Genomic DNA, 57,671 nt, shown 5'->3' with positions numbered 1-57,671 from the left:
GAATTCGTCCAGCGCCTGGCGGGTAATTAAAAATCGTACGTTATCAAAGGCGCTCAAATGCTGGCAACGCCAGTCCTCGGTAAGCCTGGTAATCGCGACGGCCTGCTGCGCGTGTCCGCCCGCGTGGACCAGGCGGCCGTCATGCCAGAGTCGGTGCGAGGCGAAATCCCGCAGTTGCACGATAACGGAAAAGGCTTCGTGATGGGGAATGGCGATAACCGGCGCGTGTTCCGGCGGCATGGTTTCCCTATGGCGGCTGACGACCAGCCGCGCCGCGCCGGTGGCCAGCGGGTTGACTGGCGAGGTGATAGTATCGATTTTTTACGCTCCCGGTGAATGTCGTCGGCTTAGACTGCGCACGCGGCGCACGCAACAACAAGGATCGCTGCAGACCCACAGTAAACCACAGAATACCCGGCTGGCGACCCTTTCCCGGGGCGCCGGGGCGGGATTCAGAATTTAGCCATTAGGGCGAACGCCGCCGCGGCGCGGCCTGGTTTTGCCTTTAAGCGCCGGTGGGCAGCGCAGGCAGGGTGAACGAAAAACAGCTGCCGTGGGGATGGCGCTGTGACGCCGCCATCTGCCCCCGGTGGTTTTCGATTATGGCATGGCTGATGGCAAGCCCCATGCCCATGCCCTGCTTCTTGGTGGTATAAAAAGACTCGAATACCCGCGCCCTGACCTCGTCGCTCAGGCCGATACCGGTATCGGCCATGGCGAAGGTTATCTTGCCCGGCGCCGGATTGACGGAGGACAAGGTGAGGATGCGCGGCCGGTCATCCACGTCCGCCATGGCTTCCGCGGCGTTCATCACCAGGTTAAGCAGCACCTGCTGGATTTGCACGCTGTCGCCATAGACGATAAAGGCATCGGCCCATAGCTTATCTTCGATGGCAATCCGGCGTCTTTCCAGTTCGCTATGGGAAAGGGTAAGGATATGATGCGCGGTATGGTGCAAATCGACCGGGGCAAAATGGGGCGGCGCGTTGCGGGTGAGCGCCTGCAGGCTGCGGATCATCTCTCCCGCGCGCTTGCCTTCGGCAATGATATCCTCCAGGCCGGTGCGGACATTATCCAGCCTGGCCGGGTCGCGGTTCAGCCAGCGCAGGCTGGCGCCGGCGTTGGCCACGATGGACATCAGCGGCTGGTTGATTTCATGGGCAATCGAGGCGGTGAGCTGCCCGACCGTCGTGGCCCTCGCCACACGCGCCAAGTCGGCCTGCGCGGCCCTGACCGCGTCCTCGGCCTGTTTGCGGGCGGTGATATCGGTTATGGTGCCAAAATACTCGTGGGCATTGCCGCAGGCCGGGATCGGCTCGCCGATTCCCGCCACGTAGCGAACAGTGCCGTCAGTCCTGACGATGCGATACTCGGCTTGCATGGACAATCCTTTACCCAGGCAATAGTCGATCTGGTTGAGTATCCGGTTTCGGTCATCGGGGTGGACAAAACCGATATAGGCGGTATAGGAGATAGCCTGCTGCTCTTCATCCAAACCGAATATACGCGCGAATTCGGCCGATATTTCCAGCGTTTCCTGGGTGGTTTCCCAGCGCCAGCTGCCGGTGTGGCTGATCTTTTCCCCCAGCATTAATGAGGTCTGGCTGGTGCGCAGCTCGTTCTCGACGCGACGGCGCTGGATATTCTCCTCGAGCAATTCCGCGTACAGGGTGGCGGTTTCAATGGAGATGGCGGCCTGCGCCACCAACAGCGCAATTACCTTCGAATGTTCGGCGGTAAAGGCATCAGGTATCAGCCGGTTTTCCAGGTAGAGCACCCCCACCAGCCGGGCCTGTTTAAACATGGGCACGCACAGCGCCGCCGCGCCGGAAGCCATCAGGTAGGGGTCGTGGCTGAACGGGCTGAACTCCCCCGGCGCGCCCAGGCGGATTTCCTGGCCGGTGCGAATGACGGCGTTAAGCATGGATACCGGCAGATCTGCCGCCACCGGCGCGGCCTTGACCACCTGTACGTTTACGCCGGCGACGGTGGTGTCGGCCCGCGCCTCGATAACCGGCGAACCGGCGATCACCCTGATCAGCAGGCCGCGCTGGGCGCCCGCGTGCTCCAGCGTCATTTTCATCAGGATATGAATCAGCCGGCCGAGATCGATTTCCTCGGATAATGCCCTTGAGGCGATGATAACGCTTTGCAGATCCTGGTTTTCCTGGGCCTGCCTAAAGGAAACCCCCGCGGGGAAACCGCCGCCATCGCCGTTTTTCTCCCGGCTCTCCAGTAAAGCGAACATCTCCTTTCGCATCAGCCCGGCTGCGTTTTTAGCGCCCCGGCGCGCCCGTATGGCCGCCAGGGAAAATTGCCATTTACCGTTGCGCCTGTCCCTGGTGGCCAGTCCGTCATTGATAACGCCGTTGATAAACTGCCGGGCGAGTAAAGGATTGCCGCCGGTCTCGGCATGCGCCAAACCGGCAAGCGCCGCCATATTGGCGGGTGTGGTACGAAAATCGCGCGCCAGCCATCGGGCCAGGGCGGCGGGGCTTAAGGGCGCGGGCTGGATATCCACCACCCGCGCCGCGTTATGGCGCAGCGTGGCAAGCGGCGCGGGACGCGACGGGTCCCCGGGGGATGTCGCGTCGCGTAACGCAACCACCAGCAGCAGCGGCAGCATGGCGGTATGGGCCATCAGGTGCTCCAGCAGGCCCATGCTGGCCGGGTCTATCCACTGAATGTCGTCGATGGCCAATACCAGCGGGCGGCCCAAAGAGGCAAAGGCGCTGGCCAGGCCATATATCATAGGGTTATACCGCGCTTCTCCCGCCTCGGCGGAAAGCGCGTACAGCGGGCTTTTTTTACCCAATATCAATGCCAGTTCCGGTACCAGATTGATGGCCAGCCCCGCATCATCGCCAAGCGACGACGCGAGACGTGTTTTCAGCGCATCGATTTGCGCCGCCGGTTGCCCGAGCATATACAGGGTAAGCGATCTGAACGCCTCCGACAGCACGGCGAACGGCAGTACCTGTCGATACCGGCAGACCCGGGCGACGGCCAGGAGCGCGTCTTCTCCCCGCAGTCCCGCCAGGGCGCGGGCAATCAGCGATGATCTGCCGATCCCAGGAGGGCCGCCGACCACCACCAGCGCATGGGTTCCCTGGCTTTTCACCCGGGTAAACGCGGCGGAAAAAGCCTGGAGACCGCTGGGCGGCGTGAAGCGGCCATCGGACGGCCGCAACGACGGGGAAACATCCTGCAGCCCCGGCATAAAGTGCCGGATATGGCCGTACGCCGCCAGCGCAGAACGGCATCGCCTGAAATCCGCCATCAACCCTTCGATGGTCTGGTAGCGGCTTTGCGCAGATTTAGCCAGCAGTTTCATCACCACCTGCGATAACATTTCCGGCACAGACGGCCGCAGGGTATGGGGCGCCGCCGGCTCGCAGGCGATATGGTGATGTATCCATTCGGCTACCCCGCCGCCGCCGGGGAACACAAACGGCGGCCGGCCGGCCAGCCGTTCATAAAAAATCATCCCCAGGGAATATAGATCGCTGCGGGCGTCGACGCCGCATTGGGTCCGTCCCGTATGTTCGGGCGACATATAGGCCAGCATATCCTTGCTGACCGGCATGCCCGCCGGCGCCGCTGCCGCGCGCGTCGCCGGGCCGCCCATATCAAGGCGGCAAGCGCCATCGTCGGTCATCGACAGCGCGGCGGGCGTCAGCGCGCCATGGATTATCCCCTCGGCATGCAACAGCCGCAGCGCGGCGCAAATACTCAGGGCCTGGGAGAGAAAAGCGGCGATGGCGCCATTCGCCGGGGCGGATAAGGGATCGGGGGCAGTGTGCGTCTTGTCATCGGTTAAGCGCGATCGTGGCGCCGGCGGCATTGCATTGATCATGGACTTCCCCCGCGTTGGGCTAATACCCGCTGGATATGCTCCAACAGCATATCCACATCGATAGGTTTACGCATAAAAGAAACCGCGCCGGCGTTTAGCGCCCTTTGTGCCATGTCCTCGTCGCCATGGCCGGAAATCAGCATGACCGGCAGCCCCGGTCGGGATTGTCCCAGGCGGCTGATAAGTTCAAACCCGTTTATCCCTTTCAATTTGACATCCAGGATGACGAAATCGATGCTATCCCGCGCTTCATCATTCAGGAATTGCTCCGCCGATTCAAAAGATATCGTCGCATAACCGGCGGATTGCAATAAATTACTTAATCCGCTTCTTACGGAACGATCGTCGTCGATAATGGCTATAAGCAACGAGGGCGTCATGACGGTCGTCCCTAGGATGGCGGGGGCTTTCGGGTATCGGGCGGCGGCGCGCCGCTGATCTTGGGGACACACTCCGTGCGAAACCATGCCAGGGTCAGCGGCTCCCGCTTCAGCAGGCGCCGGCAGACCGGCACAATCTGCTCTCCTATCAGCATACCGAGCAGGCCCAGCAGGGCAATAACCGGCGGCGCGGGTGAACGTACCTGCAGCAATGAATAAATCACGCCGGCTAACACCCCGGCCAGCAGGGAAACAACGTAGGATTTCATAGACCTCCTCCCGGAGCGGATGACTCGCCGCGCAGGGATCGATTGGGCGTGAGAGCCGCGTCTTGCGCCGTTAAGGAGGCAACGGTCTTTTTTGCCGGGGCGGCGTTTGCCGCGTGGCGTGTCGTGGGTTGCGCCGCAAAGGCCTGGCTTATCACCAGCGCCGACAGCTGTTCGCCGATAAGCATCCCCAGCAGGCCGATGAGGGCGATGGCGGGCGGGGCGGGGGAGCGCACTTTCAGCAGCGCATAGACCAGGCCGATCAGAACCCCGGCGCCCAGCGAAATACAATAAGCATTCATATTCACCCCTGCTTTAACGGGAAGCGGCCGGGCGCGCCATGGGGACACGCCGGCCGGGAGAGCGGTTATTTCGCGGGAACCGGCGCCAGGGTATGGTGATCGCCATGGCCCCTTTCCGGCGCCTTATGCACCATGGTATAGGCATAATCCACGCCCATGCCGTAGGCGCCGGAATGCTCCCGCACGATAGCCATCACGGCGTCGTAAGTTTCCTTGCGCGCCCAGTCCCGCTGCCACTCCAGCATCACCTGTTGCCAGGTCACCGGGATCACGCCGGCCTGGATCATGCGCTGCATGGCGTAATCATGGGCTTCCCTGGACGTGCCGCCCGATGCGTCGGCCACCATATAGATTTCATAATCGCCCTCCGCCATGGCGCACAGGGCAAAACTGTTGTTGCATACCTCGGTCCACAGTCCCGACACCACGACTTTTTTCTTGCCGGTGGCGGCCAGCGCATCGCGCACTTTCTGGTCGTCCCAGGAGTTCATCGACGAGCGTTCAAGGATGTCGTGGGTGGGAAATACATCCAGCAGTTCCGGATAGGTATGGCCGGAAAAACTCAGGGTTTCCACCGTAGTGATGATGGTGGGAATGCCGAACACCTTCGCCGCTTTCGCCAGCGCCACCGTATTGTTCTTTAACACCTGGCGATCTATCGACTGTACGCCGAACGCCATTTGCGGCTGCTGATCGATAAAAATCATCTGGCAGTTGGAGGGCGTCAGCACGTCAAGTTTTGAATCAATCATAATGGTATCCCGAGAGGGTGGAAGGAAAGGATCGCCCGCGCTTACGCGGCGCGCCGGTTGGGACGATGGAAGCCGGAAGTCAGCGGAACATCCATCTGCTGAGATGGTAGGCCGGGGAAATAAGCGAAACCATTATCTCTATGTATAACTAGACGGTGATCCACGCCGGCGATAATAATCCAGCCATTGCCAACGCGACCACGCCTGACCGCCCGGTGCGCGTTTCCGCCCGCAGCCTGGCGCTGCCCACAGTTCCGGAGGTTTTATGGTTTCGCCCGATAAAGCAGAGACAGCCGAGTTAATCCTGGTGAACGGAAGGTTTCATACCCTGGACCGGCAAAATCCCCTTGCCGACGCGGTAGCCGTCGGCAAGGGGACATTCCTGGACGTCGGCGACGCCGCGTCGGCGATGCGTTACCGCGGTACGCAGACCAAGGTTATTGATCTGGGGGGGCGTACCGTCGTTCCCGGCCTGAACGACTCCCATCTTCACCTGATCCGCGGCGGGCTGAACTATAACCTCGAACTGCGCTGGGAAGGGGTGCCGTCATTGTCCGACGCCCTGGCGATGTTAAAGGCGCAGGCGGACCGCACGCCACATCCGCAGTGGGTCAGGGTCGTGGGCGGGTGGACCGAGTTCCAGTTTGCGGAGCGCCGGATGCCGACCCTGGACGAGCTTAATGCGGCGGCGCCGGATACGCCGGTCTTTGTGCTGCATCTTTACGATCGCGCGCTGCTTAACCGCGCCGCGCTGCGGGTCGTCGGCTATACCAGGGAGACGCCCAATCCCCCGGGCGGCGAAATCCAGCGCGATGCGGCGGGTAATCCCACCGGCATGCTGATAGCCCGCCCGAACGCCATGATCCTGTATGCCACCCTGGCAAAAGGGCCGACGTTGCCGCTGGAGTACCAGGTGAATTCCACCCGGCAGTTTATGCGTGAGCTCAACCGGCTCGGCGTCACCAGCGCCATCGATGCCGGCGGCGGTTTCCAGAACTATCCCGAGGATTATGACGTGGTGGATCAACTGGCGCGTGAAGGCCAACTGACGGTGCGCATCGCCTACAATCTGTTTACCCAGCGCAAAGGCGCGGAGCTGGAGGATTTTCAAAAATGGACCGCCATGGTCAAGCCCGGGCAGGGGGATGACTTTTACCGGCACAACGGCGCGGGCGAAATGCTGGTGTTCTCCGCCGCCGATTTCGAGGACTTCCTGGAGCCGAGGCCGGATTTGGCCGCCGGCATGGAGAACGAACTTGAGCAGGTGGTCCGGCATTTGGTCTCCAATCGCTGGCCCTTCCGTTTGCACGCCACTTATAACGAATCCATCAGCCGCATGCTGGACGTGTTTGAAAAGGTGAATCGCGAGATCCCCTTTGACGGCTTGCATTGGTTATTTGACCACTGCGAAACCATTACGCCGCCCAATATCGAGCGGGTGCGCGCCTTGGGCGGCGGTATTGCCATCCAGCACCGCATGGCTTTTCAGGGCGAATATTTTGTCGATCGCTACGGCGCGGCGGCGGCGAGCCATACGCCGCCCATCGCGCGCATGCTGGCGATGGGCGTGCCGGTGGGCGGCGGCACGGATGCCACCCGCGTGGCCAGCTATAACCCCTGGACCGCGCTCTACTGGCTGGTATCGGGCCGCACCGTCGGCGGTATGAAACTTTATGATAGTGCGGATCGTCTGCCCCGTGATATTGCCCTTGAGCTGTGGACCGCCGGCAGCGCCTGGTTCTCCGGCGAGCAGGATAAAAAAGGACGGATCAAGGCCGGCCAGCTTGCCGATATGGCGGTATTGACCGCGGATTTTTTTGCCGTGCACGAGGATGAGATCAAATCCATCGCGTCGCTGATGACCCTCGTCGGCGGTAAAGTCGTGTATGCGGACGGCGAGTTTACCTCCCACGGCCCGGCGGCAATCCCGGTGCTGCCGGACTGGTCGCCCGTCGCCCTGGTGCCGGGACATTACCGCCAACTGACCGCCGCCCGCGCCCCGATGTTGCCCCATGCCTGCGCCGGTGCCTGCGGCGTCCACGGCCATGCCCATGACGCCGCGCGCGGTTCCTCGGTGCCGGTCGCCAATCACGCCGGTTTTTGGGGCGCGCTGGGCTGCAGCTGCTTTGCGTTTTGACCATGAAAACCACCGGGCGGTTTTACCTCACCCCGCAGGTCGACCTGGGCCTGCTGTTCCTGCGCCTGACCGGCTGTTTTATGCTGTTGTACGTACACGGCGCGCCTAAAGTGCTGCACTACGCCGATGAGCTCACCAGGATTGAGGATCCTTTTGGGCTGGGGGCGTCCCTGAGCCTGTGGGCCGCCATTTTCGCCGAAGTGGTCTGCCCGGTGTTTATCGCGTTGGGCGTGGCCGCCAGGGCGGCCTGTCTGCCCATCATCGCGGTATTGCTTATCGCCATGCTGGCGGTTCATCCGGACTGGTCGGTGGCGGAAGGACAATTCGGCTGGCTGCTGCTGATTATCTTTACCACCATCGGGTTATGCGGTCCCGGCCGCTGGAGCCTGCGGCCGGCGGCGCGGGGAGGTATCTTATGACGACATCGGACAAACAGGTTTTCAATCAGGATGCCGCCGGCGGGGACAGCGCGGCGGCCGCACCGCCCTCTTCCTGGAGCCCGCTGCGCCAGCGCGTTTTCCGCATGTTATGGATTGCCACGGTGGCCTCCAATATCGGTTCCTGGATGAGTGATGTGGGCACCAGCTGGATGATGCTCACCCTTAATTCCGACCCGCTGATGGTGGCTATGGTCCAGGCCGCCGGCAGCCTGCCCATGTTCCTGTTTGCGCTGCCCTCGGGGGTGATGGCCGACATCGTCGACAGACGCAAATACCTGCTGTTTTCACAGGCCTGGGTACTGGCGGTGGCGGTGGCCATGGCGCTGCTGGCGTTGTCAGGCCAGATGACGCCGCCCCTGCTGCTGGCCGCGGCGTTCCTGCTAAGCACCGGCGCCGCCATGAGCTCGCCGCCGTTCCAGGCCATCGTGCCGGATCTGATACCGCGCGCGGATCTGGCGCCCGCCATCGCCCTGAACTCGCTTGGCATCAATATCAGCCGCGCCATCGGCCCCGCCCTGGGCGGCCTGATTTTATCGTTTTCCGGTCCGGCGGTGGTCTTTATGCTGAATGCCCTGTCGGTGGTGGGCGTCATCGTCGTGCTGTACCGCTGGAAAACCGACACCGCCATCCAGCGCCTGCCGCCCGAACATTTTTTTTCCGCCATGCGTGTGGGGCTGCGTTATGTCCATGCGGCGCCGGTGTTGCGCACGGTACTGGTGCGGGCCATGGCGTTCTTCCTTTTCGGCAGCGCCGGCTGGGCATTATTGCCGCTGGTGGCGCAACGCGAATTGGGCCTGGGGCCAGGCGGATATGGCGTGCTGCTGGCGGCCATCGGCATCGGCGCGATTTGCGGCGCCATCCTGCTGCCGGGGCTGCGTAAAAAGCTGACGCCCGACAGCCTGACGGTACTGGCCAGCCTGCTGTTTGCGCTTACCATGCTGGCGCTCGCCTTTGTCCGCCATTTCTGGTGGCTTGCCGGCATCCAGTTTTTTACCGGTTTTGCCTGGATAACCGTGCTGTCGACCCTGAATGTCGGCGCGCAGCGCAGCGCGGCGCGCTGGGTAAAGGCGCGCGCCCTGGCCGTTTACCTGACGGTATTTTTCGGCTCCATGACCGCCGGCAGCGCTGTCTGGGGGAAGCTGGCGTCGCAGCTGACTATATCCACCTCCCTGGCCGTGGCCGCCATCGGCATGGTATTGGGCACCGCCACCGCCCTGCGCTGGCGGTTAAACCAAGATCCCGATTTAAACCTTGAACCCACGGATCACCCCCTGGCGCCGGAGTCCGCCATAGAGCATGACCGGGGCCCGGTGATGATAAGCGTCGAGTATCAGGTTGAATCCGGGGAAATACCCGCCTTTATGCGCGCGATCCAGGAAATGCGGCGCGTCCGCCGGCGCGGCGGCGCGCTGACCTGGGCGGTGTATGAGGACATCGAGTTTCCCGGCAAGTGTGTCGAGGTGTTTGTCGTCGGTTCCTGGCTTGAACATCTGCGACAGCATGAGCGTCACACTGTGAATGATAAACGCATCCAGGATCGGGTGCGCGCATTCCATCATGGCGAGCAGCCGCCGGTGGTGCGCCATCTGGTGGCGCCTGAATAGCGCATTACGGCAACAGATATGACGTCCTGAATCCGGGGATGTACACACCTTCAGTTTTCCCGCACACACCCTGTAAGGAGTATACCTATGACTACTTTTATGACCCGTGACGGCACAGAAATCTATTTCAAAGACTGGGGGCAGGGACAGCCGGTGATCTTTGTCCACGGCTGGCCGCTGGATGCCGATATGTGGGAATACCAGATGACGTTCCTGGCGGCAAAAGGTTATCGCGCGATTGCCTACGATCGCCGTGGTTTCGGCCGTTCCAGCCAGCCCTGGGAGGGTTATGATTATGATACCTTCGCCGATGATCTGGAGGAACTGCTGCAAAAGCTGGAGATCCAGCACGCGGTGCTGGTGGGGTTTTCCATGGGCGGCGGCGAAGTCGCGCGCTACATTGCCCGCCACGGCACCCGGCGGTTGGCAAAGGCGGTGCTGATAAGCGCGGTAACCCCGTTGTTTATCAAAACCGCCGATCATCCCGAAGGCGTGGATAAATCGGTCTTCGATGGCATAAAAGCGGGCCTGGCCGCCGACCGGCCGCAGTTTTTAAGCGATTTCAGCACGGTGTTCTACGGTACCAATCGCCCCGATAGCAAGGTTTCGGCCGGCATCCTCACCCAAACGCTGAATATCGCCCTTCTGGCCTCCCTTAAAGGCACCCTGGACTGCGTCACCGCGTTCTCGGAAACGGATTTTCGCCAGGATATGCCGGCATTTTCATTGCCGACCCTGGTAATCCATGGCGATGACGATCAGGTGGTGCCTTTTGCGGCGACGGGTAAACTCGCGGCGGCGGCAATCCCGTCGGCCATCCTGAAAGTGTATCCCGGCGCGCCCCATGCCCTGTGTTTTACCCATAAAGACCGATTGAATCAGGATTTGCTGGCCTTTATACAGCAGGATTAAGCCATCCCGGCCCTGTGAATAGGCAGGCTGCGCCGCGTCCTGATAGGTTATGGATCAGGACGCTTCCAATAGGGCCAGATAATCGCCGATTTGCTTGCGCTGCTTGGTTTCGCGCAGTTGCAGGGCCATATTGATAATATCTAGCTGCCGGGCGTTGACGGCGATATCAGGGTGTAGCTTTCCTTTTGCCGCGAGCCATTCGGCCACGTCGGCCCAGCGCCATAACGGCGAGACGCCTTTGATCCTTTGCACCGGCGAGGGGAAATCGCCGCTGCCGCGGGTGCCGTCCTTGAGCATGGCAACCGCCTGCCGCGACATATCCGACAGCTCGGCGATATCGCTTAAACCAACCAGGTTGGCATCCACCGAGATGACCCTGGCGCCCAAATCCGCCGATTCGATATCACCGATGGCGCTTAACACCGCCTGGGCGAAAGACGCGCTGTCGCGATCGAATTCCAGGTACACGGATTTACCATAAAAACACACCAGGGCGTCATCGCAGCCGCTCTCGAACAGCCGGTCTTCCAGTCCTTTGGTCTCTGCGGTTACGCCGGAGAGGGTAAGCGCAAAATTGTACAATGCCATTGTCACCTCGATTAAAGGCGGAGACCCGCCTTTGCGTAATAAAGCATGTGGCCATGTTACCGGCAGTGATTGATCTTGCGGCGAAGCTGCCTGGCATGGTTTTCCGCGCTGCGGGGCGTAGACCAGACACTCATTTGATGTTCTTCATGGCCGGGCACGCCGCAGGTCAGGCGGCCAAACGCATGCCCTTTGCCATGGCGAAATCGCCAGCCTTTGGAGAGAGCATATTCAATCGCCGCCTGAATATGCTTGTTGGGATGATCCTTCATCTCCCTCCCTATTGCTTGGGTTAATGTATTAGAAGTGTTGACGTTTGTCAACGATGGGTGGCAGTCTCCTGCCGGCTGAGAGTAACAAATCTTTCGCAAGAAGAGAGTATAACGGGTTATTTAACAGTGGATTAGCGAGCGGCGCCGCAAATCCCGGGATAATGGCGGGGCGGTACGGCCGCCACCGCCCAGCGGTTTATCACAGTGGCGCCTATGGCCGCTGCGCGCTGATATGCGGCGCAAGCTGTGCCGCCAGCCAGTCCATAAACACCCGCGCGCGCTGGGGCAGATAACGGCGATCGGCATAGACCAGCGAAACGTCCATAGGCGGCGCGGGGCAGTCGGGCAGGATCGCCACCAGTCGTCCGGCGGCCAGATGCTCCTCCAGGCCGATGGCCGGCGCCTGGATAATACCCAGGCCGCCGAGACAGGCCGCGTTATAGGCATCGACATTGTTCACCGTGACCAGCGAGGGAAGCTCCTGGCTCAGGTACTTGCCCTGATGGCGGTAAACAAATCCCTCCGCGCGCGATCCCAGGCTGGAGACATAATGGATCAGCACATGGCCGGCCAGATCCGCCGGCGTCCTGGGTATGCCATAGGCCGCCAGGTAAGACGGACTGGCGCAGTTCACCATGGGCAGCCGGCCCAGCCGCCGGGCGACCAGGGAAGCCTCGGTCAGTTCGCCGATACGCAGGACGCAGTCAAAACCTTCGCGCACGATATCCACCCGGCGATCGGTGCAGCTGATTTCAATGCGCAGGTTGGGATATTTTTGCATAAATTCGCCCAATTGCGGCAATACCAGGGCGCGGGCAATACCGGCGGGCATATCCACCCGCAATCGCCCGGCCAGCACCAGGCCGTCCTGACGGAATAATCCCTCAAGTTCATCCATGTTCGCCAGCATATCCTTGCCGCGCTCATACAGCGCCAGTCCGTCCTGGGTGGCCGTGACGCGGCGGGTCGTGCGATGCAGCAGCCTGGCGCCCACCAGGGCTTCCAGGGTCTGGACATGTTCCGATACCGTTGATTTAGGCAGGCCAAGGCTCTCGCCCGCCTGGGTAAAACTGGACAGTTCGCTGACGCGAATAAAACTGCGCAGCAGCTCAAGCTTGTTGACCATCGTATGTCCGGATTATTGTCCTGTCATACCGAACAGTATTTCCGCTTTTTGCGGGTTTATCTATACCCCGCCGGCTAATAAGCTGTAGACCGACAGATTTACCTACCCACAGGAGCACATCGAGATGAGTCACAAAATTGCTTTAATTACCGGCGCCAGCCGTGGACTGGGCAAAAACGCCGCTCTGCACCTGGCGGCAAAGGGCGTGGATATTATCGGCACCTATCATAGCCGGGCCGAGGAAGCGCAGGCGCTGGTGGCGGAGATTCAACGGGCCGGCGGCAAGGCGGTCATGCTGCAGCTGGACGTCGGCGACAGTAGCCGGTTCAGTGAATTTGCCGCCGAAGTCGGCCGCACCCTGGCCGGGGAGTTTCAATGCGATCGGTTTGATTATCTGGTCAACAATGCGGGCATCGGGCTGCATGCCGCTATCGCCGACACCACCGAACAGCAGTTTGATGAGCTGTTCAGGATTCATTTGAAAGGCCCGTTTTTCCTGACGCAAAAACTGCTGCCGCTGATAGCCGACGGCGGGCGCATCCTGAATATCTCCACCGGCCTGACGCGTTTCACCGCCTCGACGGCCGCCGCCGCGTACGCCACCATGAAAGGCGGCCTTGAGGTGTTGACCCGCTATCAGGCCAAAGAATTGGGCGGCAGGGGCATCAGCGTAAATGCCCTGGCTCCCGGGGCGATAGAAACGGACTTCGGCGGTGGGATAGTGCGCGATAACCAGCAGGTCAATCAGCTTATCGCCGCCAACACCGCCCTGGGCCGGGCGGGCCTGCCCGACGATATCGGCGGCGCGGTGGCCGCCCTGCTTGCCGATGGTACTCATTGGATGACCGGCCAGCGTATCGAAGCCTCCGGCGGCATGTTTATCTGACGCGCCGGACCGCGCTGTCCGCCAGTTGCAGGGCGCAGGGCAGCCGGCGCAGTTCCGCCATGACCGGCGGCGGGAGTTTGTCGTCGGTGATGATGTCGGTTAAATCCGCCAGGGGCATGGCGCAGAACAGCGAGTAAGCGCCGTATTTACTGCTGTCCGCCAGCAGGATACGCCGTCCGGCATGGGCGGCGAGATCCCGTTTGAGCGCCGCTTTATCCTCTGTCGGCGTGGTCACGCCCTTTTCCAGGCTCCAGGAGTTGCAACTGATAAAGGCCACGTCCGGATAGATTTTCTGCAGCAGCTGGCGGCCGTGGTCGCCGATGCAGGACTGGCTGCTGTCATCAATACGTCCGCCGGTAATCGTCACCTCGATTTGCTTGAATTCCGATAAGAACAGCGCGATATGCAAATCCGAGGTGATAACCCGCAACGGCAGATGGGTCAGATGGCGCGCCAGTTCCAGCATGGTGGTGCCCGCATCCAGCACGACGGCGTCGCCGGGCCGCACGCATTGCGCCGCCAGTTCGGCGATGGCCTGTTTCTCCAGCAGGTTGCGCTGCTGTTTTTCGTTGGTGGTCGGCTGCGCGGGGATAAAACGGTTGAGCGTGACGCCGCCGTGGGTACGGCTGATAACGCCCTGCTCATCAAGTTTGATTAAATCGCGGCGAATGGTCGCGGGGGAGGCGGTTATCGCCTCGACCAGTTGTTCCACGGTGACCAGATTATGGCTTTTAAGGTATTCCATAATCTGATCTAAACGACTTTGTCCCTTCATAGCGCCCGTTCAGTTAAGCCAATGGCACGGCTGATTTTATGGATATCGCCATGCTGTCAGAGTTGGCTTTAGCTGTCCAGCCAATATCAAACGCCGCGCTTTTGTCCCCGTCATCTAACCAGCAAGATAGCCGGTATGGCTTGCTGCCTTATGCCCGCGCCGGTCGGTGTGGTCAAAATGGCTGCGCCTGATTGCCAATTTTTTCAATTAATTCAGTTATATAGTGATAAAAAAATTCCTCAGGCCAAATGGCAGGCCACCTGCTGCCCGGAAGGTTTGGCGCGCAGGATGGGATGTTCCGCGCGGCAGCGGTCCGTGACATAGGGGCAGCGGGTATGGAAACGGCAGCCCGGGGGCGGCGACAGGGGGCTTGGCAACTCGCCGGCCAGGCTGACCGTGGCGACGCGGTTGGCCGGATCCATGCCGGGCGCCGCGCGCAGCAGCGCCTGGGTATAGGGATGCAGCGGCTGCCGGTACAGGACCTCCGTCGCGCCGGTTTCAATGACTTCACCCAGATACATCACCGCCACGCGATGGGAAATATGCCGTACCAGCCGCAGGTCATGGGCGACAAACAGCACCGTCAGCGCCAGCTTTTGCTGTAAATCCAGCAGCAGGTTCACCACTTGCGCCTGTACCGAGACATCCAGCGCCGACACCAGTTCGTCCGCCACCAGCACTTCCGGCGCCACCGCCAGCGCCCGGGCAATGCCGATGCGCTGGCGTTGACCGCCGGAAAATTCATGGGGCAGCTTATCCACCGCGTCGGCGGGCAGGCGTACCAGTTCGAGCAGCGCCATGATGCGCGCCGGGATCGCGGCGCGCGGGCACATCCTGTGTACCGAGAGCGCCTCGCGCAATACCTGTCCCACCGTCATGCGCGGGTTAAGCGAACCATACGGGTCCTGGAAGATCATCTGCACCTGGCGGTTGAAATCGCGCCTTCCCTTGCCGCGCAGCGTGGCGATATCCTGGCCTTTAAAGCGGATGCGGCCGTCATCGGCCGCCAGCAGGCCCACCAGCGCCCGCGCCAGCGTTGATTTGCCGCAACCCGATTCGCCCACCACCCCCAGGGTTTCACCCCGCTGTAATTCCAGCCTGACGCCGTTAAGCGCCTGGATAAACTGGGGCGGGTGCCCCTGCAACCGATGCCAAAGCGATTGTTTTACCGCAAAACGCACCTGTGCGTCCTCGACGCAGATAATCGGTTGTTCGTCCGCCGGGGTTAATCCGTTCATCACAGGCTCCGCGTTTTGACCAGATGTTGATAATGGTGGCAGGCCACGCCCCGGTGGTCCGCCAGGGACAGCAGCGGCGGCACCTGCTGGCGGCACAGATCCGTGGCGTACGCGCAGCGCGGGTTAAAGCTGCAGCCCGGCGGCGGGTCCAACAGCGAGGGCGGCGTGCCCTCGATGGAGAGCAGCGGCGTGCGTTCCACGCCGACCCGCGGCACCGAGCCCATCAGACCCTGGGTATAGGGGTGGCGTGGCGTTGCAAACACCGCACCCACCTCGCCCGATTCCACGATGCGGCCGGCGTACATCACCGCCACCCGATCGCACAGCTGCGCCACCACCCCCAGATCGTGGGTGACGAAAATAATGCCCATATGCAGCCTGTCCCGCAGGGACAGCAGCAGATTAAGGATTTGCTGCTGGATGGTGACGTCCAGCGCGGTGGTCGGCTCATCCGCCAGCAACAGGCTGGGTTCTCCCGCCAGCGCGATGGCAATCATCACCCGCTGGCGCATGCCGCCGGAAAACTCGTGGGGGTAGTTTTCCAGCCGGCGCCGGGCGTCGGGAATGCCGACCTGGTTAAGCAGTTCAACGGTGCGCGCCAGCCGCTGGCGACCGTTAAGCCGCGTATGGGCGCGCAGCGTCTCGTCAATTTGCCGGTGTACCGTTAACACCGGATTGAGGGCGATCATCGGCTCCTGGAAAATCATGGCGATGTCGCCGCCGCGGATGCGTTGCAATTCTTGCGGCGCGGCGTCGATGAGTTCCCGTCCCCGCCAGGTCACCGAACCGCTAACCTGGGCCGATCCGGGCATAAGGCGCAGCAGGGAACGCAGCGTCACGCTTTTGCCGGAGCCGGATTCGCCCACCAGCCCGAGTATTTCGCCGGGCCGCAGTTCAAAACTGATATCCTGGATGGCCTTTATCATCCCGCGCGGGGTATGGATAACGGTGTTCAGGTTGCTGACCCGCAGGGTATCGTCACCCGGCGCGCCCGGCGCCTTGCCTGGTAATTCAGGGCCTGGCGCTGTTGTGGCATGCATTCTCGACCTCCCTCATCAGCGGTGTCCGGGCCGGAGCCGTTCGGCCAGCACATCGCCCAGCAGGCTGAATCCCAGTCCGGTAAGCACGATGGCCAGGCCGGGGAAAATAGTGATCCACCAGGCGGTATCCATAAAATTCTTGCCGGCGGCGATTAATACTCCCCACTCCGCGGTGGGCGGCTGCGCCCCCAGGCCGAGATAGCCCAGGCTGGAGCCGAGCAAAATAGCCAGCGCCATATCGGTCATCCAGTACACCAGGGTGGTGGTCATGACGTTGGGCAACAAATGTCGGAAAATAATGCGCGGCCGGCTATACCCCATCACCTGGCCGGCGGCAATATAGTCCAGGCGTTTCTGGATACTGACTTCACCGGCGATCAGCCGGGCATAGAACACCCAATAGATAATGCCGACCGCCACATACATGCTGCCCAGGCCCGGGCCGAGGATTGCCACGATGGCTATCACCAGCACCAGCAGCGGGAACGTGATCACCGCGTCCACCACCCGCTGGAACAGCGTTTCCGCCCAGCCGCCGTAAAAACCCACCAATAGCCCGACCAGCGTGCCGAAAACCATGGGGAACAGCGTGGTAAACAGGGCGATTTGCAAATCCACCCGATAGGCGTAGATAACACGTGAAAAAATATCGCGGCCAAAATTATCGGTGCCGAACAGGTGATGCGGGCCGGGCGGTTTCAGGATGGCGCGGTAATCGAACGCCAGCGGATCGTAGGGGGCGATCAGCTGCGGGAAAAAACCGGCGGCCAGGCTGAACAACAGGATGATGGCCGTGGTCAGCAGTGGCCAGGGGATATGCCGCCGCCAGGTACGGGCCGGCATTGATGGCGCCGGATGGACCGTCATCGCGCTCTCCTCGGGTCGATCATGACCTGGACGATATCGGTCACCAGGAAAATAAGCGACACCATTACCGACAGCACGATGACCAGTCCCTGGACCATGGGGTAGTCGCGGCTGAAGATGCTGTCGACCATCAGGCGGCAGATGCCGGGGACGGCAAATACCGTTTCGGTGATCACCGCGCTGCCGATAATGGTGCCGATATTAAGGGCAAACAGACTGACGGTGGGGATAAGCGAATTACGCATCACATGGCGCAGCATAATCACCCGGTTTTTCAGCCCCTTGGCGCGGGCAAAGGTAATGTATTCCGCGTCCAGCACCGCGATAATAGACGTGCGCAGGTTATTGATAAGCACTGCCGCCAGGCTCAGGGCCAGGGTCATCGACGGCAGGAACAGATGGTACAGCTTATCCGTGAAAGTGGCGCCGTAGCCGCCCACCGGAAACCAGTGCAGATGGGCGGAAAACACCGTCAGCAACACCAGGCCGATATAAAACGACGGCATGGACAGCGTCACCTGGAAAGAACCGCGGATAGTCATATCGGCGGCGCTATTACGCTTAAGCGCCGAGACAAAGGCCAGCGGAATCGCCATCAGCAGCGCGAACAGGCCGGCCATGGCGGTCAGCATCAGGCTGACCGGCAGGCGCTCGGCAATCACCCTGGTCACCGGGCTGTGCAGCACATAGGAGTCGCCCAGGTTGCCGGTCAGCACCTGGCGGGCAAAAAAGAAAAATTGCACCGGCAGCGGTTTGTCCAGTCCCAGCTGTGCGTTGATCCTCGCCACGTCGGCCTCGGTGCTGCGATCGCCAATCATGGCGCTGGCGGGATCGCCCGGCAGCAGCCGTACAATGGCGAAAGTCACCACCAGGATCACCAGCAACGTGGGGATAATCAGCAAAATACGTTTAACGATATAGGCAAACTCTGACACCCCTCTCTTCTCCTGTTCCAGGTTCCGGCCGTTAACCTGCGTCGACGTTATTTGCGCGTCAGGTAGGTTTCGGCAAACAGGTTATTGCCCAGCGGAATCTGCACAAAGCCGTGCACCGTCTTATTCAACGCCACCGGATAAGGGCTTTCATACAGCGGCACGATCGGCCCCTGGGCGTTAAAGATCGCCTGGATCTGTTGATAATCGGCCGCGCGTTTTTGCGGATCGATTTCCTGCTGAGATTGCTCAAACAGCTGGTCTACCCGATCGTTTTTCCAGCCCGAATGCACCGCCTGGATATTTTTCGAATAAGCGAAGTAAGAGGTGATTTCATTGGGATCGGCAATATCATCGGTCCAGGTGGATAAGCGCATGCCGAAATCGCCCTTGCGATAGCGGTCGGTTTCCGTGGCGTGGTCCACCTGGGTGATGGTGAGTTTAACGCCCACCTGAGCCCACATTTGCTGCAGGGCGGTGGCGATGCTGATTTCGTCCTCATTGCCGGCCAGCACCATGATATTGGCGCTGAAACCGCTGGCGAAACCGGCCTGATCCAGCAGCTGTTTGGCCTTGGCCGTATCCACCGGATAGAGCGGTTTGTCGCCTACGTGCCCCGGCGTGCCGCTGGAAATATAAGACGTCATCGGCGTGCCGATGCCATAGGTCACCAGTTGGATAATGCCTTGCTTATCGGTGGCGTAGTTTAGCGCCTGGCGCACCTTTTCATTGGCCAGCGGATTGGCCGCGCCCTGGTACTGCGGGCGCACGTTCAGGCTGACGTATTCCACCCGGGTGGAGGGAAACAGTTTCATATCAATGGCCGGATTGGCCTTCAATTCGTTGACGCGCGAATACGGGATAAACTCGGTGGCGTCCAGCTCGCCCGACTGTAACTTCAGGATGCGCGTGGCGTCGTCCGGGACGATCTCGAAGGTAATGCCGTCGAGATAGGGCAGCGGCTTGCCGTCGGCGCCGTTGCGCCAGTAATACGGGTTGCGCACCAGGGTCATGGTGGCGTTATGTTGCCAGGATTTCAGCACATAGGGGCCGGACCCCACCGGATGCTCGGCGAAAGCTTCCGCTTTTTGCTGGTCGGTGGCGCCCGGCGTCTCCTCGAACTGCTTTTTCGGCATGATGGAGGTATTAAACGCCGTCAGGGCGCTGAGGATGGCCGGGTCCGGGTGTTTCAGATGCAGGGTAATGGCGTTGGCGCCGTCAATGGAGACGCTGGCGATGGAATCGACCATAAATTGCCATACCCCGTTGCCGGGCTTGCTGGCGCGTTCCAGCGACCATTTAACATCTTCTGCGGTAATCGGCGATCCATCGGAGAACTTAATATTATCGCGCAGGGTCAGGCTGACGCTTTTGCCGTCGGCGGCGATATTCCATTTGTCCGCCAGGCCCGGTTCGATGCCTTTGCCGTCGGCGGTGGGAAACAGGAGCGTGTCATACAGATTCGACAGGATCCAGATATCGGTATTGTTTTCATTCAATACCGGTTCCAGGAACGAACTATCGCTATAGCGGCCATAGACCAGCGTGCCGCCGCGCTGCACGGTATCCGCCGCCCAGGCGTGGGCCAGTGGTAGCGCGCCCGCCGTCAGCAAGGCGATTAACGTTATCCGATGCATAACCTTCATTGTGCCCATCCCCTTATCGCTTGGAAAATGATCCCCGCCGGAAAATCCCGCGTTACTGTTCTAATGTAGTAGTACGATATTTGAAGCAATGATCGTTTAATGTCAATAAAAGGCAGTAAAAAAGGCATTATTTTGTCATAGGAAAATGCTATAGCCCGTTGAATAGGAAAATATGCCCGCTGTGCTTGCGTTAGCTAAGCTTATAACGATAGTGTATTAGTAAATTAGCACGCATTAATGGGCGGTTTGTGGACTTCCAACTTGATAGAACATTGTCGCTCCCGTTGGGGATGCAGTTGCGGGGGCTGGTGGAGTATGCCATCACCTTCGGCGCGCTGAAGCCGGGGGATAAATTGCCCTCGGTGCGCGACATGGCCGAGCGGGTCGGCGTGGCGCCGATGACCGTGGCGCAGGTTTATCGCGAGTTGAAACAGGCTGAACTGATCTACAGCAAGCCCGGCTCCGGTACCTTTATCGCCGACGCCGCCCAGGTCCTGCGCCACAGCGACAAGCGGTTGACCGATCTGCATCAGCACATCGACGCCCTGATCGATCGGGCGCAGGACCTGTCTTTATCGGCGGCCGACCTCGCCGCCCTGGTCACCAACCGGTTCCATCACCGCCAGCGGCGCGCCAGGACCAAAACGGTGCTGGTGGTGGGTAATTTTATCGAGTCCGCCCGCGATTATGCGCAGATTATCGCCGGCACCCTGGGCGACGGCGCGCAGCTGGACGCGACGACGCTGTCGATACTGACCGCCGATAACCGCGCGCGCGAGCAGGCGCACAGCGCCGATCTGATCCTGACCTTTGCCCACCGCCGGCGCGAGGTGATGAGCCTGCTGCCCGGTATGCGGGTTATTAATATCAGCTTTATCCCCTCCGAGCAGACCCGGCGGGCGCTGGCGTCGCTTGATCCCCTTGCCAGGGTGCTGGTGGTGTCGATCTTCCCGGAGTTTACCGCGCTGATGAAAACCGGGGTGCAGCGCTTCGCCCCGCATGTGCAGTCCATTACCGTGGTGCATCGGGACGACCCTGAACTGAACCGCTATCTGGCGCATGCCGATGTGCTGGTCTACGCCACCGGCGCCGAGGCGTTACAGGACGCCTTATCTCCCGGCCAACAGGCGTTTGAATACCGGCATATTCCTGACAGCGGCGATATCAGGCGTGTGGTGATGCCGCTGCTGACGCCGGATGTGCCCTCCGTGACAGGATTGAAGGAAATATCATGAAAATCAGTGAAATGAATTGGCAGCAGTTGGAAGAATACCTGGGCCGGGACGATCGGGTGGTGGTGCCGCTGGGCAGTACGGAGCAGCATGCGTTTCTCAGCCTGTCGGTGGATTCCATCCTGGCCGAAAAGGTCGCCGTCGAGGCGGCCGAGCCGCTGGGCATACCGGTATTCCCGGTAATGCCGTTCGGCATGACGCCGGCGTTCAGCGATTTTCCCGGCACCATCAGCCTGCGGGTCGGCACTTACCTCCGGCTGCTGTACGATATTCTCGATAATTTGAAACGGCAGGGCTTTAAGCGCGTCCTGCTGGTTAACGGCCACGGCGGTAATATGCCGGCGCAGCATATTATCAGCGAATGGATGGTGGCCAATCCCGAGGTGATGGTACAGCTGCATAACTGGTGGTGCGCGCCGCTCACCTGGGCAAAGGTACAGCAAACCGATCCGGTGGCCTCGCATGCCTCATGGATGGAAAATTTCCCCTGGACCCGGCTGGCGGGCGTCGCCCAGCCGGACCGGCAAAAACCGATGCTCGATCTGGTCGGCTTTCGCAAGCTCAATCCGGCCAAGGCCCGCGCGATGCTGGGCGACGGCAACTACGGCGGGTATTATCAGCGCGCCGACGAGGAGATGCTGGCCCTCTGGCAGGTGGGTGTCGAAGAAACCCGGCGCGTGATGGAACTGCTCTGATCGCCGCCCGGGCAAGGCACCGTGCGGGGAGCCGTTTATGCGGCGGGAGTACCCGCGGCGCGAGCGGCCGCCGGTGCGAGGCCTGGGGCGCGGAGAAATACGTCTTGCCCGGCGTCATGCCCGCAGTGGCGAACGCTTAGCCCTGCTGTTCCCGATGCCGGCATTTACGCTCTTGCGCCACCAACAGCGGGCAGCTCGGGCAATATTCCAGGCCGCTGAGCTTATAGCGCAGGCAGCACAGCCGGCGGATGATTTTCGGGCCGGCGTCGTGCTCCACCACCCGTACCGGCTGATACAGCCGGTTGGGCGCGCCGTCCGTCAGGGTTTTGGTGGCGAGAAACGCCCTGGCTTCCCCGGTATCGGCGCCTTGTTCCGCGGCCATATCGATGCCGTGGGCGACGCGGATGGCGGCGTTGTTCCAGAACAGGCCCGGCCTGATGCCGGCCAACTCGCCGAAGGTCCGGCAAACCGGCAGCACATGCGTCTCCACCAACTGCCCGAACAGCGCGGGGATGGCGACGCCGCCGGCGATTTTTGCGCCGCGATCGGCCAGGATAAATTTTTCCGGCACGGCGGATTGCGCTCCCTGGGTAAATTGAATCGCGCGCGGATCCGCCGGCAGCCGCCAGTCATGCAGCAGCGCGATCCTTGTCCAGGGCGCCAGCAGCAGGGCAAAATACCACTGCGACCACATGGAGATCACCGCCGCCCGGTCGCCCCCTTCGTTCAGCCGCAGGAACGGCTCCAGTAGCGCCAGCGCCGTTTCCGGCGCGCATAAATCCGCCGCCGAATAGCCCGTTCCGCCGCTGGGAACGGAGAAGAGAAAACTGCCGTTGATATCAATGGCGCATCCGGGGGTGGGTGCTGCTGCGTCAGGCTTCATACGCTTCCTGTATCGATCGGGACTATTGATTAAGGACAAGGCAAAGAGCTTCCGGCAGGCGGGCGGCTTGCGGTCTCTCTCCGAATGCGCATAATAGGCGATCAAAATCAGAATGATAACTATTAATATTTAAAATTTATGCAGACTCATGATGCCTATCGCCGACGTCTTTTACAGGCGATGGCCGTGTTGCCCTGGTGGTTTTCCCGCCGCGCCGCCGCCGCGCCCATACCCGATGCGGCACGTATTATCGCGCTGGAGTGGCGCCCGGCGGAGCTGCTGCTGGCCCTTGGCGTGACGCCGATGGCCATTGCCGACGCGCCGAATTACCGCAGCTGGGTGGCGGAGCCGGCGCTGCCGCCGTCGGTGCTGGACGTGGGGCTGCGCAACGAACCGAATATGGAAGCGATGCAGCGCCTGGCGCCCTCGCTGATCCTGCTATCGGAGGGTTTTGGCCCGGCGCCTGCAAGCGTCGCGTCCATTGCGCCCACCATGACCTTCCGTTTTAGCCGGCAAGGCGATCGGCCTTTGGCCGTGGCCAGCCAGGATATCGTCGCCCTGGCCGGGCGCCTGGGGATGCCGGATCGGGCGCAACGACATATGGCCGATCTCGACCGGCAACTGGACCAGACCCGGCAGCGGCTGGCGTCTGGATCCCTTCCGCTTCCCCCCGTCTTGCTGTTTTCCTTTATCGACAGCCGCCGCATCATGGTTATCGGCAAAAACAGCCTGCTCCAGGATGTGCTGGATCGGGTGGGGGTGGCGAACGCCTGGGACGGCGAGGAAAATGTCTGGGGCAGCGCAACGGTGGGCCTTGAGCGGCTGGCGCAGTTCCGGGGCGTCAGGGCGCTGTGTTTTCATCGCGGCGCCCAGGATCCCCTGGCGGAAGTGGCCGGTTCCACGCTTTGGCAAACGCTGCCTTTTGTCCGGCAAAAACAGCTGCGGGTGCTGCCCGCGGTGTGGTTTTTCGGCGCCACCCTTGCCGCCATGCGCTTTTGCCGGATGCTCGGGCAGGCGATGGAGCCACGGGCATGAGTAAACGCGTTCCGCGCTTATCCGCCGCATTGGTCCTGGCGTTGTCGCTTGCCGCGCTGTCGCTTGCGGTATTTAATTTAACCCTTCAGCTCGCGCCCGGTTTATGGTGGCGGGCGGCGTGCCATCCCGATACCGGCAGTATTGATCAAATGCTGTTTCACTACAGCCTGCTGCCGCGCACCGCGCTCTCGCTGCTGGTGGGCGCCGGGCTGGGGCTGGTGGGGGTGGTGTTCCAGCAAATACTGCGCAATCCGCTGGCCGAACCCACCACGCTCGGGGTGTCGGCGGGCGCGCAACTGGGGCTCACGGTGGCGACCCTCCTGGCGTTGCCGGGCGACGAGGCGACCCGCCAACTGGCGACGATAGCCGGCGCGCTGGCGGTGGGCGGCCTGGTGTTCGGCGTTTCCTGGGGGCGCCGGTTGTCGCCGGTCACCCTGATTCTGGCGGGATTGGTCCTGGGGCTTTACTGCGGGGCGGCCAAAAGCCTGCTGGCGCTGCTTAACTATGAGCGGCTGCAAACCCTTTTTCTCTGGAGCAGCGGCATGCTCAACCAGCAGGATTGGAGCAGGGTACAGTTCCTGCTGCCCCGGCTGGCCGTCGGCCTGCTGCTGATATTGCTGATGCTGCGACCGCTGATGCTGATGGGATTGGATGACGGCGTGGCGCGCAACCTGGGCCTGGGCCTTATCGCCGCGCGCGTCGGCGGCATCGGCGTGGCGATCGTGTTAAGCGCCTTTCTGGTCAACGCCGCCGGCATTATTGGTTTTATCGGCCTGTTCGCGCCGCTGCTGGCGCGTATGCTCGGGGCCCGGCGCCTGCTGCCCCGTTTAGGGTTTTCCTGCCTGCTGGGCGCGCTGCTGCTGTTGCTCAGCGATCAACTGATGATCCTGCTGGCTCGGCTGTGGCGGGAAATCCCCACCGGCGCCGCCACCGCCCTGATCGGCGCCCCCCTGTTGCTATGGCTGTTGCCCAAGCTCAGGGAGACCCGCGCCATGGCCGCGGATAACGCCCAGACGCTCAGGCCGGAGCGGCGGATGACGCCGCCGGCCGTACTGGCAGGGGTTGCGCTGCTGATACTGGTCGCCGTCGTGGCGCTGACGCTGGGACGCGATAATTACGGCTGGTATTGGTCGCTACAGGAGATGTGGCGCTGGCGCTGGCCGCGCGTGCTGGCGGCCGGCGCGGCCGGCGCGATGCTGGCGGCGGCGGGCACCCTGATTCAGAAAATGACCGGCAACCCGATGGCCAGCCCGGAAGTGCTGGGCATCAGTTCCGGCGCGGCCTTTGGCGTGGTGCTGCTGTTGCTGCTGGTGCCGGACGACGCGTTTGCCTGGCTGCTGCCGGCCGGTAGCCTGGGGGCGGCCCTGACGCTGCTGCTGATTATAGTGCTCTCGCAGCGCGGCGGGTTTTCCAGCGGGCGTTTGCTGCTGGTGGGCATAGCGCTGAGCACGCTGTTCACCACCTTGCTTACCCTGCTGCTGGTCAGCGGCGATCCGCGCATGTCATCGGTGCTGACCTGGCTATCCGGCTCCACCTACAAGGTCAGCGGCGCCCAGGCCATACGCACCGCCGTTATCGCCGTGGTACTGCTGGCGGCGGCGCCCCTGTTGCGCCGCTGGCTGGACCTGCTGCCGCTGGGCGGCGCCACCGCGCGCGCGGCGGGCGTGGCGTTAAAACCGGCGCGTATGGCCATTCTATTGCTGGCCGCCGGGTTGATTGCCACCGCCACCCTGAACGTTGGCCCGCTCAGTTTTATCGGCCTGATGGCGCCGCATATGGCCCGGCTGACCGGATTTCGCCGTCCCATGCCACAGATGCTGGCGGCCTGCCTGCTGGGCGGCGTGCTGATGATGATCGCCGATTGGTGCGGCCGATTTATTATTTTCCCTTATCAAATTCCCGCCGGGCTATTGGCCACCTTCTTCGGCGCGCCCTATTTTATCTATTTACTGCGCCGGCAGGCCGGCTGATGTATTACCCTGGCATCAGGCGCGCTAATCTATTTACACACCGCGCCGGCGGACCGGTTAACAGACCGGTGCGCCTGGCCTCGGAACGGTTCATAGCCCGGTATTCCCCCGCGTGTTACAGGGGAATACCGGGCAAATACCCGTCGACGCATGAGATTTGTTAATTTAAGACAAAAGAATTACTAATATCTAAAATATTGTCTTGCAAATAATGCATCCTCTTGCATAATCCTGAACTCTCATAAGAATCATTCTCATTATTATTCAGCAAGGGTTTTCTGCACATGCGTACTGCCGATTTTTCTCCCGTAGGGCGAATCACGTCCTCTCCACGTCTGCTGGCCGTGGTTATCGGCGCGTGCTGCGGCGCGATGGCGTTACCCGCCAACGCCGCCGCCGCATCCAGCGCTGCTAACGCCGCCGCGTCTACCGCCGCCACGCCTGCCGCCAATACGGCCGCGGGCAAGGGTGATACCATTACCGTGGTGGCCGCGCCGGAGACCAACTTCCGTCCGGGCGGCGATCAACTGGTGCCGGCGTATATGGATGGCCAGATCGCCAACGGCGGCCGGGTGGGATTTTTGGGGCAGCAGGACGCCAGTAATGTGCCCTTCAGCGTCGTCGGGTTCACGTCGAAGCTTATCCAGGATCAGCAGGCGCGCACGCTGGCGGATGTGCTGAATAACGATGCCTCGGTGCAACGCGGCTACGGGTACGGCAACTATGCGGAAAACTTCGTGGTGCGGGGATTTACCCTTAATGGCGACGATATCTCCTACGGCGGTTTGTACGGCATATTGCCGCGCCAGATATTGCCCACCGAGTTTGCCGAACGTATCGAATTACTGAAGGGATCCAGCGCATTCCTCAACGGCGTGCCGCCCGGCGGCACCGGGGTCGGCGGTACGGTAAACGTCGAGCCCAAACGCGCCGGCGATGAACCGCTTAACCGCGTTTCCCTGGATTATACCTCCAAATCCCAGGTGGGCGGCGGGGTCGATATCGCCCGTCGTTATGGCGATAACAACCAGTTCGGCGTGCGCATCAACGCGGCGCACCGCGAAGGCGGCAGCGCCATTGATGATGAAAAACGCCGCCTGACCATGGCCTCCATCGGCCTGGATTACCGGGGCGATCGTTTTCGCACCTCGCTTGATCTGGGCGCCAGTAAACAGACGGTACATGGCGGCCGTTCGGTGGTCTACCTGGGCAACGCCACCAAGATTCCCGACGCGCCTTCCGCGACGAATAACTACAGCCAGAAATGGGCTTATACCGATACGGAAAACGAGTTCGGCATGCTGCGCGGAGAATATGACCTGACGGATTCCTGGACCCTCTATGGCGCGGTCGGCGCCAATCACGATCATGAGAACGGCGATTACTCGTCGCCGACGTTGAGCGATGATAACGGCAACGGCACCATGAGCCGGCTGACAGTACCGTATTTTTCCGACAGTTTTGCCAGCCAGGCGGGGATTCGCGGTAAATTCAATACCGGCTTCGTGAAACACAACGTCAATGTCGGCTTCTCCACCCTCAACCGTAAGGTGAGCACCGCCTACACCATGTCAGGCGCGACGATAACCAATAATATCTACGATCCGCACTATTCCGACAGGCCGGAGGAAAACCTCTATACCGGCGGTCATATGGGCGATCCGGGCGTCTTCAACCGGGTGCGCAACAACGGTATCGCCATCGCCGACACCATGTCGGTACTGGATGACAAAGTGCAGCTGACCGCCGGCGCCCGGCGCCAAAACGTAGTGGTGGCCAATTACGCCTACACCGGCGAGCAAAGCAGCCAGTTCGATGAAACCAAGGTGACCCCGGCCTTCGGCCTGGTGGTTAAACCCTGGGATCATATTTCGCTGTACGCCAACCATATCGAAGCGTTGCAGGCCGGTGATAGCGCGGGCCTGACCTATAACGGCGATCTGGTAACCAACGGCGGGCAGGTGGCCGGCATCCAGACCTCCAAGCAAAACGAAGTGGGGATCAAGGCGGACTATGGCCGCGTCGCCGGTTCGGTGGCGCTGTTTGAAATCAAGAAACCGGTGGGCGTGTATACCCGCAACGGCGCCGACAGCTATTCGTTCAACAACAGCGGCGAGGTGCGTAACCGCGGCCTGGAGCTGAACGTCTTTGGCGAACCGATCTACGGCGTGCGCTTAAACGGCAGCATGGCCTGGATGGACCCGGAAATGACCAAGACCCAAGACGGCACTTACGACGGCAATGACGCCATCGGTATCCCGCGCTACCAGATGGTGCTGGGCGGCGAATGGGATATTCCCGGCCTGACCGGCATTACCGCCACCGGCAAGGTGATTCATACCGGCTCGCAGTATGCCGATTCGGCCAACAACCTGAAGGTGGATAGCTGGAACCGCCTGGACCTGGGCCTGCGCTACAATATGAACCTGCCGAAAAACAATATTATCTGGCGTGCCGGCGTGGAAAACGTCACCAACGAGAAGTATTGGGCTTCGGCCACCGGCGGTTACCTGACCCAGGGCGACCCGCGCCAAGCGAAAGTGTCCATGACGGTCGACTTCTGATAACGCGCCGGGCATAAAAAAACCGCGCCGGCCCCGGCCGTTGCGGTTTTTTTTCTGGTATTTGCGCCGCCTTTGACGACATGTCCGCCGTTAGATGCGTCACGCGTGCAGCGTTGGCCGCACGCGGTCGACCTATTAGAAGTCGACGCTCATGGAAAGCTTCAATTCACGCGGGTCGCCCTGGAAAACATAGGTGCCGGTTTCTTCCACCGATGACCAGTAATTTTCATTAGTGACGTTTTCGACACCGGCGCGCCAGACCACGTTATGCTCCTTAAGGCTGGTGGTGTAGCGCGCGGCCAGGTCCAGGCGGGTCCAGGAATCAAGCTTTACCGTATTAGCCTCGTTCATATATTGCGAGCCGGCGTGAGTCACGGTGCCGGTGGCGGTCAGTCCTTCAACGCCCGGGATATCCCATTCCCCGTTCAGCACCGCTTGGTATTTCGGCACGCCGACGGCATCGTTGCCATCATTGACCCCATTAAGGGTTCGGGACAGTTCGCTGTCTATCCAGGTGACGCTGCCAAGCAGGCGCACGCCGTATAGCGGCTCGCCGAACACATTGAGCTCTATGCCGCGATTTTTTTGTTCGCCGTTCAGGCCGTAAATATTGCTGGTCGGATCGGTAAAGCCGTTGGGCCGTTTAATTTCAAACAACGCCACCGAACCGGCGACGCGGCCGAAATCGGCTTTGATCCCCATTTCATTCTGTTTGGATAACACCGTGCCGGTAACATAACCGGCGTTAGCCGTTCTCGAAGGCGCGGTCTTGCCCGGCTGCAGCGCTTCGATATGGTTGGCGTAAAGGGAAATATGTTCCCAGGGTTTGACCACCAGGCCATATGCGGGCGTGATTTTCATCGCGTCAAAGGCGCTGGCGCCGTCTTCGACGCCGGTGTAGCTGTAATTGCGGATGCGAATTTCCTGGCGCCGCGCCCCAAGCGTTAGCAGTACCCGATCGTCCAGCGCCGAGAGCGTATCGGATACGGACGCGCCGGTGGTATTGGTGCGGCTGCGGGTCACCGGATGATGCAGTGAACTGGCGGAATACAGCGTCGGCGGATTATCAACCTGCACCGGATCGTATATGTTAGTCCGCGATGTCGAGCCCGATAGGGTATAGCCGGCGCGGGTTTGGGTATTGACACCCGAATAGCCGACGTTCACGTTATGCTTGATCACGCCGGTATGAAACGTCCCGCGGATGCCGGTCATGCCGGAGAAATTATCGCTGCTGTAACCGGTTGACAGACGGCTTATGCTCGCGTCGCCCTGGCTGTTAAGCACCGTCGCAGCGGTATAGGAGCCCAATTCATCGTTACGGCTGGCGCCGATGGCGGAATAAAACGTCCAGTTCTCGGTGATGTCATATTCGCCGCGCAGCATGCCGAATTGGGTCTTCAGATCGGAATAGGCCCACTGCGGGCTGTAATTGGTGGAAGCATCCGGCAGGGCGGGCAGGTCCGTCATGTTGGGCCCAAGCTTCAATCCCATCCGGCCGCCGTGGTCGGTCTGTTTCTGGTAACCCCCGTCCAGCGACGCGCGAAAACGATCGCCGCGGTAATCCAGGCCGACCGAGGCCAGGGTGGTGCGTTCCTTCGCGTCGTGCACCGCCGTTTCCCCTTCGCGCTGCAGGACGTTGGCGCGTACGCCAAACTGGTTGTTATCGCCAAAGCGGCGCCCGGCATCCACCGATGTCCCGATGCGTGATTTGGTGCTGTAGTCCGTTCCCAGACGCACCAGCGGGTCGTCGCCGGCGTGTTTCGGCTCCAGGTTAATTGCGCCCCCGACGCCGCTGCCTCCCGGCGGTACGCCGTTGAGGAAGGCGTTGGAACCTTTGAAAATTTCGACTCGATCTATCATCTGGGTGGAAATAATCTGACGCGGCATCACACCATAAAGCCCTCCCAGGGAAATATCCTGGCCGTCGACCTGGAAACCCCGGATCCGATAGCTTTCGGCAATATTACCGTAGCCGCCGGCCAACTGTACCGATGCATCGTTGCGCACGACATCGGACAGCGTTTTCGCCTGCTGATCCTCAATCATCTTGGCGGTAAAGCTTATTACATTGAATGGCACGTCAAGCGCGCTCTGTTCCCCCAGGATGCCCAAGCGAGCGCCATTGGCCACTTGTCCGTCCAGGTATGCCGGCACCGGCTGGTCACCACCGGGTTTAAACGCCTGCGGCGCGGCGACCACGGTAATCACGTCGTCCTTTGCACCGGTGGCGGCGGGGGTCGCTGTAGGGGCGGCGGGGAGCAGCGTTGCCCCAGCGACATGGCCACTTAATACGGAACTGAGGACTAGGGCCAGGGAACGGCGAACCCTAAACCGCCGCCCTACCAGTGAACACATACGCATAACATCCCTTAATGATAAAGATAATGAGTTTCATTCTTAGGTGGCTAATTATCAATAATTGGAATTCATTTGCAACAATTAGTAAGAATTACATTTGCAATTGCCTGCGAAAAACCTGGCGATCACAGCGGATGGCGCAAGGGGTGGTCTACAGTAATAACAGGCAATCCCTTCAAGGAGCGCGCGATGCTATCCGTTCATCACCTGAATAAATCCAGATCACACCGTATCCTGTGGCTATTGGAAGAGCTTGATCTGCCCTACGACGTTTTTTATTACCAGCGGGATAAACATATGCTGGCGCCTGAAACGCTGAAAATAATCCATCCGCTGGGCAAATCACCCATTCTTACCGACGGCGCGCTGACCCTGGCGGAATCGGGCGCCATTATTGATTATGTGCTGGATCGCTACGACGGCGCGTTCCTGCTTGCGCCGCAGGACAGTCGCAGCGAGGAGTGGGTACGGTATCGCTACTGGCTGCATTATGCCGAGGGGTCGTTAATGCCGTTACTGGTGATGAAGCTGATTTTCGGCATGCTGGGTAAACCGCCGGTACCGCTGCTGGCAAGGCCCATCGGCGCGGCGGTGGGCAAGGGGGTATCGCGCAAGTATCTCGATCCCCAGTTGCTGACCCATTGCCGGTATCTGGAGAATCATCTCAGCCAGTATCCCTGGTTCGCCGGCGACCGGTTCAGCGCGGCGGATATCCAGATGAGCTTTCCGCTGGAGGGCCTGGCGACGCGCGTGGGCATTGACGGGTACCCGTCGCTGCGGTCTTATCTCGATAAACTGCGGCAGCGGCCGGCCTACCAGCGGGCGAAAGAGCGCGAGCAGCAGCCCGGGACAGCCTGAGGACCCCCGCCAAATCAATAAAGTGTCAGCTAAAGGAACTTTCGGTTGAAATCCCCCCGCCGGGGGCAGGATAATCCCCGCCCTCGCATGGTTATATCATCGCAATCGTGACGGTAAGTGATGATGAAGCAACATAATCCCAGGGGATTTTTTATGTCCAGTTCCATCCAACCGGCCAGCGACAACGCCCGGCCGCGCTCCTCGCTTGATGCCTGGTTCCAGATTTCCGCGCGCGGCAGTACCCCGCGCCAGGAAGTATTGGCCGGCCTGACCACGTTTTTGGCCATGGTGTATTCGGTGATCGTGGTGCCCGGCATGTTGGGCAAGGCCGGGTTTCCGCCGGCGGCGGTATTTGTCGCCACCTGCCTGGTGGCGGCGTTCGGTTCGCTGTTGATGGGGCTATGGGCCAACCTGCCGATGGCGATCGGCTGCGCCATTTCCCTTACCGCCTTTACCGCGTTCAGCCTGGTCTTGGGCCAGCATATCAGCGTGCCGGTGGCGTTGGGCGCGGTATTCCTGATGGGGGTGGCGTTTACCCTGATTTCCGCCACCGGCATCCGCTCCTGGATCCTGCATAACCTGCCTATGGGCGTGGCCCACGGCACCGGTATCGGCATCGGCCTGTTTTTATTGATTATTGCCGCCAACGGCGTCGGCCTGGTGGTAAAGAACCCCATCGAAGGCCTGCCGGTGGCCTTGGGTCATTTTGCCTCGTTCCCGGTCATGATGGCGCTGACGGGGCTGGCGGCCATTTTTGGCCTGGAAAAGCTGCGGGTGCCGGGCGGCATTTTGCTGGTGATTATCGCCATCTCGCTGCTGGGCCTGATATTTGATCCCCAGGTCAGCTATCGCGGGCTGTTTGCCTTGCCGACCCTGTCCGACGCCGAGGGGCATTCGCTGATTTTTAACCTGGATATCAAGGGCGCGCTGCAGCCGGCGGTATTGCCAAGCGTGCTGGCGCTGGTGATGACGGCGGTGTTCGACGCCACCGGCACCATTCGCGCGGTGGCCGGGCAGGCCAACCTGCTGGATAAGGATGGCCAGATTATCAACGGCGGCCGCGCGCTGACCGCGGATTCCCTGAGCAGTATCTTTTCGTCGCTGGTGGGCGCGTCCCCGGCCGCGGTCTATATCGAATCCGCCGCCGGGACCGCCGCCGGCGGCAAGACCGGGCTGACCGCGACCATTGTCGGCCTGCTGTTCCTGGTGATCCTGTTTTTATCGCCGCTGTCTTATCTGGTGCCGGCGTACGCCACAGCACCCGCGCTGATGTATGTCGGCCTGCTGATGCTCAGCAACGTCGCCAAACTGGATTTCAGCGATTTTGTCGACGCGATGTCGGGACTGCTGTGCGCGACCTTTATCGTGCTGACCTGCAACATTGTCACCGGTATCATGCTGGGCTTCGGATCGCTGGTTATCGGCCGGGTTTTTGCCGGGGAATGGCGCCGGCTTAACGTCGGCACGGTGCTTATCGCCGTGGCGCTGGTCACGTTTTACGCCGGCGGCTGGGCTATCTGAGGGGTTTAATGCCGGCGTGACGCGGCTACCCGCCGTCGCGCGGGTTATTTGCGCAGCTTTATCTTGCTTCCAGGCCGCGCCGGTTTCTTTAACCGGCGCGGTTTTTTATTGCTATCCCGGCGCCGCTACCCGATCGGGGGATAAAAAAAAACCGCCCATGGCCGATAACAGGTTTTTAACTTTTGGCAAAATGATCTACTATCAAAACTCGCGTTTCAGGCCAGGACCCCGCTCCAGGGCCAGACGGTAAACGTTGCCAGAAGGACAGACTAAGGTAAGCATGGAAATCTTTTTTACAATTCTGATCCTCACCTTGATTGTATCCCTGTCGGGTGTGATTACGCGTATTTTGCCGTTTCAAATTCCCCTGCCGTTAATGCAGATTGCGCTGGGCGCGCTGCTGGCCTGGCCGCAGTTCGGCCTGCACGTGGATTTTAACCCGGAGCTGTTCCTGGTGCTGTTTATCCCGCCGCTGCTGTTCGCCGACGGCTGGAAAACCCCGGCGCGGGAATTTTTACGCCACGGCGGCGAAATCGTGGCGCTGGCCCTGGTGCTGGTGCTGATTACCGTGGTCGGGGTCGGTTACCTGATTTACTGGATGGTGCCCGGCATTCCGCTGGTGGCGGCGCTGGCGCTGGCGGCGGTATTGTCGCCCACCGATGCCGTGGCGCTTTCCGGCATCGTCGGCGAAGGCCGCATCCCCAAGAAGCTGATGGACATCCTGCAGGGCGAGGCGCTGATGAACGATGCGTCCGGCCTGGTCTCGCTGAAGTTCGCCATTGCCGTGGCCATGGGCACCATGGTGTTTACTGTGGGCGGCGCCACGCTTGAGTTCGTGAAAGTGGCGGCCGGCGGTTTACTGGCCGGCGTGGCGGTGACCTGGGCCTATAGCAAGTCGTTGCGGCTGATCAACCGCTGGAGCGGCGACGACCCCGCCACCCAAACGGTATTGCTGCTGTTGTTGCCCTTCGCCTCCTACCTGATAGCCGAACATCTCGGCGTGTCCGGTATCCTGGCGGCGGTGGCCTCCGGCATGACCATCGGCCAGTCCGGCATTATCCGCAACGCGCCGCTGGCCATGCGCCTGCGCGCCAATAGCGTCTGGGCGATGCTGGAGTTCGTGTTTAACGGCATGGTGTTTATCCTACTGGGCCTGCAGTTCCCGGAAATCCTGGCCACCTCCATTACCCAGGCCGAGCTGGATCCGACCATCGAAACCTGGATGCTGTTTACCGATATCGTAGTGATCTATGCGGCGCTGATGCTGCTGCGGTTCGTCTGGCTATTGTTGATGAAAAAATTCAGCCAGCGGTTTTTGCATAAACGGCCGATGGTGTTTGGCGACTACAGCATGCGCGAAATCCTTATCGCCTCCTTTGCCGGGGTGCGCGGCGCCATCACCCTGGCCGGCGTGTTGTCGATCCCGCTGCTGCTGAGCGACGGCGCCGCGTTTCCTTCCCGCTACCAACTGGTGTTTATCGCCGCCGGGGTGATCCTGTTTTCGCTGATCTGCGGGGTGGTCGCCCTACCGCTGCTGCTGCGCGGCATCGTGGTATCGGATAAGGCGCTGAACCGCAAGGAAGAGCGCATGGCGCGCGCCGCCGCCGCCGAGGTGGCTATTGAAAGCCTGCGTAAAATGCAGGAGCGGCTGGCCAACGATAACGAAGAAAATATCGACACCCAGCTGCTTAACGAGGTTAGCGCGCGGGTTGTCGGCAACCTGCGCCGGCGCGTCGACGGCAAAAGCGATCAGGGCGACGCGCTGCTGGCGGAAAACCTGGAGCGGCGCATGCGGCTCAATGCGCTGCGCGCCGAACGGGGCGAGTATTATCATCTGCGCGCCCAGCAGAAAATCAGCAATGAAACCCTGATGAAGCTGCTGCACGATCTGGATTTGCTCGAGGCGCTGCTCATCGAGCGGGAATAGTGCCCGGGGGCGTCCGGCGGGGAAGCGCGCTGATGTCCGTTTATGGCCGCGTGCGGCTATCCGCTGGCGTGCCGTTTAGCGCGCATCGGCGGGTTTCGGCTGCGGCCAATGCTGGCGGCAGGCGGTTATCCAGGCCTGGGCGCCATGGGACAGATAACTGTCCTGGCGCCAAATAAGCCCCAGTCGCCACATCATCAACGGCGCTACCGGCAGCGACAGCAGCCGGGTTTTGTCCAGCCGCCGGCAGATGGGCTCGGGCAGGATGGCGATGCCGATGCCCGCTTCCACCATGGCCGCCAGAAAATCCCATTGCCCGCTGCGCACAGCGATTTGCGCCGTGATGCCCCCGGCCTGGAAGGCGGTCATCAACTGCCGGTAAAGCGCAAAATCCTCGTTATAGATTAATATCGGCCAGCTCCCCAACTCGGCAAAAGGCACTGTGTCGCGCCTGAGCCACGGCGCTGCGCGCGGCACCACCGCGCATAACGGGTGGCCAAACAGGGGCAATATGGCCAGGGCGGCTTCGGTATCAGGCGTCAGCGCGGTCAGCGCCACATCCAGCTCGCCGGACAATACCGCCTGCTGTACCGTCAAACCGCCAAACTCGGCGATCTGCAATTCTATACCGGGGTACTGGCGGCGGAAATCGCGGATCAGATCCGCCATCTGCGTACCGACCATGGGGGGAATGCCCAGCCGCAGGCGGCCTTTTTTCAGCGAGCCGATATCCTCCAGCTCCGTCTCCAGCTGGCGGAATTGATCCAGAATGCCCAGCCCGCGGTGATACACCGCCTGCCCGCTGTCGGTCAGGCGCAGCCTGCGTCCCTCGCGGATCAGCAACGTGCAGTCCAGCTCCTCCTCCAGATGTTTGAGCATTTTGCTGATGGTGGGCTGGGTAACGAATAAGCTTTGCGCCGCGCGCGTAAAGCTTTGCTGTTTGACCACTTCCACAAAATATCGCAGGGTGCGGATATCCATGACTATTCCAATGGGTAATGATATCCATGATATTAATTCATTTTAAGCAAGTTTACCCGTCCGCCTATAATGCCGTTTCTTCGAGGCAAAAAAGGATGCTGTCATGCTGTCGCAAGGGCGCCTGAACCTGCCGCCGCGCGTGCTGCAATATCAACTCCCGGTCCAGGTGGGGTTGTATATCGGCCTGTTCCTGATAGCCCAGCAATTGGTGGCGCGTTTTCATCTGCCGCTGCCCGCCAATGTGGTGGGCATGTTTATGCTGCTGGCGCTGATTTTATCCGGTATCGTGCCGGTGGCGTGGGTGGCGGCCGGCGCGCGCTGGCTGTTGGCGGAAATGTTGCTGTTTTTCGTCCCCGCCGTGGTGGCGGTGATTAATTATACCCAACTGCTGATGCTGGACGGCTGGCGTATTTTTGTGGTGATTGCCATCAGCACCGTGCTGGTGCTGGGGGTTACCGGCCTGGTGGTCGACCGGGTGTATCGTTTTGAGCTGTGGCTGGCGCGCCAAAAGGCCCGACATGATTGATCTGATCCTGGGTTTGGCCTGTTTATTGGTGACCTTGGTACTGTATTTCGCTAATAAGCACCTTTATCGCCTTCATCACCACCTGATGCTGATGCCGCTGATTTTTACCCCGGCGGTGCTGGTGGCATTGCTGGCGGTAACCCATGTTTCCTATCAGCACTATCTGGTGGAAACCCATTGGCTGTTATGGCTGTTGGGTCCTGCCACCATCGCGTTTGCGGTGCCGGTATACGAAAACCTCGCCATTATCCGCCAGCATTGGCTGTCGCTTTGCGCCGGCGTTATCGCCGCGACCCTAACGGCGGTCATCAGCTCGGTATGGCTGGCGCGTCTGCTGGCGTTGCCCGAGGTTATCCAGCGCAGCCTGGCGGTGCGTTCCATCACCACGCCGTTCGCGCTCGAGGCGGCCCGGCAGATGGGCGGCCAGCCGGATCTGGTGGCGCTGTTCGTGGTGATCACCGGCGTGTTCGGCATGGCGATGGGCGATATTGTTTTTTTGCGTTTGTCGGTCACGGGCAAGATGGCCAAAGGCGCCGGCCTCGGCGCGTCATCCCACGGCGCGGGCACCGCGCGCGCCTATGAGCTGGGCCGGGAGGAGGGCGTGGTGTCGAGCCTGGTGATGATGCTGGCGGGAGTGCTTACGGTGATGGTGGCGCCGCTGATTGGGCGGGTGATGTGGTAAAGCCGCATCAGTAATTTGATTTTATGGGTAAAAGACTTGCGTGGCGCGGGCGCCGGACGCGCGCTGGTAAAGGCGGTCCGTCCGCACGGACCGCCGGGCCGCTTGCCTGCGCCGGGCAATTCCTCTATCGCCCAGTGCGTGGCACGCGTAACCCTGCCTAGGCGATAGAAACCCCACCGGCGGTCGCAAGCGACACCTTTGCCGCCGCCGCGATCAGGCCTTTTTGAACGCGGCCGGGGCCGGTGTTTCCGGCCGCACGGCGTTGGGTTCGCGCACGCCGGTCTGCGAGCGGATAAACTGGGCGAAGAACAGCGCGCGCTCGCTGGCGCCCTGCGCCGAGGTATCGGTAATCGAAAACACCCAGATACCGATAAACGCCACCAGCATCGAGAACAGCGCCGGATATTCATACGGATAAATCGGCGCGGCATGGCCCAGCACCTGCACCCAGACGGTCGGCCCCAGGATCATCAGCATCACGGCGGTAATCAACCCCAGCCAGCCGCCCACCATGGCCCCGCGCGTGGTGAGCTTCGACCAGTACATCGACAGCAGGATAATGGGGAAGTTACAGCTGGCGGCAATGGAGAAGGCCAGCCCGACCATAAAGGCGATGTTCTGCTTTTCAAAGGCAATGCCCAGCGCAATGGCGACGATGCCCAGGATCACCACGGTGATTTTTGACACCCTGAGCTCGTCGCGTTCGGTGGCGTTGCCGCGCTTGATGACGCTGGCGTAAAGATCGTGGGAAACCGCCGACGCCCCGGCCAGGGTCAGTCCCGCCACCACCGCAAGGATAGTGGCGAAAGCCACCGCCGAGATAAAGCCCAGGAAGAAGTTGCCGCCCACGGCGTTCGCCAGGTGGATGGCCGCCATATTGGCGCCGCCCAATAACGCGCCGGAGCTGTCCTTAAACACCGGGTTGGCGCCGACCAGCAAAATAGCGCCGAAACCGATGATAAAGGTTAAAAAGTAAAAATAACCCATAAAACCGGTGGCGTAGAGCACGCTCTTGCGCGCTTCCTTGGCGTCGCTGACGGTAAAAAAGCGCATCAGGATATGGGGCAGGCCGGCGGTGCCGAACATCAGCGCCAGTCCCAGCGAGAGCGCGGAGATGGGATCGGAGACCAGCCCGCCGGGGCGCATGATGGCGGCGCCTTTGCTATGCACCTTCATGGCCTCGGAAAACAGCGTGTCAAAACTGAAGTGGACGGTTTTCATCACCATCAGCGCGATAAACGTGGCCCCCGCCAGCAACAGCACCGCTTTGATAATCTGCACCCAGGTGGTGGCCAGCATGCCGCCGAACAGCACATACATCACCATCAGGATGCCGACCAGCACCACCGCCACATGGTAATTCAGGCCGAACAGCAGCTGGATAAGCTTACCCGCGCCCACCATCTGGGCAATCAGGTACAGCGCCACCACCACCAGCGAACCACAGGCGGACAGGGTACGAATCGGCATTTGCTTAAGGCGGTAGGAAGCCACGTCGGCAAAGGTGTAGCGGCCGAGGTTGCGCAGCCGTTCGGCGATCAAGAACAGGATAATCGGCCAGCCGACCAGGAAACCCAGCGAATAGATCAGGCCGTCATAACCCGAGGTATACACCAGCGCGGAAATACCGAGAAACGACGCCGCCGACATATAGTCGCCGGAGATGGCCAGACCGTTTTGCAGGCCGGTGATATTGCCGCCGGCGGTGTAATAGTCCTTGCGCGAGCGGGTCCGTTTCGAGGCCCAATAGGTGATATACAGCGTCATGGCGACAAACAGCACGAACAGGATGATGGCCTGGATGTTCAGCGGCTGCCGGTCCCCCGGCGCCGCCTGTGCCAGCAGGGGAACGGCCAACAGCAAGCCCGCGGGGAATCTGATGAATTTATGCATCGTACCGTACCTCGCGCAGGAGCTGTTGGGTCAGGCGTTCAAATTCGCCATTGGCGCGGATGACATAAACCGCGGTCAGGACAAATGAGAGGATGATAATGCCGACACCTATCGGGATACCGCGCGTGATGCTGGTCCCCTCATGGATCGGCGTGCCCAGCCAGCCCGGCGCAAAGGCGATCAGCATGATAAAACCATAGTAGATCACCAGCATTATCAACGAGAGCAGCACCGCGAAATGCTGTCGTTTGGCCACCAGTTCCTTGAAGTGTGGGTTACTCGCTATCCTTTGATAAATGACGTCATTCATCAGGGACTCTCCAGTAGGGTAGAGGTAAAGATCGGAAAGCGCCGTCCGGAGACGGCGGAGTTTTTATGAAGGCATATCCATGGATTGTTTTTCTTCTAACAGCTTTTCAACGACGCCCGGATCGGCAAGCGTCGAGGTGTCGCCCAGATTACTGGTGTCGCCGGCGGCAATTTTGCGCAGGATGCGGCGCATAATCTTGCCGGAGCGGGTTTTAGGCAATGAATCGGTCCAGTGCAGGATATCCGGGGTGGCGATGGAGCCAATTTCCTTGCGCACCCAGCGCTTCACCTCGTTATACAGTTCGGCGGTGGGTATCTCGCCGTGGTTAAGGGTAATGTAGGCGTAAATAGCCTGGCCTTTGATCGCATGCGGAATACCGACCACCGCCGCCTCGGCGATTTTCGGATGCGATACCAGCGCCGACTCGATTTCCGCGGTGCCGAGGCGGTGGCCGGACACATTCAGCACATCGTCCACCCGGCCGGTGATCCAGAAATAACCGTCTTCATCGCGCCTGGCCCCGTCGCCGCTGAAATACATGCCTTTAAAGGTGGAAAAATAGGTTTGCTCGAAGCGGTCGTGATCGCCATACAGGGTGCGCGCCTGCCCCGGCCAGGAATCGGTGATCACCAGGTTTCCCTCGCCGGCGCCTTCCTGGATAGCGCCGCCGTTATCCACCAGCGCGGGCTGGACGCCAAAAAACGGCAGGGTGGCGGAGCCGGCCTTCAGCGCCACGGCCCCCGGCAAGGGCGTGATCATGAAACCGCCGGTTTCGGTTTGCCACCAGGTATCCATGATTGGGCATTTGGCGTTGCCGATTTTATGGTAATACCATTCCCAGGCTTCCGGGTTGATGGGTTCGCCCACCGACCCCATGATGCGCAGGGATGCGCGGCTGGTGCCCTCGATGGCCTTGTCGCCCTCGGCCATCAGCGCGCGGATGGCGGTCGGCGCCGTGTACAGGATATTGACCTGGTGTTTATCCACCACCTGGGCCATGCGCCGGGCGTCGGGCCAGTTCGGCACCCCTTCGAACATCAGGGTGATGGCGCCGCAGGCCAGCGGGCCGTAAAGCAAATAGCTGTGGCCGGTTACCCAGCCCACGTCGGCGGTGCACCAGTAAATATCGCCGGGATGATAATCAAAGACATATTTAAAGGTCATGGCGGCGTAGACCAGGTAACCGCCGCTGGTATGCAGCACGCCTTTGGGTTTACCGGTCGAGCCGGAGGTGTAAAGGATAAACAGCGGATCCTCGGCGTTCATTGCCGCCGGCGGGCAGTCGTCAGCGGCGCGCGCCACCGCGTCATGCCACCAGAGATCGCGCCCCTCGGTCCAGTCGATGTCTTTACCGGTGCGCTTAAAGACAATTACCCGTTCTATGGTTTTTACCGTCGGGTTTTTCAGCGCGTCGTCGATATTCTTTTTCAAGGGGATCTTGCGCCCGGCGCGAATGCCTTCGTCGGCGGTGATCACCAGTTTGGCGCTGGAGTCGACAATCCGTCCGGCAATGGCCTCGGGGGAAAAACCGCCGAAGATCACCGAATGTATCGCCCCGATACGGGCGCAGGCCAGCATCGCCACCGCCGCTTCCGGCACCATGGGCATGTAAATCGCCACCACATCGCCTTTGGCGACGCCTTGCTCTTTCAGCACATTGGCGAAGCGGCACACCGCCTGATGCAGTTGCCGGTAGGTCAGGGTCTCGCTTTCGCGGGCGTCGTCCCCTTCCCAGATAATGGCGCTCTGATCGCCGCGTTCCGCCAGGTGCCGGTCCAGGCAGTTGGCGGATACATTGAGGGTTCCGTCTTCAAACCAGCGGATTCGCACGTGGCCGGGGTCGAAAGAGGTATTTTTCACCCTTTGGTAAGGCGTGATCCAATCAATAATCTTGCCCTGTTCACCCCAGAAGGTATCGGGGTCGGTGACAGACTGTTGATAAAGCTGGCGATATTGCTCCTGGGATAACAGGGCGCGTTGCGCAATCGCGTCGGGAATCGGGTACGTATGGGGATGGCTCATGGTTTCCTCCTTGGATTTGTTAATAATATGTCAAGCGAGGGTTAATTGAACCTGCCCTGAGGGCTTTGTTTCTTTTTTGCGCGTTAGATCACGCAGCAAAACTGAGGTTTTACCTCAGCGTACAAAAATCTGCCGCGAACTGAACTTTTTGTCCGTTTGTAGGGAGTTTATTTATCATACATAAATATTTTTTTGGTCGCTTTTTCATCGCCGATTAAAGCGCCAAAAAAGAAAAATAAGGACCGAAAAGAGAAGGGTAAACCTGATTATAATGCGTAAATGGATAAAATTTATCAAATTATAACAAACGGTTATATGAGATATTAGGCCTAATTCCACCGCAATAAGTTAAATCGTCGCCAACTCCCTATAAATCAGCGCTTGCATTCGGGCTTTTCAAGATGGTACAGAGTGACGTCCTTTTTTTTAGGCAGTCTGTAAACAGGCTCCGCCGCGTCCGATGACAGGGCGCTAAAAAATGCGCGCGACGACGTATTCAGGCCGCAATCGGCCACGACGGAATCACTTCGGGAAATTGTAAATGTTATGAAAAAGTTAAAAATTAGTCTTGCCTGGCAAATTCTCCTGGCCCTGATCCTGGGCATCGGCGCCGGGGCGTTGCTGCATAACCAGATTGAAGCGAGGGTATGGTTTATCGGCAATATTCTTGCGCCGGCGGGCGATATTTTTATCCGTCTTATCAAGATGATCGTGGTGCCTATTGTTATCTCCACGCTGATTGTGGGCATTGCGGGCGTCGGCGATGCGAAAAAGCTTGGACGCCTGGGCCTGAAGACCATTGTTTATTTCGAGATTATCACCACCCTTGCCATTGTGTTGGGCATTACGCTTGCCAACGTGTTCCAGCCGGGGCACGGGATTGATATGTCCACGCTTGCGGCGGTGGATATTTCCCAATATGAAAAGACCACGGAACAGGTGCAAAGCGGCAACCATAGCCTGGTGGGCACGCTGCTTTCGTTGATCCCGCCGAATATTTTCGCCGCCATGGCGCGCGGCGATATGCTGCCGATTATTTTTTTCTCGGTGTTGTTCGGTTTGGGTCTGGCGGCTTTGCCCGGCGAGACCAAGACGCCGCTGCTTAATGTGTTTAAGGCCGTGGCCGAGACCATGTTTAAAGTGACCCATATGATCATGCGCTATGCGCCGGTGGGGGTATTCGCCTTGATTGCGGTGACGGTGGCCAATTTTGGTTTTGCCTCGCTGCTGCCGCTGGCCAAGCTGGTGCTGTTGGTGTATGCCGCGATCCTGTTTTTTGCCCTGGTGGTGTTGGGGCTGGTGGCGCGGTTGTGCCATTTGCGCATCTGGACGCTGATCCGCATCCTGAAGGAGGAGCTGATCCTGGCCTATTCCACCGCCAGTTCGGAAAGCGTGCTGCCGCGTATTATCGAGAAGATGGAAGCCTATGGCGCGCCTGCGGCAATCACCAGTTTTGTGGTGCCGACCGGGTATTCCTTTAACCTGGACGGTTCCACGCTGTACCAGAGCATCGCGGCTATTTTTATCGCCCAGCTGTATGGTATCGATCTGTCCATCGGCCAGGAAATCGTGCTGGTGTTGACCCTGATGGTGACGTCGAAGGGGATTGCCGGCGTGCCGGGGGTGTCTTTTGTGGTGCTGCTGGCGACGCTTGGCAGCGTGGGTATTCCGTTGGAGGGGCTGGCGTTTATCGCCGGCGTCGATCGCATTTTGGATATGGCTCGTACCGCCCTGAACGTGGTGGGCAACGCGCTGGCGGTGCTGGTGATAGCCAAGTGGGAAAACCAGTTCGATAGCGATAAGGCCCTGGCGTATGAACAGCAGGTACTGATGCTGAAGGCGTCGGCCGCGACGCCCTTCTGAAGGCGGCGCGCGCTCCCTTTAACATGACTTCTGTCGGTTTGGTGACGGCGGGCCCAGCGTGCCGTGGGGCGCTCGGTCGGGCGGGAAAAGCACGCCCGATTCGACCCCATTGGCACGCTCTCCCTTTAACACGTTTGCTTTGAGATGGGTGTTGGCGGGCATACCCTGCCATGGGGCGCTCGGTCGGGCGGGAAAAGCACGCCCGATTCGACCCCATTGGCACGCTCTCCCTTTAACACGTTTGCTTTGAGATGGGTGTTGGCGGGCATACTCTGCCATGGGGCGCTCGGTCGGGCGGGAAAAGCACGCCCGATTCGACCCCATCGGCATGCTCTCCCTTTAACACGGCTTCTGTCGGTTTGGTGATGGCGGGCCCAGCGTGCCGTGGGTGCGTTAACCTTTGCGGTGCAATAGGCGATACAGCGCCGGGATCACCAGCATCGACAGCAGCGGCGCGCTGACCATGCCGCCGATCATCGGCGCGGCGATGCGTTGCATCACCTCGGATCCGACGCCGCCCCCCCACATGATGGGCAGCAGCCCGGCCATGATGGTGGCCACCGTCATCACCTTGGGGCGTACGCGCAGCACCGCGCCTTCGCGGATGGCCGCCAGCAGTTGAGCCTCGCTGAGCGGTTCGTGGCCGGTGCGATGGTTTTCCATGGCATGATTAAGGTACAGCACCATAATCACCCCAAACTCCGCCGCCACCCCCGCCAGGGCGATAAAGCCCACCGCCGCCGCCACCGACAGATTATAATGCAGCAGGTAAAGCAGCCAGACGCCGCCTATCAGGGCAAAGGGCAGCGTGCCCATAATCAGCAGCGCGTCCCTGACCCGGCCGAAGGTGACATACAGCAGGACAAAAATAATCGCCAGCGTAAAGGGCAGCACAATTTTCAGCTTGGCGCTGGCGCGCTCCAGGTATTCAAATTGTCCCGACCAGCTTAACGAGACGCCTTCCGGCAGCTTGACCTGCTGCGCCACCGTCCGCTGCATTTCCTGCACGGCGGATTTGAGATCGCGGCCGCGTAAATCGACGTAGATCCAGTCCGACAGGCGGGCGTTCTCGCTTTTCAGCATCGGCGGGCCTTCGCTGACGCGGATATCCGCCAGATCGGCCAGGCTGACCTGCGCGCCCCCGGCAGTCACTACCGGCAAGTCGCGCAGTTTCTGCACCGAGTCGCGCAACTCGCGCGGATAACGTACGTTGATGGGGAAACGTTCGCGGCCTTCAATGGTTTCGCCGATATTATCACCGCCGATAACCGCCGCCACGATGGACTGCAGTTCACCCACCGACACGCCGTAGCGGGCGGCGCGCACCCGATCGATATTGATATCGATATAGCGCCCGCCGTTGAGCCGTTCCGCCAGCGCGGAGGTGACGCCTGGGACGTTTTTCACCACCCGTTCGATCTGCTGGGCCACCGCCTCGACCTGCTCGATATTATTGCCGTTCACTTTGATCCCCACCGGGCTTTTAATTCCGGTGGCCAGCATATCGAGCCGGTTGCGGATGGGGGGCACCCAGATATTGGCTACCCCCGGCAGCGACACCGTCCGGTCCAGTTCCTGCACCAGCTTATCGGTGGTCATACCGGGCCGCCATTGATCCCTGGGCTTGAAATGGATGGTGGTTTCCAGCATGGTCAGCGTCGCCGGGTCGGTGGCGGTTTCGGCGCGTCCCGCCTTGCCGAAAACAGTGGCCACTTCCGGCACGGTTTTAATCAGCCGATCGGTTTGCTGCAACAGCCGGGCGGCTTCCCGCGCCGATATGCCGGGCAGCGTGGAGGGCATATATAATAAATCCCCCTCGTCCAGCGCCGGCATAAACTCGGTGCCCAGGCGGCTGAGCGGCAGCAGGGTGACCACCAGCAGCGCCAGCGACAGGGCAAGCGTGGTTTTCGGCCACGCCAAAACCTTGTCCAGCAGCGGCTGATACATGCGGATTAGCCCCCGGTTGAGCGGGTTGGCGTGTTCGTCCGGGATACGCCCACGGATAAAGTACCCCATCAATACCGGCACCAGGGTAATGCCCAGTCCCGCCGAGATCGCCATGGCATAGGTTTTGGTGAACGCCAGCGGGCCGAACATCTTGCCCTCCTGCGCCTCCAGTGAAAATACCGGAATAAAGGACAGGGTGATGATCAGCAGGCTGCAAAACAGCGCCGGCCCCACCTCGGTGGATGCGCGGGCGGAGATTTCCCAGTAATCCTCGCTTTTCGGCGTCTGTCCGGGATGATCGTGCCGCCATTTTTCCAGCACCTTGTGCATATTTTCAATCATGACTATCGCCGCGTCCACCATGGCGCCGATGGCGATGGCGATGCCGCCGAGCGACATGATATTGGCGTTAACCCCCTGGTAATGCATGACGATAAAGGCGCCGAGGATGCCCAGCGGCAGGGTGATGATCGCCACCAGCGCCGAACGGAAGTGAAACAGGAACAGGCTGCACACCAGCGCCACGACGATAAACTCTTCCAGCAGCTTATGGGAGAGGGTTTCTATGGCCTGCTTGATAAGGCTCGAACGGTCATAGACCGGCACGATTTGCACGCCTGGCGGCAGGCTGCGGCGCACCTCGTTCAGCTTTTGTTTGACCGCGTTGATGGTCTCCAGCGCATTTTTGCCATAGCGCATGATAACAATGCCGCCGGCCACTTCCCCCTCGCCGTTCAGTTCGGCCACGCCGCGCCGCATTTCAGGACCCAGGCGGATATCGGCCACATCGGACAGCAACACCGGCACGCCGCCGCGCGAGGTGATGACGATATGATCAAAATCCTCCGGGGTTTTAAGGTAACCGGCGGCGCGCACCATATATTCGGCCTCGCTCATTTCCAGTACCGATCCGCCGCCCTCCTGGTTGGCTTGCTTAACCGCGTCGATGACCTGCTGGTGAGACAGGTTAAGCGCCCGCAGCCGGTCCGGTTTCAGCAGGATTTGGTATTGGCGCACCATGCCGCCGACGCTGGCCACTTCCGACACGTTCGGCACGGTTTTTAATTCGAATTTCAGCACCCAATCCTGGATGGCGCGCAGATCGGCCAGGCTGTGGCGCCCGGTTTTATCCACCAGCGCGTATTCATAGACCCAGCCGACGCCGGTGGCGTCCGGCCCAAGGCTGGCCTTGGCCTCCGCCGGCAGCGTAGACTGCACCTGGCTGAGATACTCAAGCACCCTTGAGCGCGCCCAGTAGGGATCGGTGCCGTCCGCGAACAGGATATAGACATAGGCGTCGCCAAACATCGAGAAGCCGCGCACGGTGGTGGCGCCAGGCACCGACAGCATGGTGGTGGTCAGCGGATAGGTCACCTGATCCTCCACCACCTGCGGCGCCTTGCCGGGATAACTGACGCGGATAATCACCTGTACGTCGGACAGGTCGGGCAGCGCGTCCACCGGCATACGCTGCAAAGACCAGATGCCCCAGGCGGTCAGCAGCCCGGCGGCCAGCAGCACCAGCAGACGGTTGCGCAGCGACCAGCGAATGATAAAGGCGATCATTTGGCACTCCCCAGCGGCATCATTTGGGTGATGCGCGCACCGCTGTCGTCAAGCGTAAAGTGGAACATGACACGGCTGCCGACGGCGATGCCCTTGGGTAGTCCGCCCGCGGGCAGGATAAAATCCATGGTCATCGGCGGCCAGTTCAGGCCGGGCACGGCATGGTGCGACAACGTCGCCATTTCGCCGTTAACCGCGTCGATAACGCCCTCGGTGGCATATTCCTGCGCGGCGCCGGGCGGCGGCGATTGCGTCGCGGCGCTGTCAGCCGGCGTAGCGGCGGACGGGGAGGCATCGTCCGCGCCGGCGCCAGGATTTATGCCGGTTGCCGCCGGCGAAGAGGCATCCGTATCGTCCGCCATCTGCGGCAGGGCGCTGCGCAGGCTGGCTTCGGAATCAATCAGGAACTGGCCCGAGGTGACCACCCGATCGCCGGCGGCCAGCCCTTTACGCACTTCCACCCAGTCGCCGAACTCCCGGCCGGCGATAACGCTTACCGGGGTGAAATGCCCGTCGCCCTTGGCCAGCAGCACGGTATTGCGGCTGCCGGTCTGGATCAGCGCGTCCTGCGGCATGGTCAACACCGTTTCGCCCCGCGCCGCCTGCGCCAGGCGGATGTTAAGGTACATGCCGGGCTGCAGCTTGCCGTCATGATTTTCCAGCGCGATGCGCGCCCGGTAAGTGCGGGTGGCGTTATCCACCACCGGCAGCATTTCCGCAATCCGGCCGTGAAACAGGTCTCCCGGCCAGCGTGACGTCGTGGCCTGGATATCGCTGCCGGGCTGGAGGGCCCCGGCCTGGGATTCAGGATAATCCACCACCACCCAGACCGGATCGAGCGAGCTGAGTTCAAACATCGCCTGGGACGTGCCGACCTGGCTGCCTTCGCGCACCTCCAGGCGGCTGATAAAACCCTGCTCCGGCGCCCGTACTTCGATACGGGTTTGCGGCCGGCCGGTTTTTTCAATAGCGCGGATAATGTCCTCCGGCATAAACAGCAGTTGCAGACGCTGGCGCGCCGCGGCGGTGAGCGACGCATCCCCCAAATGCCGCACCGCCAGATACTCCTGCTGGGCGGCGCTCCATTCCGGAATCCACAGCCGCGCCAGCGGCTGGTCCTTTTTCACCAACTGCTGCTCGGCGCGGACATAGAGTTTTTCCACCAGACCGTTGGCGCGCGCCGGTATCACCTGTATTCCCCGATCGTCAATGCTGACGGTGCCGAACGCCTCGAAACGCGGCTGCACGGTTCTCAATGCCACCGTGCCCAGGCGCACGCCCAGGTTTTGCTGCTGGCGGGCGCTGACGGTTACTCCGCCGTCCTGCTGCGTCTCGTCGGCATAACGCGGCGTCAACGGCATATCCATAAACGGCGATTTGCCGGGTTTATCAAAGCGCTGTGCCGGCGACATGGGGTCGTACCAATACAGCACCCGGCGGCCGCTGTCGGCCGCGGGATTGGCCTGGGCCGGCGTGCTTGCCGCTTCCGGCGGCCGGCGCAGGAAATAACCGGCGGCAAAGGCGGCGCAGAGCGCGGCCAGGGCCAGGACGACGGCGACGGTACGTCCGGTGGTAATACGGTTCATGACCTGTTCTCCTGCGGGATAAGATAACGAATGGCGGCCCAGCTTTGCGCCAGTTCCCTGGCGGCGCGGGTTTCATTCTGCTCGCTGGCCAGCAGGGCGCTGCGCGCGCCCAGCAGTTCGGCGAGCGTGGCGCTGCCGGCGCGATACTGCGCCTGCATCAGCTGCAGTCGCTGCTTTTGCAGCGGCAGTACCTCGTCCCGCTGCCGCAGCCAGCGGGCCTGGGCGGCCTGGTACTGGGCCACCAGGATATTCAGCTGGGCGGTATGATCCCGAATGGTCTGCGCCAGGCGATCGTTGGCCTCGAAGGTACGCGACTGGTCGGCGGCATGATCCTTATCCTGCCGTTGCGACTGGAACAGCGGCAGATCGACGGTAAACATAATGCCGGCCATATCGTCGCGGCCGCTGTCGCGCTTGCCGTAATACACTTCCACGCCGACATCCGGAATCGCCGCCACCGCCGACTGCGCGGAACGGGCCTGCGAGACTTCCGCCTCGCGCCGCGCCTGCACTATTTCAGGATGCTGGTTCACACCCTGGGCCAGTGCCTGCGGATCGGCCGGCAGGCGGTCGAACCGCGGCAGGGGGCCGGCGGTCTGGATACGATCGATGCCGGTCAGCTGCATCAGGCGCGCCTGCGCCATCGCCACGTCCCGCTGCGCGTCGGTAAGCGCATCGCGCATATCGATCACCACCAGGCGGCCGTCCAGCACCGCGCCGGCGCTGCCCCCGCCGGCTATCGCCGCCTTCTGCACCGCGATCTGCCGTTCGCTTTCCGTCAGCAGATGGGTCGCCGCCTCGACCGCCTGTTGCGACAAGGCCAAATCCAGCCAGGCCTGGGCAGTATCCCGCTGCAGTTGCGCGCGCAGGTTTTGATAACCGGCGGCGGTGGAGGCCGCCTCGGCCCTGATCGCGTCCGCTTTGCGTTCGCGTTTGGTACTGCTGACATAATCCTGCATGACGCCGATGCGCTGCATGGTCATGTCTTCACGGGTAAAACGCCGGGCATTGCCGCCGCCCACCGGCAGGTTATCAATGCCGAATTTCAGCTTGGGGTCGGGCAGCTGCAGGGCGGAATCGGCCATATTTTCCAGCGCCTGGCGCTGATGAAGGTTGGCGGAAAGATCCGCCGAATAGCGTTCGGCCCGGGCCAGCGTCTCATCCAGGCTCATTTGCGCCGCGGGAGCCGCGGCGGAAACGAACAGCATGAGGACCAGCCACGTCCGGGAGGAGCATGGTAGCAACATAACGATCCTCGCTTACTGCTGGAGAGAATGAATGGCGGTGAGCGTATAGCCCTGGGCGTCCTGGCGGAAACTGAAATCCACCTGCGTGCCGGCGGCCAGCTTTCCTGCGTCCAGGTCGGCCGGCACGGCGAAGGTCATGGTCATCGGCGGCCATTTCAGCGCCGCAATGGCCTGATGGGCGATAGCCACATGCTGGTTATCCCAGCGCTTGATAATGCCGCTTGCATGGTAGTCGGCGGGGGAGGTGTTAACGTTTGACGCGGCCGTGACGCCGTGATCATGATGCATACCGGGCATATCGCCCATACCGGCCATATCGTCGGCAAACGCGGGCAAGGCAAAAACAGAAACAGCGGAGAGAACAACAATAAATAATGTGCGCATTGCATTGATTCCTGAACATAAGTCATCCACTACCGTCGCGTTCAGGCGACGGCAACCGTTGGCGTTATGTCAGGATCTATAACCGGTACCGGCAGAATTGAATCTCCGCCGGCGGCCCTGCTATGGGCGGGGTAAGCCAGGCGACATCCGGCAGGCGCGGTTCGTCGCGCCACTCGGCCACCTGGAGATCGGTTTGGCTGGGCAGGACCACGAACGGCGCGTGCTGGGTGTCTTTTTGCGCGGAATCCGGCACGCAGTGCTTATCGCATAATAACCCGGGCGCGGCGGCGCGCTGCTGCGAAGGCATATTGTCATGCAGCATATGCTCGCTATGCTCAAGGGCCGCCGGCAGCGCGGTAACCGGCATTGAGCACTGGTGGCTGGCCAGCGCCAGCTGGGCGTTCAGTAACAGCCAAAAGGCCAGCAGAATCATAGCGAACACCCGCCGCCTGCGGCAGCGTAGCTTGACCATGAATTCTGTTACTGAAGCGGAGGACACGATAATTCCCTTGTTTGGCAATCCCGGCGCGGAAAAGGCGCCGGTCGGCTTAAGTGAACGCGAAAAGCCCGGACAGCTTATTGATGCGCATCAATTTTTACTTGATAAGCAAAAACTGGCAAGGGTAATTTGCACTAACTGACAAATCAGGGGGTGAGCCGCGATGCCCGCCGCGATGCGGCGTAAGCGCGACGGTTGCGCGGATGATGGCGGATGTTAACGCAGATGATGCACCACCTGGTTGCTGCTGCCGCGCCAGATCAGCGCCGGGTCCCGCAGCGCCTGGATAAATTTACCGTCGATCAGCACGTTTATCAACGCGGCCACCTCCTGCTGGGCGTCGGTTAATTCCGCCAGCCGGTAACCGGTCCAGACCCAGATATCCTTGGCCGGGCACTCGGCGCGCACGCGCCGCACCAGCTGCAGCACGGCGGAGAGATTCTGCGGATGCAGCGGATCGCCGCCCGAAAGCGTCAGCCCCTGGCGGTGGATACGGGTATCCTGTAAATCGGCGATAATCCGGTCTTCCATGGCCGGGGTAAAGGGCACCCCGGAGTTAAGCCGCCAGGTGCTTTTGTTATAACAGCCCGGGCACTGGTGCACGCAGCCGGACACAAACAGCGTACAGCGCGTGCCGGGGCCGTTAATCACATCCACCGGGTAATACTGGTGATAATTCATCCCTGTCAGCCCAGCTGGCCGTCGGGCAGATGTTTCACCCGCCGTTTCACCTCTTCCTGCTTGCCGGCGTTGAACGGCCGCGCGTCCGGGCTGCCGAGATAACCACACACCCTGCGGGTTACCGACACTTTGGCCGGATTGTGATTGCCGCATTTCGGACAGGTAAAGCCTTTGCTGGTACAGGAAAACTCGCCGGTAAAACCGCACTCGTAGCATTCGTCAATGGGCGTGTTGGTGCCGTAGTAGGGAACCCGGGTATAGCTATAGTCCCAGACGTCTTCCAGCGCTTTCAGGTTATGCTGCAGGTTCGGATATTCGCCGTAGCAGATAAACCCGCCGTTGGAGACCGGGGGATAGGGCGCTTCAAAATCCAGCTTGTCGTAAGGGTTGACCTGCTTTTCCACGTCAAGGTGGAAGCTGTTGGTATAATAGCCCTTATCGGTCACGCCTTCGACGATGCCGAACTCGGCGGCGTCCAGACGGCAGAAGCGGTCGCACAGGTTTTCGCTCGGCGTGCTGTACAGGCTGAAGCCGTAGCCGGTCTCTTCTTTCCAGCGGTCGGTGGCCGCCTTCAGGTGGGCCACGATGGACACGGCCTTCGCGCGCAACGCCTGATCGTCATAGACATGGGTCTGGCCGCCGAACAGGGCGTTAATGGTTTCATGCACGCCGATATAGCCAAGCGAAATGGAAGCCCGGCCGTTCTTGAAAATGTCGGCCACGTCGTCATCGGCTTTCAAGCGCACGCCGCAGGCCCCTTCCATATACAGGATCGGCGCCACGCGGGCCTTGACGCCGTCAAGCCGGGCGATACGGGTCATCAGCGCTTTTTTCGCCAGCACCAGGCGTTCATCCAGCAATTGCCAGAAACGGGCTTCGTCCCGTTTGGCCTCCAGGGCGATGCGCGGCAGGTTGAGGCTGATAACGCCCAGGTTGTTGCGCCCGTCGTGGATCTGCCTGCCGTTCTCCTCGTAAACGCCGAGGAAGCTGCGGCAGCCCATCGGCGTCTTAAATGAACCGGTAACCTTCACTACCTGATCGTAATTCAGGATATCCGGGTACATGCGTTTGCTGGCGCATTCCAGCGCCAACTGCTTGATATCGTAGTTGGGATCGCTGAATTTATGGTTCAGGCCGTCGCGAATGGCGAACACCAGTTTCGGGAAAACGGCGGTTTTGCGGTTTTTACCCAGCCCGGCAATGCGGTTGCGTAGGATGGATTGTTGGATCAGGCGCGATTCACGGCTGGTGCCCAGGCCAAAACCGAAGGTGACGAACGGCGTCTGGCCGTTGGCGGTATGTAGGGTATTGACTTCATATTCCAGCGACTGGAAAGCGTCGTAACATTCTTTTTCGGTGCGCGACAGGGCATACCCTTCCGCGTCGGGAATCTTCCACTTCGTGGCGGTATTGCGATGTTTGTCGTAGCTGGCGGCCACGTAGGGCGCCAGGATCTCGTCGATCCGGTTAATGGTGGTGCCGCCGTAGATATGGCTGGCCACCTGGGCGATAATCTGCGCGGTTACCGCCGTGGCGGTGGAAATGGAGCGGGGGGGCTCGATTTCCGCGTTGCCCATTTTAAAGCCTTTGGTCAGCATGCCTTCCAGATCGATCAACATACAGTTGAACATCGGGAAGAACGGCGCGTAATCCAGGTCGTGGTAATGGATTTCGCCGCGTTCATGGGCCAGCACCACGTCGCGCGGCAGAATGTGCTGGCGCGCGTAATGCTTGGCGACGATGCCGGCCAACAGATCGCGCTGGGTGGGGATGACCTTGCTGTCTTTATTGGCGTTTTCGTTGAGCAGCGCCATATTGCTCTGCTCGACCAGGCCGCGGATTTCCTGGTTCAGGCGGCCGCGTTGTTCACGGGCGACGTCACGATCGTGGCGGTATTCGATATACAAACGGGCCAGCGTTTTATGCGGCCCCGCCATCAGCTGGTTTTCCACCGCGTCCTGGATATCGCGGATATCGACATGGGAGCGGGAATTCATCTGCTGGCCCACCAGGGCGGCGACGGTGGCGCAATAATCGTTATCCTGAACACCGGCGGCCTGCGCGGCATGCACTATCGCCTGGTAAATCCGTTGCTCATCGAAATTGACCTGGCAACCGTCTCGTTTGATCACTACCGGTTTCACGATGCGACTCCTTTACGCCTGGGGGCGGGTTAGGTGTTTCCTTCTTTTACCGGCCGTTTTCCCGGCGGGCCTGGCCGGGCGCGATACCAGCGGTAGAGAAGGTAAACACTATATCTAGTTTGTTATAATCAATAATGCCACTAGATGTAGAGTATGAGCTAGTCAGATGTCACTAAACTTGACCTAACGCAATAAAATCGACCCGTGGTCGAAGAGTTGTACAGCGCGGTTTTTAGCCGATAAACCGGCCGTCGCGGTTTATGCCGCTGAAAATAAATCAATAAATTTCCCCCGGGGCGGCTTGGGGCGTTAAAAAATTTTTCGCGCGATTTTCCGGTCGTCGTTACCGACGGGTTTTATCCGCGCGCGTGATTATTCCCGCAGCCAGAAAACCGCCTCATAAGGCCGCAATGTCAGCGGCCCCGGCGAGTGGGGCGTATCGGCATAATTGCTCATCAGCCGCCGCCACGGGCCGCGCCAGGCGGTTGCCGGCCGCCACTGCTGCGGTTGCCGGCCCAGATTCGCCAGCACCAGCAGCCGCTGGCCGCGCCAGGCGCGCCGGTAATGCCAAAGCGCGGGGTGCGCCGGGCTCAGGTCGCGATAATCCCCCTCCGTCAGGATCGGCAGGGTTTTGCGCAGCGCAATCAGCCGCTGATAGCAATAAAATACCGAATCCGCGTCGGCCAGGGCGGCCCGCGCGTTGATCCGGGCGGCATTGCCGGCGCCGGCAATCCACGGCGTGCCGGTGCTGAACCCGGCGTTGACGCCGTCATCCCATTGCATCGGCGTGCGGCTATTGTCGCGGGATCGGGCGGCCAGGACGTCCAGCGTCTGCTGGCGGCCCAGGCCACGCGCCATGGCGTCGGCATACATATTCAGGCTTTCGACGTCGCGGTAGTCGGTAATGGCGCTGAACGCGGGGTTGGTCATGCCCAGTTCCTCGCCCTGGAAGATAAACGGCGTTCCCTGCATGCCGTGCAGCGTCATGGCCAGCATCTTGGCCGAGACGACCCGCAGCTCGCCCTCGTCGCCGAAGCGGGAAACGATGCGCGGCTGATCGTGATTACACCAAAACAGCGTGTTCCAGGCGTGGCGGTGCATCCCCCGTTGCCAGCGGTTGAATATCTGCTTGAGCAGCACAAAATCCGGCGGCGCCAGCGCCCATTTTTCTCCGTCGGCGTAATCCACTTTAAGGTGATGGAAATGGGCGGCCATGGACAGCTGTTCTCCGTTGAGATTGGCGTACTGGCGGCATTTCTCCAGGGAAGTGGACGACATTTCCCCCACCGTCGTCAGCGCCAGCGGCGTAAAGATTTCCCGGTTCATCTCGCGCAGATAATCCTGCACCTGCGGCAGATCGGTATAAAAAGGCCGGCCGTCGCCCCCGGGCGCATCGGGCAGCCGCGGGTGCTTGGCTATCACGTTGATCACGTCCAGGCGCAGGCCGTCGATACCGCGATCGGCCCAAAACCGGCAGATATTTTTCAGCTCCACGCGCAGCGGCGGATGCGCCCAGTTCAGGTCCGCCTGCTCCCGGGAATACAAATGCAGGTAGTATTGTCCGCCCGGCGCCGGCTGGTGCCAGGCGCTGCCGCCGAATTTTGACAGCCAGTTATTGGGCGGGCCGTCGTCCCGGCCGTCGCGCCAGAAATAATAGGAGCGGTACGGGCCGTGCGGGTCTTTCGAGGCGATAAACCAGGGATGGGAAGTGGAGCTGTGATTAAGCACCATATCCATAATGATGCGCATGCCCCGCCGGTGGGCGCCGGCCACAAGCGCGTCAAAATCCGCCATCGTGCCGTAGGCCGGGTCGATGGCGTAATAATCGGCAATATCATAACCGCTGTCCACCTGGGGCGAGCGATAGACAGGCGTCAGCCACAGCGCATCCACTCCCAACTGGTGCAGGTAATCCAGACGCCGGGTGATCCCGGCCAGATCGCCGCAGCCATTGCCGGTGCTGTCCTGAAAACTTTTCGGGTAAATCTGGTAAATAACGCCGTTGCGCCACCACGGGACCGTCATGCTAGCCTCCGCCCCGCAGCCGGCCTGCCGCCGGTGTCGTTATGATTGTCGATGCGCTGGTCTCCCGGTTGTTTTTCGTCGTGACGGTATAACGATTGCCTGGCAACGGGGCAAAATGTGCTGTCGCGACCAAGGGGTTCAATTATCAGCCGGCAAACGCATAGTTGTTTATTTTTCGTTGATGTCTGGGGCCGTATAGTCCGCCAGGAAATAAACGCGGCTGCCTGCAATACAGTTTATGCCTGACGTTACCTACCCTAAAGAAGTTGCCGCGCCAGGGACAGTAGTTTCGTCTTCCCGCGGGCGGATTTGTCGATAACCGCATGTTTTTTGTCTCACCGGAGGTGGATCACCTGTATGGACCCCGTACCCAACCCTGATTGTTATTCTCCCATCCGGTAAAGCCCCTGCGCTTTTTCGCGCCTGCCTTGCCGGATGATAAACGGCAGGCAGAAGCGACGCTCTTCTGCTGATGAACTTTTTGCCCTGCCCGGCGGTATTCGTCCGGATCGGCACGGAAGACAGCATCATGATTACACTTTACGCACGTCAACTTTTTACGCGGCTCTATCATCATTTGCCCCGCCGCCTGTTCCAGCGCGACCTGATGCTGGATGGGCTGAAAGCCGGCGCCAGCCGCACTGTGCCCGCCGCCCTGACCCGCGCTTGCCTGGAGTGCGCGCAGGCCACGCAAGCGGAACTCTACGCGCGTTTCGCCAGCGGCCCGCAGGGCCTGGACGCGGCCGGCGTTGCCATCGCGCACCGGCGGCATGGCCTGAACAGCGTGGCCGCCGAGCAGCCGCTGACCTGGCGGCGGCACTTATGGTCCTGCTATCGCAATCCCTTCAATATCCTGCTGACGGTGCTGGGCATCGTGTCCTACGGCACCGACGACATCATTGCCGCCGGGGTGATCGCCCTGATGGTGATGATTGCCACCCTGCTTAATTTTATCCAGGAGGCGCGCTCCAACAAGGCCGCCGACGCGCTCAAGGCCATGGTGAGCAATACCGCCACGGTACTGCGCGCCGACGGGCCGGGCGGCAGCGGCGTGTACCAGGAGATCGCCATGGCCAGCCTGGTGCCGGGGGATATCGTCAAACTGTCCGCCGGGGATATGATCCCGGCGGATTTACGCATCCTGCATGCCCGGGATCTGTTTATCGGCCAGGCGGCGCTGACCGGCGAAGCGCTGCCGGTGGAAAAAAAAGCCGGCGTCGCAGGGGAGGCCGGGCGCAATCCCCTGGAATGCGGCAACCTGTGTTTTATGGGCACCAACGTGGTAAGCGGCACGGCGCAGGCGTTGGTCATCGGTACCGGCGATAGCACCTGGTTCGGTCAGCTTGCCGGCCAGTCCACGGCGCAATGCGCGCCGCCAAACGCGTTCCAGCTGGGCATCAGCCGGGTCAGCTGGCTGCTGATCCGCTTTATGCTGGTCATGACGCCGGTGGTGTTGCTGGTGAACGGTTTTACCAAGGGCGACTGGTGGGAAGCGGCGCTGTTTTCGCTCTCGGTGGCCGTGGGCCTGACGCCCGAAATGCTGCCGATGATTGTCACTTCGTCCCTGGCGAAGGGGGCGGTGCAGCTCTCGCGCCAGAAGGTGATCGTCAAGCGGCTGGACGCCATCCAGAACTTCGGCGCGATGGATATCCTGTGCACCGATAAAACCGGCACGCTGACCCAGGATAAAATTGTGCTGGCCAGCCATACCGATGCGTTCGGCAAGCGCTGTGAGCGGGTGCTGCAAAACGCCTGGCTGAACAGCTTCTACCAGACCGGCCTGAAAAACCTGCTGGATAAGGCGGTGCTGGAAAAAATGGCGCAGGAAGACGCCGGCCTGGCGCAGGCGCGGTGGCGCAAAATCGACGAAATCCCCTTTGATTTTGAGCGCCGCCGGATGTCGGTGATTGTCGGCGCCGACGACGGCCAGGCGCGGCTTATCTGTAAAGGCGCGCTGGAGGAGGTGCTGGGCGTTTGCAGCCGGGTGCGCCACGGCGACGATATCGTGCCGCTCGGCGCCGCGTTGCTGGCGCAAATCAGCGCCGTGGCCGGCGAGCTGTCGCTGCAGGGGCTGCGGGTGGTGGCGGTGGCCGGTAAACCCGTCGCCATGGAACGCGGCGACTTCAGCCGGCTGGATGAGGCGGATCTGGTCCTCGAAGGTTATATCGCCTTTCTCGACCCGCCGAAAGAAAGCACCGCGCCGGCGCTGGAGGCGCTGGCCAGGCACGGCGTCACGGTGAAGATACTCACCGGCGA

At 60.8% G+C, this 57,671-nt stretch carries 45 protein-coding genes and 2 pseudogenes (2 of these 47 cut by a window edge); 17 read left to right on the top strand and 30 right to left on the bottom strand.

The genetic code is table 11. The features are described from left to right. The 7 genes and pseudogenes from ACL2XG_RS14630 to ACL2XG_RS14600 all read right to left on the bottom strand — a co-directional run. On the bottom strand, positions 1-240 hold the 5' end (the start) of the coding sequence (locus ACL2XG_RS14630; protein ID WP_413721862.1) for a helix-turn-helix domain-containing protein. 588 nt of this gene lie to the left of the window's left edge; the window shows 240 of its 828 coding nt (coding positions 1-240); its start codon is at positions 238-240; its stop codon lies off the left edge, out of view. A 265-nt stretch (positions 241-505) separates the two neighbouring features. Continuing rightward, positions 506-2,188 (bottom strand): annotated as a pseudogene (locus ACL2XG_RS14625) (ATP-binding protein); the annotation flags it as partial. Between the two features lie 429 nt (positions 2,189-2,617). After that, positions 2,618-3,844 (bottom strand): annotated as a pseudogene (locus ACL2XG_RS14620) (serine/threonine protein kinase); the annotation flags it as partial. A gap of 8 nt (positions 3,845-3,852) precedes the next feature. Continuing rightward, positions 3,853-4,236, bottom strand: a complete 384-nt coding sequence (locus ACL2XG_RS14615; protein ID WP_413721863.1) for a response regulator transcription factor — start codon at positions 4,234-4,236, stop codon at positions 3,853-3,855. An 11-nt stretch (positions 4,237-4,247) separates the two neighbouring features. Beyond that, positions 4,248-4,505, bottom strand: a complete 258-nt coding sequence (locus tag ACL2XG_RS14610; protein WP_410012587.1) for a DUF1427 family protein — start codon at positions 4,503-4,505, stop codon at positions 4,248-4,250. Then, positions 4,502-4,804 carry a DUF1427 family protein gene (locus tag ACL2XG_RS14605; protein WP_413721864.1) on the bottom strand — a complete coding sequence of 101 codons (303 nt, stop codon included), beginning with the start codon at positions 4,802-4,804 and terminating at the stop codon, positions 4,502-4,504. Before ACL2XG_RS14605 ends, ACL2XG_RS14610 begins: the two co-directional genes overlap by 4 nt. Before the next feature lie 65 nt (positions 4,805-4,869). Further along, a complete protein-coding gene (locus ACL2XG_RS14600; protein ID WP_410012585.1) occupies positions 4,870-5,556 on the bottom strand; it encodes a hydrolase in 687 nt (228 codons plus the stop codon). Positions 5,557-5,821: 265 nt separating this feature from the next. Between ACL2XG_RS14600 and ACL2XG_RS14595 the strand changes: the two genes are divergently transcribed. From ACL2XG_RS14595 to ACL2XG_RS14580, 4 genes are all read left to right on the top strand, one after another. Beyond that, positions 5,822-7,693 carry an amidohydrolase gene (locus ACL2XG_RS14595; protein WP_413721865.1) on the top strand — a complete coding sequence of 624 codons (1,872 nt, stop codon included), beginning with the start codon at positions 5,822-5,824 and terminating at the stop codon, positions 7,691-7,693. Positions 7,694-7,695: 2 nt separating this feature from the next. After that, positions 7,696-8,112: a DoxX family protein gene (locus ACL2XG_RS14590; RefSeq protein ID WP_410012583.1), complete on the top strand. Its 417-nt coding sequence runs from the start codon at positions 7,696-7,698 to the stop codon at positions 8,110-8,112. Further along, positions 8,109-9,737 carry an MFS transporter gene (locus tag ACL2XG_RS14585; protein WP_413721866.1) on the top strand — a complete coding sequence of 543 codons (1,629 nt, stop codon included), beginning with the start codon at positions 8,109-8,111 and terminating at the stop codon, positions 9,735-9,737. Before ACL2XG_RS14590 ends, ACL2XG_RS14585 begins: the two co-directional genes overlap by 4 nt. An 87-nt stretch (positions 9,738-9,824) precedes the next feature. Then, positions 9,825-10,649 (top strand): alpha/beta fold hydrolase, encoded by an 825-nt coding sequence (locus tag ACL2XG_RS14580; protein WP_410012581.1) that lies wholly within the window; start codon positions 9,825-9,827, stop codon positions 10,647-10,649. Positions 10,650-10,703: 54 nt separating this feature from the next. Here ACL2XG_RS14580 and ACL2XG_RS14575 read toward each other — a convergent pair whose 3' ends face one another. The 3 genes from ACL2XG_RS14575 to ACL2XG_RS14565 form a co-directional block, all read right to left on the bottom strand. Beyond that, positions 10,704-11,237: a helix-turn-helix transcriptional regulator gene (locus ACL2XG_RS14575; RefSeq protein ID WP_410012580.1), complete on the bottom strand. Its 534-nt coding sequence runs from the start codon at positions 11,235-11,237 to the stop codon at positions 10,704-10,706. A 56-nt stretch (positions 11,238-11,293) separates the two neighbouring features. Beyond that, entirely contained in the window at positions 11,294-11,506 is a 213-nt protein-coding gene (locus ACL2XG_RS14570) for a hypothetical protein (protein ID WP_413721867.1), read from the bottom strand. A 211-nt stretch (positions 11,507-11,717) separates the two neighbouring features. Further along, the gene (locus ACL2XG_RS14565; protein WP_410012578.1) at positions 11,718-12,632 is read right to left on the bottom strand and encodes a LysR family transcriptional regulator; all 915 of its coding nucleotides are present in this window, start codon (positions 12,630-12,632) and stop codon (positions 11,718-11,720) included. Between the two features lie 124 nt (positions 12,633-12,756). On the opposite strand from ACL2XG_RS14565, the gene ACL2XG_RS14560 reads away from it, so the two are divergent. Continuing rightward, positions 12,757-13,518: an SDR family NAD(P)-dependent oxidoreductase gene (locus ACL2XG_RS14560; RefSeq protein ID WP_413721868.1), complete on the top strand. Its 762-nt coding sequence runs from the start codon at positions 12,757-12,759 to the stop codon at positions 13,516-13,518. On the opposite strand, the gene ACL2XG_RS14555 is transcribed toward ACL2XG_RS14560, so the two are convergent. The 6 genes from ACL2XG_RS14555 to ACL2XG_RS14530 form a co-directional block, all read right to left on the bottom strand. Further along, entirely contained in the window at positions 13,511-14,293 is a 783-nt protein-coding gene (locus ACL2XG_RS14555; protein ID WP_413721869.1) for a DeoR/GlpR family DNA-binding transcription regulator, read from the bottom strand. The genes ACL2XG_RS14560 and ACL2XG_RS14555 overlap by 8 nt on opposite strands. A gap of 239 nt (positions 14,294-14,532) precedes the next feature. Next, positions 14,533-15,531, bottom strand: a complete 999-nt coding sequence (locus ACL2XG_RS14550) for an ABC transporter ATP-binding protein (RefSeq protein ID WP_410012575.1) — start codon at positions 15,529-15,531, stop codon at positions 14,533-14,535. Beyond that, positions 15,531-16,571 (bottom strand): ABC transporter ATP-binding protein, encoded by a 1,041-nt coding sequence (locus ACL2XG_RS14545; protein WP_410012574.1) that lies wholly within the window; start codon positions 16,569-16,571, stop codon positions 15,531-15,533. The genes ACL2XG_RS14550 and ACL2XG_RS14545 overlap by 1 nt, the downstream gene beginning before the upstream one ends. A 15-nt stretch (positions 16,572-16,586) precedes the next feature. Then, entirely contained in the window at positions 16,587-17,438 is an 852-nt protein-coding gene (locus ACL2XG_RS14540; RefSeq protein ID WP_413721870.1) for an ABC transporter permease, read from the bottom strand. Then, the gene (locus ACL2XG_RS14535; protein WP_410012572.1) at positions 17,435-18,373 is read right to left on the bottom strand and encodes an ABC transporter permease; all 939 of its coding nucleotides are present in this window, start codon (positions 18,371-18,373) and stop codon (positions 17,435-17,437) included. Before ACL2XG_RS14535 ends, ACL2XG_RS14540 begins: the two co-directional genes overlap by 4 nt. 47 nt (positions 18,374-18,420) lie before the next feature. Continuing rightward, the gene (locus tag ACL2XG_RS14530) at positions 18,421-20,016 is read right to left on the bottom strand and encodes an ABC transporter substrate-binding protein (protein ID WP_413721871.1); all 1,596 of its coding nucleotides are present in this window, start codon (positions 20,014-20,016) and stop codon (positions 18,421-18,423) included. 272 nt (positions 20,017-20,288) lie between these two features. Between ACL2XG_RS14530 and ACL2XG_RS14525 the strand changes: the two genes are divergently transcribed. Continuing rightward, positions 20,289-21,251 (top strand): GntR family transcriptional regulator, encoded by a 963-nt coding sequence (locus ACL2XG_RS14525; RefSeq protein ID WP_413721872.1) that lies wholly within the window; start codon positions 20,289-20,291, stop codon positions 21,249-21,251. Next, positions 21,248-21,943 (top strand): creatininase family protein, encoded by a 696-nt coding sequence (locus tag ACL2XG_RS14520; RefSeq protein ID WP_410012569.1) that lies wholly within the window; start codon positions 21,248-21,250, stop codon positions 21,941-21,943. The genes ACL2XG_RS14525 and ACL2XG_RS14520 overlap by 4 nt, the downstream gene beginning before the upstream one ends. A 136-nt stretch (positions 21,944-22,079) precedes the next feature. On the opposite strand, the gene fhuF is transcribed toward ACL2XG_RS14520, so the two are convergent. Next, positions 22,080-22,826 carry a siderophore-iron reductase FhuF gene (gene fhuF, locus ACL2XG_RS14515; protein WP_413721873.1) on the bottom strand — a complete coding sequence of 249 codons (747 nt, stop codon included), beginning with the start codon at positions 22,824-22,826 and terminating at the stop codon, positions 22,080-22,082. Positions 22,827-22,964: 138 nt separating this feature from the next. On the opposite strand from fhuF, the gene fhuD reads away from it, so the two are divergent. The 3 genes from fhuD (at position 22,965) to ACL2XG_RS14500 (ending at position 28,395) form a co-directional block, all read left to right on the top strand. Next, a complete protein-coding gene (gene fhuD / locus ACL2XG_RS14510) occupies positions 22,965-23,861 on the top strand; it encodes a Fe(3+)-hydroxamate ABC transporter substrate-binding protein FhuD (RefSeq protein ID WP_413721874.1) in 897 nt (298 codons plus the stop codon). After that, entirely contained in the window at positions 23,858-25,831 is a 1,974-nt protein-coding gene (gene fhuB, locus ACL2XG_RS14505; protein WP_413721875.1) for a Fe(3+)-hydroxamate ABC transporter permease FhuB, read from the top strand. The genes fhuD and fhuB overlap by 4 nt, the downstream gene beginning before the upstream one ends. A gap of 284 nt (positions 25,832-26,115) precedes the next feature. Beyond that, positions 26,116-28,395 carry a TonB-dependent receptor gene (locus ACL2XG_RS14500; RefSeq protein WP_413721876.1) on the top strand — a complete coding sequence of 760 codons (2,280 nt, stop codon included), beginning with the start codon at positions 26,116-26,118 and terminating at the stop codon, positions 28,393-28,395. A 135-nt stretch (positions 28,396-28,530) separates the two neighbouring features. On the opposite strand, the gene ACL2XG_RS14495 is transcribed toward ACL2XG_RS14500, so the two are convergent. Beyond that, positions 28,531-30,753, bottom strand: a complete 2,223-nt coding sequence (locus ACL2XG_RS14495; RefSeq protein ID WP_413721877.1) for a TonB-dependent receptor — start codon at positions 30,751-30,753, stop codon at positions 28,531-28,533. 192 nt (positions 30,754-30,945) lie between these two features. Between ACL2XG_RS14495 and ACL2XG_RS14490 the strand changes: the two genes are divergently transcribed. The 3 genes from ACL2XG_RS14490 to ACL2XG_RS14480 all read left to right on the top strand — a co-directional run bounded on the left by ACL2XG_RS14490 (position 30,946) and on the right by ACL2XG_RS14480 (position 35,062). After that, positions 30,946-31,614, top strand: a complete 669-nt coding sequence (locus tag ACL2XG_RS14490; RefSeq protein ID WP_413721878.1) for a glutathione S-transferase — start codon at positions 30,946-30,948, stop codon at positions 31,612-31,614. A 153-nt stretch (positions 31,615-31,767) separates the two neighbouring features. Next, positions 31,768-33,135, top strand: coding sequence for an NCS2 family permease (locus ACL2XG_RS14485; protein WP_413721879.1), 1,368 nt, complete (start codon positions 31,768-31,770; stop codon positions 33,133-33,135). 280 nt (positions 33,136-33,415) lie between these two features. After that, positions 33,416-35,062 carry a Na+/H+ antiporter gene (locus ACL2XG_RS14480; protein WP_413721880.1) on the top strand — a complete coding sequence of 549 codons (1,647 nt, stop codon included), beginning with the start codon at positions 33,416-33,418 and terminating at the stop codon, positions 35,060-35,062. Between the two features lie 75 nt (positions 35,063-35,137). Here the strand turns inward: ACL2XG_RS14480 and ACL2XG_RS14475 are convergent, their stop codons facing one another. Then, positions 35,138-36,040: a LysR family transcriptional regulator gene (locus tag ACL2XG_RS14475; protein WP_410012561.1), complete on the bottom strand. Its 903-nt coding sequence runs from the start codon at positions 36,038-36,040 to the stop codon at positions 35,138-35,140. A gap of 103 nt (positions 36,041-36,143) precedes the next feature. Between ACL2XG_RS14475 and ACL2XG_RS14470 the strand changes: the two genes are divergently transcribed. Beyond that, entirely contained in the window at positions 36,144-36,566 is a 423-nt protein-coding gene (locus ACL2XG_RS14470; protein ID WP_410012560.1) for a CidA/LrgA family protein, read from the top strand. After that, complete coding sequence (locus ACL2XG_RS14465; protein ID WP_410012559.1) at positions 36,559-37,248, top strand: LrgB family protein; 690 nt, start codon at positions 36,559-36,561, stop codon at positions 37,246-37,248. Before ACL2XG_RS14470 ends, ACL2XG_RS14465 begins: the two co-directional genes overlap by 8 nt. Before the next feature lie 213 nt (positions 37,249-37,461). On the opposite strand, the gene ACL2XG_RS14460 is transcribed toward ACL2XG_RS14465, so the two are convergent. From ACL2XG_RS14460 to acs, 3 genes are all read right to left on the bottom strand, one after another. Beyond that, on the bottom strand, positions 37,462-39,141 hold the full coding sequence (locus tag ACL2XG_RS14460; RefSeq protein WP_413721881.1) for a cation acetate symporter: 1,680 nt from the start codon (positions 39,139-39,141) through the stop codon (positions 37,462-37,464). Continuing rightward, positions 39,134-39,451: a DUF485 domain-containing protein gene (locus ACL2XG_RS14455; RefSeq protein WP_413721882.1), complete on the bottom strand. Its 318-nt coding sequence runs from the start codon at positions 39,449-39,451 to the stop codon at positions 39,134-39,136. The genes ACL2XG_RS14460 and ACL2XG_RS14455 overlap by 8 nt, the downstream gene beginning before the upstream one ends. 63 nt (positions 39,452-39,514) lie before the next feature. Then, positions 39,515-41,473 (bottom strand): acetate--CoA ligase, encoded by a 1,959-nt coding sequence (acs, locus tag ACL2XG_RS14450; RefSeq protein WP_413721883.1) that lies wholly within the window; start codon positions 41,471-41,473, stop codon positions 39,515-39,517. A 546-nt stretch (positions 41,474-42,019) separates the two neighbouring features. Here acs and gltP point away from each other — a divergent pair. Beyond that, the gene (gltP, locus tag ACL2XG_RS14445) at positions 42,020-43,336 is read left to right on the top strand and encodes a glutamate/aspartate:proton symporter GltP (protein WP_410012555.1); all 1,317 of its coding nucleotides are present in this window, start codon (positions 42,020-42,022) and stop codon (positions 43,334-43,336) included. 393 nt (positions 43,337-43,729) lie between these two features. Here the strand turns inward: gltP and ACL2XG_RS14440 are convergent, their stop codons facing one another. The 8 genes from ACL2XG_RS14440 to ACL2XG_RS14405 all read right to left on the bottom strand — a co-directional run bounded on the left by ACL2XG_RS14440 (position 43,730) and on the right by ACL2XG_RS14405 (position 55,415). After that, positions 43,730-46,849 carry an efflux RND transporter permease subunit gene (locus tag ACL2XG_RS14440; RefSeq protein WP_413721884.1) on the bottom strand — a complete coding sequence of 1,040 codons (3,120 nt, stop codon included), beginning with the start codon at positions 46,847-46,849 and terminating at the stop codon, positions 43,730-43,732. Beyond that, positions 46,846-48,435: an efflux RND transporter periplasmic adaptor subunit gene (locus tag ACL2XG_RS14435; protein ID WP_410012553.1), complete on the bottom strand. Its 1,590-nt coding sequence runs from the start codon at positions 48,433-48,435 to the stop codon at positions 46,846-46,848. The genes ACL2XG_RS14440 and ACL2XG_RS14435 overlap by 4 nt, the downstream gene beginning before the upstream one ends. Next, positions 48,432-49,682 carry a TolC family protein gene (locus ACL2XG_RS14430; RefSeq protein ID WP_413721885.1) on the bottom strand — a complete coding sequence of 417 codons (1,251 nt, stop codon included), beginning with the start codon at positions 49,680-49,682 and terminating at the stop codon, positions 48,432-48,434. The genes ACL2XG_RS14435 and ACL2XG_RS14430 overlap by 4 nt, the downstream gene beginning before the upstream one ends. 12 nt (positions 49,683-49,694) lie before the next feature. Next, positions 49,695-50,066 carry a copper-binding protein gene (locus tag ACL2XG_RS14425; protein WP_413721886.1) on the bottom strand — a complete coding sequence of 124 codons (372 nt, stop codon included), beginning with the start codon at positions 50,064-50,066 and terminating at the stop codon, positions 49,695-49,697. A 76-nt stretch (positions 50,067-50,142) separates the two neighbouring features. Further along, positions 50,143-50,499, bottom strand: a complete 357-nt coding sequence (locus ACL2XG_RS14420; protein ID WP_410012550.1) for a hypothetical protein — start codon at positions 50,497-50,499, stop codon at positions 50,143-50,145. Positions 50,500-50,781: 282 nt separating this feature from the next. Continuing rightward, on the bottom strand, positions 50,782-51,246 hold the full coding sequence (nrdG, locus tag ACL2XG_RS14415; RefSeq protein ID WP_410012549.1) for an anaerobic ribonucleoside-triphosphate reductase-activating protein: 465 nt from the start codon (positions 51,244-51,246) through the stop codon (positions 50,782-50,784). Between the two features lie 5 nt (positions 51,247-51,251). Beyond that, positions 51,252-53,390, bottom strand: coding sequence for an anaerobic ribonucleoside-triphosphate reductase (nrdD, locus tag ACL2XG_RS14410; protein WP_410012548.1), 2,139 nt, complete (start codon positions 53,388-53,390; stop codon positions 51,252-51,254). Positions 53,391-53,762: 372 nt separating this feature from the next. Then, positions 53,763-55,415 (bottom strand): alpha,alpha-phosphotrehalase, encoded by a 1,653-nt coding sequence (locus tag ACL2XG_RS14405; RefSeq protein WP_413721887.1) that lies wholly within the window; start codon positions 55,413-55,415, stop codon positions 53,763-53,765. Positions 55,416-55,944: 529 nt separating this feature from the next. Here ACL2XG_RS14405 and mgtA point away from each other — a divergent pair. Continuing rightward, positions 55,945-57,671: the 5' portion of a magnesium-translocating P-type ATPase gene (mgtA, locus tag ACL2XG_RS14400; protein ID WP_410012546.1), read on the top strand. 985 nt of this gene lie beyond the right edge of the window; only the first 1,727 of its 2,712 coding nucleotides appear in the window; it begins with the start codon at positions 55,945-55,947; its stop codon lies off the right edge, out of view.

It is taken from the genome of Sodalis sp. RH24, from assembly GCF_047324145.1.
Lineage (GTDB): Bacteria > Pseudomonadota > Gammaproteobacteria > Enterobacterales > Enterobacteriaceae > Acerihabitans.
This window is presented reverse-complemented; position numbering and strand designations above follow the sequence as displayed.

Bases quoted from the DNA above. Each gene is read 5' to 3' on its own strand.
- gltP (WP_410012555.1), top strand. From the start codon at position 42,020: ATGAAAAAGTTAAAAATTAGTCTTGCCTGGCAAATTCTCCTGGCCCTG.
- ACL2XG_RS14490 (WP_413721878.1), top strand. From the start codon at position 30,946: ATGCTATCCGTTCATCACCTGAATAAATCCAGATCACACCGTATCCTG.
- ACL2XG_RS14600 (WP_410012585.1), bottom strand. From the start codon at position 5,556: ATGATTGATTCAAAACTTGACGTGCTGACGCCCTCCAACTGCCAGATG.
- ACL2XG_RS14580 (WP_410012581.1), top strand. From the start codon at position 9,825: ATGACTACTTTTATGACCCGTGACGGCACAGAAATCTATTTCAAAGAC.
- ACL2XG_RS14495 (WP_413721877.1), bottom strand. From the start codon at position 30,753: ATGTGTTCACTGGTAGGGCGGCGGTTTAGGGTTCGCCGTTCCCTGGCC.
- ACL2XG_RS14555 (WP_413721869.1), bottom strand. From the start codon at position 14,293: ATGAAGGGACAAAGTCGTTTAGATCAGATTATGGAATACCTTAAAAGC.
- ACL2XG_RS14460 (WP_413721881.1), bottom strand. From the start codon at position 39,141: ATGCATAAATTCATCAGATTCCCCGCGGGCTTGCTGTTGGCCGTTCCC.
- ACL2XG_RS14585 (WP_413721866.1), top strand. From the start codon at position 8,109: ATGACGACATCGGACAAACAGGTTTTCAATCAGGATGCCGCCGGCGGG.
- ACL2XG_RS14550 (WP_410012575.1), bottom strand. From the start codon at position 15,531: ATGAACGGATTAACCCCGGCGGACGAACAACCGATTATCTGCGTCGAG.
- ACL2XG_RS14435 (WP_410012553.1), bottom strand. From the start codon at position 48,435: ATGAACCGTATTACCACCGGACGTACCGTCGCCGTCGTCCTGGCCCTG.
- ACL2XG_RS14575 (WP_410012580.1), bottom strand. From the start codon at position 11,237: ATGGCATTGTACAATTTTGCGCTTACCCTCTCCGGCGTAACCGCAGAG.
- ACL2XG_RS14420 (WP_410012550.1), bottom strand. From the start codon at position 50,499: ATGATTCTGCTGGCCTTTTGGCTGTTACTGAACGCCCAGCTGGCGCTG.
- ACL2XG_RS14475 (WP_410012561.1), bottom strand. From the start codon at position 36,040: ATGGATATCCGCACCCTGCGATATTTTGTGGAAGTGGTCAAACAGCAA.
- ACL2XG_RS14595 (WP_413721865.1), top strand. From the start codon at position 5,822: ATGGTTTCGCCCGATAAAGCAGAGACAGCCGAGTTAATCCTGGTGAAC.
- ACL2XG_RS14565 (WP_410012578.1), bottom strand. From the start codon at position 12,632: ATGGTCAACAAGCTTGAGCTGCTGCGCAGTTTTATTCGCGTCAGCGAA.
- ACL2XG_RS14540 (WP_413721870.1), bottom strand. From the start codon at position 17,438: ATGACGGTCCATCCGGCGCCATCAATGCCGGCCCGTACCTGGCGGCGG.
- ACL2XG_RS14480 (WP_413721880.1), top strand. From the start codon at position 33,416: ATGGAAATCTTTTTTACAATTCTGATCCTCACCTTGATTGTATCCCTG.
- ACL2XG_RS14465 (WP_410012559.1), top strand. From the start codon at position 36,559: ATGATTGATCTGATCCTGGGTTTGGCCTGTTTATTGGTGACCTTGGTA.
- ACL2XG_RS14470 (WP_410012560.1), top strand. From the start codon at position 36,144: ATGCTGTCGCAAGGGCGCCTGAACCTGCCGCCGCGCGTGCTGCAATAT.
- ACL2XG_RS14520 (WP_410012569.1), top strand. From the start codon at position 21,248: ATGAAAATCAGTGAAATGAATTGGCAGCAGTTGGAAGAATACCTGGGC.
- fhuD (WP_413721874.1), top strand. From the start codon at position 22,965: ATGCAGACTCATGATGCCTATCGCCGACGTCTTTTACAGGCGATGGCC.
- acs (WP_413721883.1), bottom strand. From the start codon at position 41,473: ATGAGCCATCCCCATACGTACCCGATTCCCGACGCGATTGCGCAACGC.
- ACL2XG_RS14430 (WP_413721885.1), bottom strand. From the start codon at position 49,682: ATGTTGCTACCATGCTCCTCCCGGACGTGGCTGGTCCTCATGCTGTTC.
- ACL2XG_RS14570 (WP_413721867.1), bottom strand. From the start codon at position 11,506: ATGAAGGATCATCCCAACAAGCATATTCAGGCGGCGATTGAATATGCT.
- ACL2XG_RS14425 (WP_413721886.1), bottom strand. From the start codon at position 50,066: ATGCGCACATTATTTATTGTTGTTCTCTCCGCTGTTTCTGTTTTTGCC.
- ACL2XG_RS14485 (WP_413721879.1), top strand. From the start codon at position 31,768: ATGTCCAGTTCCATCCAACCGGCCAGCGACAACGCCCGGCCGCGCTCC.
- ACL2XG_RS14590 (WP_410012583.1), top strand. From the start codon at position 7,696: ATGAAAACCACCGGGCGGTTTTACCTCACCCCGCAGGTCGACCTGGGC.
- fhuB (WP_413721875.1), top strand. From the start codon at position 23,858: ATGAGTAAACGCGTTCCGCGCTTATCCGCCGCATTGGTCCTGGCGTTG.
- nrdG (WP_410012549.1), bottom strand. From the start codon at position 51,246: ATGAATTATCACCAGTATTACCCGGTGGATGTGATTAACGGCCCCGGC.
- ACL2XG_RS14530 (WP_413721871.1), bottom strand. From the start codon at position 20,016: ATGAAGGTTATGCATCGGATAACGTTAATCGCCTTGCTGACGGCGGGC.
- ACL2XG_RS14615 (WP_413721863.1), bottom strand. From the start codon at position 4,236: ATGACGCCCTCGTTGCTTATAGCCATTATCGACGACGATCGTTCCGTA.
- ACL2XG_RS14440 (WP_413721884.1), bottom strand. From the start codon at position 46,849: ATGATCGCCTTTATCATTCGCTGGTCGCTGCGCAACCGTCTGCTGGTG.
- ACL2XG_RS14500 (WP_413721876.1), top strand. From the start codon at position 26,116: ATGCGTACTGCCGATTTTTCTCCCGTAGGGCGAATCACGTCCTCTCCA.
- ACL2XG_RS14605 (WP_413721864.1), bottom strand. From the start codon at position 4,804: ATGAATGCTTATTGTATTTCGCTGGGCGCCGGGGTTCTGATCGGCCTG.
- ACL2XG_RS14610 (WP_410012587.1), bottom strand. From the start codon at position 4,505: ATGAAATCCTACGTTGTTTCCCTGCTGGCCGGGGTGTTAGCCGGCGTG.
- fhuF (WP_413721873.1), bottom strand. From the start codon at position 22,826: ATGAAGCCTGACGCAGCAGCACCCACCCCCGGATGCGCCATTGATATC.
- ACL2XG_RS14405 (WP_413721887.1), bottom strand. From the start codon at position 55,415: ATGACGGTCCCGTGGTGGCGCAACGGCGTTATTTACCAGATTTACCCG.
- ACL2XG_RS14560 (WP_413721868.1), top strand. From the start codon at position 12,757: ATGAGTCACAAAATTGCTTTAATTACCGGCGCCAGCCGTGGACTGGGC.
- ACL2XG_RS14545 (WP_410012574.1), bottom strand. From the start codon at position 16,571: ATGCATGCCACAACAGCGCCAGGCCCTGAATTACCAGGCAAGGCGCCG.
- ACL2XG_RS14455 (WP_413721882.1), bottom strand. From the start codon at position 39,451: ATGAATGACGTCATTTATCAAAGGATAGCGAGTAACCCACACTTCAAG.